At 60.0% G+C, this 56,869-nt stretch carries 56 protein-coding genes, 1 tRNA gene and 1 pseudogene (2 of these 58 cut by a window edge); 34 read left to right on the forward strand and 24 right to left on the reverse strand.

Going from position 1 to position 56,869, the window contains the following annotated elements:
* The 4 genes in view from IEY38_RS14805 to IEY38_RS14820 are tightly spaced (at most 36 nt apart) and all read right to left on the reverse strand, a layout consistent with a single transcriptional unit that may run on beyond the window.
* On the reverse strand, positions 1-247 hold the 5' end (the start) of the coding sequence (locus IEY38_RS14805) for a sulfatase (RefSeq protein ID WP_188979053.1). Its footprint begins 1,220 nt before the window's first position; the window shows 247 of its 1,467 coding nt (coding positions 1-247); its start codon is at positions 245-247; its stop codon lies off the left edge, out of view.
* A 5-nt stretch (positions 248-252) separates the two neighbouring features.
* On the reverse strand, positions 253-1,578 hold the full coding sequence (locus tag IEY38_RS14810) for a sulfatase (RefSeq protein WP_188979055.1): 1,326 nt from the start codon (positions 1,576-1,578) through the stop codon (positions 253-255).
* A gap of 36 nt (positions 1,579-1,614) precedes the next feature.
* On the reverse strand, positions 1,615-2,892 hold the full coding sequence (locus IEY38_RS14815) for a hypothetical protein (protein WP_188979057.1): 1,278 nt from the start codon (positions 2,890-2,892) through the stop codon (positions 1,615-1,617).
* On the reverse strand, positions 2,885-4,006 hold the full coding sequence (locus tag IEY38_RS14820) for a glycosyltransferase (RefSeq protein WP_188979059.1): 1,122 nt from the start codon (positions 4,004-4,006) through the stop codon (positions 2,885-2,887). Before IEY38_RS14820 ends, IEY38_RS14815 begins: the two co-directional genes overlap by 8 nt.
* A 180-nt stretch (positions 4,007-4,186) precedes the next feature.
* Between IEY38_RS14820 and IEY38_RS14825 the strand changes: the two genes are divergently transcribed.
* The gene (locus IEY38_RS14825; RefSeq protein ID WP_188979061.1) at positions 4,187-4,624 is read left to right on the forward strand and encodes a hypothetical protein; all 438 of its coding nucleotides are present in this window, start codon (positions 4,187-4,189) and stop codon (positions 4,622-4,624) included.
* A gap of 131 nt (positions 4,625-4,755) precedes the next feature.
* Here IEY38_RS14825 and IEY38_RS14830 read toward each other — a convergent pair whose 3' ends face one another.
* The gene (locus tag IEY38_RS14830) at positions 4,756-5,712 is read right to left on the reverse strand and encodes a glycosyltransferase family 2 protein (RefSeq protein WP_188979063.1); all 957 of its coding nucleotides are present in this window, start codon (positions 5,710-5,712) and stop codon (positions 4,756-4,758) included.
* A 50-nt stretch (positions 5,713-5,762) separates the two neighbouring features.
* On the reverse strand, positions 5,763-6,320 hold the full coding sequence (locus tag IEY38_RS14835) for a class I SAM-dependent methyltransferase (RefSeq protein ID WP_188979065.1): 558 nt from the start codon (positions 6,318-6,320) through the stop codon (positions 5,763-5,765).
* Between the two features lie 310 nt (positions 6,321-6,630).
* Here IEY38_RS14835 and IEY38_RS14840 point away from each other — a divergent pair, with 310 nt between their 5' ends.
* Positions 6,631-8,172 carry a flippase gene (locus IEY38_RS14840; protein WP_188979067.1) on the forward strand — a complete coding sequence of 514 codons (1,542 nt, stop codon included), beginning with the start codon at positions 6,631-6,633 and terminating at the stop codon, positions 8,170-8,172.
* A 55-nt stretch (positions 8,173-8,227) separates the two neighbouring features.
* Positions 8,228-9,631 carry a sulfatase-like hydrolase/transferase gene (locus tag IEY38_RS14845; protein WP_188979069.1) on the forward strand — a complete coding sequence of 468 codons (1,404 nt, stop codon included), beginning with the start codon at positions 8,228-8,230 and terminating at the stop codon, positions 9,629-9,631.
* Positions 9,632-10,985: 1,354 nt separating this feature from the next.
* On the opposite strand, the gene IEY38_RS21825 is transcribed toward IEY38_RS14845, so the two are convergent.
* Positions 10,986-11,066, reverse strand: coding sequence for a hypothetical protein (locus IEY38_RS21825; RefSeq protein WP_390182261.1), 81 nt, complete (start codon positions 11,064-11,066; stop codon positions 10,986-10,988).
* A 533-nt stretch (positions 11,067-11,599) separates the two neighbouring features.
* Here IEY38_RS21825 and IEY38_RS14850 point away from each other — a divergent pair.
* From IEY38_RS14850 to phoU, 8 genes and pseudogenes are all read left to right on the forward strand, one after another.
* Complete coding sequence (locus IEY38_RS14850) at positions 11,600-12,358, forward strand: helix-turn-helix domain-containing protein (RefSeq protein ID WP_188979071.1); 759 nt, start codon at positions 11,600-11,602, stop codon at positions 12,356-12,358.
* Positions 12,359-12,466: 108 nt separating this feature from the next.
* On the forward strand, positions 12,467-14,170 hold the full coding sequence (locus IEY38_RS14855) for a helix-turn-helix transcriptional regulator (protein ID WP_188979073.1): 1,704 nt from the start codon (positions 12,467-12,469) through the stop codon (positions 14,168-14,170).
* Positions 14,171-14,653: 483 nt separating this feature from the next.
* The gene (locus IEY38_RS14860) at positions 14,654-15,364 is read left to right on the forward strand and encodes a DUF7344 domain-containing protein (protein WP_188979075.1); all 711 of its coding nucleotides are present in this window, start codon (positions 14,654-14,656) and stop codon (positions 15,362-15,364) included.
* Between the two features lie 54 nt (positions 15,365-15,418).
* Positions 15,419-15,791 (forward strand): annotated as a pseudogene (locus IEY38_RS21940) (DUF7344 domain-containing protein).
* Positions 15,792-16,243: 452 nt separating this feature from the next.
* Positions 16,244-16,372 (forward strand): hypothetical protein, encoded by a 129-nt coding sequence (locus tag IEY38_RS21670; protein ID WP_268238774.1) that lies wholly within the window; start codon positions 16,244-16,246, stop codon positions 16,370-16,372.
* A gap of 165 nt (positions 16,373-16,537) precedes the next feature.
* Complete coding sequence (gene trkA / locus IEY38_RS14865; protein ID WP_188979077.1) at positions 16,538-17,869, forward strand: Trk system potassium transporter TrkA; 1,332 nt, start codon at positions 16,538-16,540, stop codon at positions 17,867-17,869.
* A gap of 57 nt (positions 17,870-17,926) precedes the next feature.
* Complete coding sequence (locus tag IEY38_RS14870; protein ID WP_188979079.1) at positions 17,927-18,238, forward strand: hypothetical protein; 312 nt, start codon at positions 17,927-17,929, stop codon at positions 18,236-18,238.
* A gap of 126 nt (positions 18,239-18,364) precedes the next feature.
* Positions 18,365-19,045: a phosphate signaling complex protein PhoU gene (phoU, locus tag IEY38_RS14875; RefSeq protein WP_188979081.1), complete on the forward strand. Its 681-nt coding sequence runs from the start codon at positions 18,365-18,367 to the stop codon at positions 19,043-19,045.
* Positions 19,046-19,358: 313 nt separating this feature from the next.
* Here phoU and radB read toward each other — a convergent pair whose 3' ends face one another.
* Positions 19,359-20,069, reverse strand: a complete 711-nt coding sequence (gene radB, locus IEY38_RS14880; RefSeq protein WP_188979083.1) for a DNA repair and recombination protein RadB — start codon at positions 20,067-20,069, stop codon at positions 19,359-19,361.
* A gap of 54 nt (positions 20,070-20,123) precedes the next feature.
* Complete coding sequence (locus IEY38_RS14885) at positions 20,124-20,954, reverse strand: hypothetical protein (protein WP_188979085.1); 831 nt, start codon at positions 20,952-20,954, stop codon at positions 20,124-20,126.
* Positions 20,955-21,117: 163 nt separating this feature from the next.
* Here IEY38_RS14885 and IEY38_RS14890 point away from each other — a divergent pair, with 163 nt between their 5' ends.
* Entirely contained in the window at positions 21,118-21,885 is a 768-nt protein-coding gene (locus IEY38_RS14890) for a hypothetical protein (protein ID WP_188979087.1), read from the forward strand.
* A 2-nt stretch (positions 21,886-21,887) separates the two neighbouring features.
* Here the strand turns inward: IEY38_RS14890 and larC are convergent, their stop codons facing one another.
* Both larC and IEY38_RS14900 read right to left on the reverse strand, forming a co-directional pair.
* Positions 21,888-23,219 carry a nickel pincer cofactor biosynthesis protein LarC gene (gene larC, locus IEY38_RS14895; RefSeq protein ID WP_188979089.1) on the reverse strand — a complete coding sequence of 444 codons (1,332 nt, stop codon included), beginning with the start codon at positions 23,217-23,219 and terminating at the stop codon, positions 21,888-21,890.
* Positions 23,220-23,293: 74 nt separating this feature from the next.
* On the reverse strand, positions 23,294-23,710 hold the full coding sequence (locus IEY38_RS14900) for a universal stress protein (RefSeq protein WP_188979091.1): 417 nt from the start codon (positions 23,708-23,710) through the stop codon (positions 23,294-23,296).
* 200 nt (positions 23,711-23,910) lie between these two features.
* Here IEY38_RS14900 and IEY38_RS14905 point away from each other — a divergent pair, with 200 nt between their 5' ends.
* Positions 23,911-26,136 (forward strand): CDC48 family AAA ATPase, encoded by a 2,226-nt coding sequence (locus IEY38_RS14905; protein WP_005538167.1) that lies wholly within the window; start codon positions 23,911-23,913, stop codon positions 26,134-26,136.
* A 187-nt stretch (positions 26,137-26,323) separates the two neighbouring features.
* Complete coding sequence (locus IEY38_RS14910; RefSeq protein WP_188979093.1) at positions 26,324-27,337, forward strand: NADP-dependent oxidoreductase; 1,014 nt, start codon at positions 26,324-26,326, stop codon at positions 27,335-27,337.
* Between the two features lie 18 nt (positions 27,338-27,355).
* Here IEY38_RS14910 and IEY38_RS14915 read toward each other — a convergent pair whose 3' ends face one another.
* Positions 27,356-28,498, reverse strand: a complete 1,143-nt coding sequence (locus tag IEY38_RS14915) for a CBS domain-containing protein (RefSeq protein ID WP_188979101.1) — start codon at positions 28,496-28,498, stop codon at positions 27,356-27,358.
* Positions 28,499-28,606: 108 nt separating this feature from the next.
* Between IEY38_RS14915 and IEY38_RS14920 the strand changes: the two genes are divergently transcribed.
* Together IEY38_RS14920 and IEY38_RS14925 are read left to right on the forward strand one after the other, a co-directional pair.
* Complete coding sequence (locus IEY38_RS14920) at positions 28,607-28,927, forward strand: lycopene cyclase domain-containing protein (protein ID WP_188979103.1); 321 nt, start codon at positions 28,607-28,609, stop codon at positions 28,925-28,927.
* Positions 28,928-29,108: 181 nt separating this feature from the next.
* Positions 29,109-29,600 carry an HTH domain-containing protein gene (locus tag IEY38_RS14925; RefSeq protein ID WP_188979105.1) on the forward strand — a complete coding sequence of 164 codons (492 nt, stop codon included), beginning with the start codon at positions 29,109-29,111 and terminating at the stop codon, positions 29,598-29,600.
* A 9-nt stretch (positions 29,601-29,609) separates the two neighbouring features.
* Here the strand turns inward: IEY38_RS14925 and IEY38_RS14930 are convergent, their stop codons facing one another.
* The gene (locus IEY38_RS14930) at positions 29,610-29,963 is read right to left on the reverse strand and encodes a Cdc6/Cdc18 family protein (RefSeq protein WP_188979106.1); all 354 of its coding nucleotides are present in this window, start codon (positions 29,961-29,963) and stop codon (positions 29,610-29,612) included.
* A gap of 267 nt (positions 29,964-30,230) precedes the next feature.
* A tRNA-Val gene (locus IEY38_RS14935) sits at positions 30,231-30,305 on the reverse strand.
* Positions 30,306-30,483: 178 nt separating this feature from the next.
* Here IEY38_RS14935 and trpD point away from each other — a divergent pair.
* The 4 genes from trpD to trpG are packed head-to-tail and all read left to right on the forward strand — an operon-like array spanning position 30,484 to position 34,374.
* Positions 30,484-31,479, forward strand: a complete 996-nt coding sequence (gene trpD, locus IEY38_RS14940; protein WP_188979109.1) for an anthranilate phosphoribosyltransferase — start codon at positions 30,484-30,486, stop codon at positions 31,477-31,479.
* Positions 31,476-32,120 carry a phosphoribosylanthranilate isomerase gene (locus tag IEY38_RS14945; protein ID WP_188979112.1) on the forward strand — a complete coding sequence of 215 codons (645 nt, stop codon included), beginning with the start codon at positions 31,476-31,478 and terminating at the stop codon, positions 32,118-32,120. The genes trpD and IEY38_RS14945 overlap by 4 nt, the downstream gene beginning before the upstream one ends.
* Positions 32,117-33,754, forward strand: a complete 1,638-nt coding sequence (gene trpE / locus IEY38_RS14950; protein ID WP_188979114.1) for an anthranilate synthase component I — start codon at positions 32,117-32,119, stop codon at positions 33,752-33,754. Before IEY38_RS14945 ends, trpE begins: the two co-directional genes overlap by 4 nt.
* A complete protein-coding gene (trpG, locus tag IEY38_RS14955) occupies positions 33,751-34,374 on the forward strand; it encodes an anthranilate synthase component II (RefSeq protein ID WP_188979116.1) in 624 nt (207 codons plus the stop codon). Before trpE ends, trpG begins: the two co-directional genes overlap by 4 nt.
* Here trpG and IEY38_RS14960 read toward each other — a convergent pair.
* Positions 34,371-34,559 (reverse strand): hypothetical protein, encoded by a 189-nt coding sequence (locus IEY38_RS14960; RefSeq protein ID WP_188979117.1) that lies wholly within the window; start codon positions 34,557-34,559, stop codon positions 34,371-34,373. The genes trpG and IEY38_RS14960 overlap by 4 nt on opposite strands.
* Before the next feature lie 131 nt (positions 34,560-34,690).
* On the opposite strand from IEY38_RS14960, the gene IEY38_RS14965 reads away from it, so the two are divergent.
* A complete protein-coding gene (locus IEY38_RS14965) occupies positions 34,691-34,891 on the forward strand; it encodes a hypothetical protein (RefSeq protein WP_188979118.1) in 201 nt (66 codons plus the stop codon).
* A 1-nt stretch (position 34,892) separates the two neighbouring features.
* Here IEY38_RS14965 and pyrF read toward each other — a convergent pair whose 3' ends face one another.
* The gene (gene pyrF, locus IEY38_RS14970) at positions 34,893-35,726 is read right to left on the reverse strand and encodes an orotidine-5'-phosphate decarboxylase (protein ID WP_188979119.1); all 834 of its coding nucleotides are present in this window, start codon (positions 35,724-35,726) and stop codon (positions 34,893-34,895) included.
* Between the two features lie 121 nt (positions 35,727-35,847).
* On the opposite strand from pyrF, the gene IEY38_RS14975 reads away from it, so the two are divergent.
* Positions 35,848-36,330 (forward strand): hypothetical protein, encoded by a 483-nt coding sequence (locus IEY38_RS14975; protein WP_005538186.1) that lies wholly within the window; start codon positions 35,848-35,850, stop codon positions 36,328-36,330.
* A gap of 58 nt (positions 36,331-36,388) precedes the next feature.
* Here the strand turns inward: IEY38_RS14975 and IEY38_RS14980 are convergent, their stop codons facing one another.
* Both IEY38_RS14980 and IEY38_RS14985 read right to left on the reverse strand, forming a co-directional pair.
* Positions 36,389-36,733 (reverse strand): hypothetical protein, encoded by a 345-nt coding sequence (locus tag IEY38_RS14980; protein ID WP_188979120.1) that lies wholly within the window; start codon positions 36,731-36,733, stop codon positions 36,389-36,391.
* Entirely contained in the window at positions 36,733-37,173 is a 441-nt protein-coding gene (locus tag IEY38_RS14985) for a DUF2240 family protein (RefSeq protein WP_188979121.1), read from the reverse strand. Before IEY38_RS14985 ends, IEY38_RS14980 begins: the two co-directional genes overlap by 1 nt.
* A 90-nt stretch (positions 37,174-37,263) precedes the next feature.
* On the opposite strand from IEY38_RS14985, the gene IEY38_RS14990 reads away from it, so the two are divergent.
* Positions 37,264-37,635, forward strand: coding sequence for a 30S ribosomal protein S8e (locus IEY38_RS14990; protein WP_004957203.1), 372 nt, complete (start codon positions 37,264-37,266; stop codon positions 37,633-37,635).
* 55 nt (positions 37,636-37,690) lie between these two features.
* Here IEY38_RS14990 and IEY38_RS14995 read toward each other — a convergent pair whose 3' ends face one another.
* Complete coding sequence (locus IEY38_RS14995) at positions 37,691-38,689, reverse strand: phosphate uptake regulator PhoU (protein ID WP_005538194.1); 999 nt, start codon at positions 38,687-38,689, stop codon at positions 37,691-37,693.
* A gap of 310 nt (positions 38,690-38,999) precedes the next feature.
* On the opposite strand from IEY38_RS14995, the gene IEY38_RS15000 reads away from it, so the two are divergent.
* Genes IEY38_RS15000 through pstB form a run of 4 tightly spaced genes read left to right on the forward strand, consistent with a single transcriptional unit; the run spans position 39,000 to position 43,614 of the window.
* Positions 39,000-40,007, forward strand: coding sequence for a PstS family phosphate ABC transporter substrate-binding protein (locus tag IEY38_RS15000; protein WP_188979122.1), 1,008 nt, complete (start codon positions 39,000-39,002; stop codon positions 40,005-40,007).
* Positions 40,008-40,058: 51 nt separating this feature from the next.
* Complete coding sequence (gene pstC, locus IEY38_RS15005; protein WP_188979124.1) at positions 40,059-40,991, forward strand: phosphate ABC transporter permease subunit PstC; 933 nt, start codon at positions 40,059-40,061, stop codon at positions 40,989-40,991.
* A gap of 19 nt (positions 40,992-41,010) precedes the next feature.
* Positions 41,011-42,711, forward strand: a complete 1,701-nt coding sequence (gene pstA, locus IEY38_RS15010) for a phosphate ABC transporter permease PstA (RefSeq protein ID WP_188979126.1) — start codon at positions 41,011-41,013, stop codon at positions 42,709-42,711.
* Between the two features lie 3 nt (positions 42,712-42,714).
* Positions 42,715-43,614, forward strand: coding sequence for a phosphate ABC transporter ATP-binding protein PstB (gene pstB / locus IEY38_RS15015; protein ID WP_188979128.1), 900 nt, complete (start codon positions 42,715-42,717; stop codon positions 43,612-43,614).
* Between the two features lie 29 nt (positions 43,615-43,643).
* On the opposite strand, the gene IEY38_RS15020 is transcribed toward pstB, so the two are convergent.
* Both IEY38_RS15020 and IEY38_RS15025 read right to left on the reverse strand, forming a co-directional pair.
* Positions 43,644-44,489, reverse strand: coding sequence for a TatD family hydrolase (locus IEY38_RS15020; protein WP_188979130.1), 846 nt, complete (start codon positions 44,487-44,489; stop codon positions 43,644-43,646).
* Positions 44,490-44,542: 53 nt separating this feature from the next.
* Positions 44,543-44,989, reverse strand: a complete 447-nt coding sequence (locus IEY38_RS15025; protein ID WP_005538204.1) for an NYN domain-containing protein — start codon at positions 44,987-44,989, stop codon at positions 44,543-44,545.
* A 163-nt stretch (positions 44,990-45,152) separates the two neighbouring features.
* Here IEY38_RS15025 and IEY38_RS15030 point away from each other — a divergent pair, with 163 nt between their 5' ends.
* The 6 genes from IEY38_RS15030 to IEY38_RS15055 all read left to right on the forward strand — a co-directional run bounded on the left by IEY38_RS15030 (position 45,153) and on the right by IEY38_RS15055 (position 55,482).
* The gene (locus IEY38_RS15030; protein WP_188979133.1) at positions 45,153-46,946 is read left to right on the forward strand and encodes a PAS domain-containing sensor histidine kinase; all 1,794 of its coding nucleotides are present in this window, start codon (positions 45,153-45,155) and stop codon (positions 46,944-46,946) included.
* A gap of 144 nt (positions 46,947-47,090) precedes the next feature.
* Positions 47,091-48,182 carry a glycine cleavage system aminomethyltransferase GcvT gene (gcvT, locus tag IEY38_RS15035; RefSeq protein WP_188979135.1) on the forward strand — a complete coding sequence of 364 codons (1,092 nt, stop codon included), beginning with the start codon at positions 47,091-47,093 and terminating at the stop codon, positions 48,180-48,182.
* Positions 48,179-48,562 (forward strand): glycine cleavage system protein GcvH, encoded by a 384-nt coding sequence (gene gcvH, locus IEY38_RS15040; protein ID WP_188979137.1) that lies wholly within the window; start codon positions 48,179-48,181, stop codon positions 48,560-48,562. Before gcvT ends, gcvH begins: the two co-directional genes overlap by 4 nt.
* A 108-nt stretch (positions 48,563-48,670) precedes the next feature.
* Positions 48,671-50,014, forward strand: coding sequence for an aminomethyl-transferring glycine dehydrogenase subunit GcvPA (gene gcvPA / locus IEY38_RS15045; protein ID WP_188979139.1), 1,344 nt, complete (start codon positions 48,671-48,673; stop codon positions 50,012-50,014).
* A gap of 82 nt (positions 50,015-50,096) precedes the next feature.
* Positions 50,097-51,518, forward strand: coding sequence for an aminomethyl-transferring glycine dehydrogenase subunit GcvPB (gene gcvPB / locus IEY38_RS15050; protein ID WP_188979141.1), 1,422 nt, complete (start codon positions 50,097-50,099; stop codon positions 51,516-51,518).
* Positions 51,519-51,594: 76 nt separating this feature from the next.
* The gene (locus IEY38_RS15055) at positions 51,595-55,482 is read left to right on the forward strand and encodes a PAS domain S-box protein (protein WP_188979143.1); all 3,888 of its coding nucleotides are present in this window, start codon (positions 51,595-51,597) and stop codon (positions 55,480-55,482) included.
* Here IEY38_RS15055 and IEY38_RS15060 read toward each other — a convergent pair.
* The 3 genes from IEY38_RS15060 to IEY38_RS15070 all read right to left on the reverse strand — a co-directional run bounded on the left by IEY38_RS15060 (position 55,479) and on the right by IEY38_RS15070 (position 56,337).
* On the reverse strand, positions 55,479-55,847 hold the full coding sequence (locus IEY38_RS15060) for a response regulator (RefSeq protein WP_188979145.1): 369 nt from the start codon (positions 55,845-55,847) through the stop codon (positions 55,479-55,481). The two genes, IEY38_RS15055 and IEY38_RS15060, sit on opposite strands and share 4 nt — an antisense overlap.
* 38 nt (positions 55,848-55,885) lie before the next feature.
* A complete protein-coding gene (locus IEY38_RS15065) occupies positions 55,886-56,098 on the reverse strand; it encodes a DUF7511 domain-containing protein (protein WP_188979147.1) in 213 nt (70 codons plus the stop codon).
* A 68-nt stretch (positions 56,099-56,166) separates the two neighbouring features.
* Complete coding sequence (locus tag IEY38_RS15070; RefSeq protein WP_005538215.1) at positions 56,167-56,337, reverse strand: DUF7838 family putative zinc beta-ribbon protein; 171 nt, start codon at positions 56,335-56,337, stop codon at positions 56,167-56,169.
* A 91-nt stretch (positions 56,338-56,428) separates the two neighbouring features.
* Between IEY38_RS15070 and msrA the strand changes: the two genes are divergently transcribed.
* A protein-coding gene (gene msrA, locus IEY38_RS15075) for a peptide-methionine (S)-S-oxide reductase MsrA (RefSeq protein WP_188979149.1) crosses the window boundary here: on the forward strand, positions 56,429-56,869 show its 5' portion. It continues 228 nt past the right edge of the window; 441 of the gene's 669 nt are visible here — the first part of the coding sequence; it begins with the start codon at positions 56,429-56,431; the stop codon falls past the right edge of the window.

Genomic DNA, 56,869 nt, shown 5'->3' on the forward strand with positions numbered 1-56,869 from the left:
TGAGGCTGTCGTCAAGGTGTTTGTGGCCTGCGTGTGCGCCGTGTTTCGACGGGGTGGTTCCGGTGAACAGCGAAGCGTGCGAGGGGAGTGTCCAAGGTGCGTTCGCCGTGGCGTTTTTAAATACCGTACCAGAGTCACTGAGACTCGATAGAAACGGGGTCTGCCGATCTGCCCGTAGTTGGACCTCGTCCATTCGAGCAGTATCCATCACCACTAGTACGACATTTAGAGATTTTGTTGGTGACATGACATTCACTTGTATCCGAGTGCCTGAAGCCGCTCTTCGACTCCTGGTTTGTCGTCCACATCGGGTATCTCGATTCCTTCGGAGGTACGCTTGATCGACTTGAACCGCTCGCGGAGATGGTCCTCGAACCTCTCACGTTGCCGTGGATACTTGTCGAGAACATTTTCTTTTTCTTCCGAGTCTTTATCCAGATCGTACATGAACCGTTCGTCGTTTTTTCCGTCGTAGAGATATTTCCACCCCTCGGTACGGAAACCAAACCTGAGGTGGTCCCCACCTCGCACCTCCTTTTCAGTGACGACTACATCGTATGAAGTCTCGCCATCCTGCAGAAGTGGCATTAATGACTCACCTTCCATTCGCTCTTCCATCTCGAGGCTCAGGTCTGCCCCCTCCATATCGAGAAGCGTCGGCAGAATATCAATGCATCGCACAGGAGCTTCGACCTCCCGTGACTGTTCTACGCTGGCGACCTCTGGGAATCGAATGATGAGCGGGACGTGAGTCAGCTCGTCGTAGGGGAGATTCCCGTGACCATACGTCCCGTGTTCGTAGAATTCGTCACCGTGGTCGCCGACGACCACTACAACTGTGTTTTCGAGGTCGCCCTCCCGCTCCAGACGGTCCAGTAACTGTCCGATTTCCCGGTCGAGGTACTCGACTTCGAGCCGATAATTACGGAGCAGCTCCTCATGTTCATCGTCGGTTATTTCCTCCGGCGAATTGACCGCGGCCTTGCGCCAGAGCCGCTCTGCCCGAATCTTGTTTCGGTACGTGAAATCATCCCCAGGCAGATACGGTCCGTGGACATCCATGTATTGCGTCCAGAGAAACCATGGTTCATCTGTGCGACTAATCCAGTTGGCCAGCTTCGGATTGATCTTCTCCGCGGGCATGTACGGTGTCCTCCGCAGAAGTCGGATGAATTTGTTCGCGTACCGGAGCAGATCGTCCGGGGCACGCTCCAGCATCCCCTCTGACTCCAGCGGAAGGATATTCTCTTCGAACGTATCAAAGCCTCTGTGGAAGTTCCGCAGATGGGAGACGTTTGGGTTCGAGTGGATCGCGCCTGTGGTATACCCGTTTCGCTGGAATTGTTCCGCCATCGTCGGCTGATTCTCTTCGAGATACCAGTGTCCACCGTAATCCAGGGGATAGCGACCGGTTAACATCGAGGTCATGGCTGGGGCAGTACTGATTCCCTGGGAGAAACATTTCGAAAACCAAACGCCGCTGTCCGCGATTTGATCCAGATTTGGTGTTGCAAACTCGTCACCAGCGACTGCGTCGTAACGCAAGGAGTCAACCACGAGGAAGAGGACGTTCGTCATACGAGACGGTTACTTTGCTAGGTGAAATGGATTGCGTCATTTATCGGGCCAGTGAACGTTGAGCTCGATGTTCGAAAGTCCAATAACTGCTATCAGGAGCAAGATAGGTACGAACTGGATTCGACGCCGAACTGCAGCTCCATAGTTCATCTCGATAATCGAATAAGTAACCACACCTGTTAACAGATACGATAGGAGGAGGCCCAAATAGTATGGCTTGTTTTGAAGCATCCCCATCCCTCGCCGCACGCCCGTCGTAGCAGCAAGCAACGCAATGGCACTTCCTCCGACGAGTAATTCTGTAACCCCTCGAATTTGCCATGGGAACGGAGTATATAGGAAATAGAGTACTTTGATTGGCGCATATAATATGATGTCTAACCATGTGTCATAGTGTAATCCGACTAAATACACAGCATCTCCATGTGCTCTACCGTATGCGAAAGCGTTGATGGCTTCAGGCGAAAGCGTCGTCCCAAATCCAGTGAACTGTCCAAAATTTAGAGTAAAGTAAGCTAGGATCGGAGTCGAAAAGAGAACAGTACCAGCAATATAGTGTGGTTTCTCACGACTCTTTGCGAGTCCGACAAACCCAATCATAACCGCAATTAGAAAGAGATTTTCTTTCCGTAGTATTAATATTGCAAATATAGTAAGAATTCCAATTGTAACTGTTGGGAGAGAAATTGTATCCAGCCACTGTACGCTAGTCCACAAGAATCCGATCAATACGACAACTATTACGATCTCGCGTTGAATAACAACAGAACGAGCGAGGATTGTAGGCCAAAAGAGGACAACTGTTGCAGCGATGAGGGAGGTCCGCCGATCAGAGACACGACGTGCAAGCTGAAAAATAAGATAACCCACGAGGAGGCTGAAAAAAGAGATTCCAACCCGACCACTGATTGGAGTCTGACCGATGACAACATAAAACGGTGCAAGTAAATGGGCCATCAAGCCACGCATCGTTATGATCTCAGTCAACGGTCCCAGAATCTGTCCGTGTGACCATGCGATAGCCAGTTCAATCGCATTTCGATTGTGTCCCGAGGAGATCGGTGGCGTCGGGAGGATACCAACAGTTGCGTCCACGGTAATGAGTGCAATTCTAACTAAGAAAGCGCCAGAAAACACTGTCAAGACGTAGTTTTTCAATCGGAAGGCTAGTGCTATAATCCCAGCAGTAATAATCGTGATAAGGAGAAGTGTTGGGTATGGGGGCAAAAACACGAAGACTGTTGCTGTGCCAAGTGCTGCGACGATGAGTGATATTCGTGGTCGCAAACGTGTGGCGAGAGTAGCGTTACTCATTAATAAGACACCTATATAACTCGGCGTACTCTGCAACGGTGCGTTCGATCGAGAACTGATTCACTGCTCGGTCATGTCCCTTTTCCCCTAGTCCCGCTCTTCTGTCGTGATCATCAAGTAATGATGAAACCGCATCTGCAAGGGCAGACGGATTTTTCGGTTCAACAAGTATGCCTGCATCGTCGATCACTTCGTTGAATATTTCTATGTCTGTAGCCACGACCGGCCGCTTGGCAACCATCGATTCGATCGGCGTAAGTCCGAATCCTTCCCATAGGGATGGAAAGACAGCCACATCGAAATTCGGAAGGAACGGATAGACATCCGGAACGTAACCTGTAAAGTAAATATCATCAATAAATTGTGTTTCACGAGCAACAGATTCGAGCTGTGCTCGCTTTGGGCCATCTCCAATAATAAGCAACTTTGCATCTGGATGGCGGCTCTTGATTAGGGGGTAGGATTCGATGAGGTATTTATACCCCTTTTGATCAGTTAGTCGTCCCACCGTCCCAATAATTGGATCATCTGGTGAGAATGGCGTGCTTTGGTTTAAAACTCGTTTAGAAGTATCAAACGACTTCTTTATTTGTTCACTGTTGACACCATTTTGAATTGTTGTCTGGTCAGTTGAATCGGGGAGTAATCTTCTTTCCCAGGGTAAATAAGAAGCTGAAACCGTTTCACTCACCCCGACGATAACATCGGAGAGAGGGAGTGTGATACCGTTTGATAGTCGAGCTAATTTTTCATATTCAGTGTGGACATTATGTTCCACACTTACAAGATGGGGAATGCTGGCTATCTTACCAGCAGTTCGTCCCCAAACCCCAGAAATAGGTGAGTTCGTGTGCACTATATCGGGATTGTCCTCCAGAAGGTGCTTGATTAATCGCCAATATGCACTGAGATCGTAATTTGAGGTCGCTTCCAAATGAGTGACTGAAACACCCTGCTTACGGAAATCTGAGGCAAATGTTCCGGGACCAAACATGTGGTAGACAGTGAGATCAAAGTCGTCTTGCGGTAGATTACTACAGATATCATACAGCAGTTGCTGCGCACCGCCGTGTTCCTTGTCTAAATTTCCGATAAGATACGAAACGGATATCATCAAGCGTTCGCATTTTTATTTCTGTCGCATTTTAACCATTCGTTCTGTCGCGGTTGCTCAGTGGTTTTTTCAATGCTATCTATTTATATCCAGGTCACGTAATCGATCTCTGACGATGTCCGATTTAACAACCCACTCTCGAATTGGAATCGGCGGTGCACACTCACCAACGTAGTTTCTATGGACGCCAGCGACTACAGTCTTGCTGGAGAACAAATGGAGTGCCTACTTGGGGTTCTTGACGTACATCAGCCAGAGTCTGTCCCGAGAGATATCGACGCTGCCCACGAACTTCTGGTTCCAAGCGTTCTCACCAGTCGGGTTGCTGCCGTCGCCGTCGATACCCCAGAAGTGGTCCCCATCGAACTCGATTCTCGAGGGAACGAATGGGTAGTGAGGCTACATATCAGGGACGACGAGGTGCTTGTTCGGGAACCGTTCTGCGGTGTCAAGGGCCGCATTAGTAATTGTTTCGGCGCGGACGGTACCTGTGGCCTCGTCCCAGCCTTCGGCCAGCCAAACATTGATTTTCTCGTGGAGTCCGACGTCTGGTTCTTACGGTTGCGTTTGAGCTGTGGTACGCCGAGACATATAAAATACGGGTTAAATTACATTTAACGAAGCTCGTTTGGAGCCAGTTAGTGGTCGTAGAACCCTCGACATCCGTGACAACAGGTAGCCACCAAGCTGGCATAATAAATATTATGCACCTGCTGGAATGTGTTAGATCTGGGACACACGGCCAGATGTTATCCAACTCGCCCTGGAACGTTAGACATAGATACTTGTCCACAGTCGTCAAATTGTCGTGACACTACCCTCTTAAGATCAATTGCCCTCTGGATTACTTGTGGATGCGTGTAGCTGAGTAGGTAGAGAACAATATACCGTAACCGTCGTTGGGTACATGCTCGGCGAGCATGCTTTCGTGCTTCTCTGAGATGTCCGTCGCCCAAATAGCTTCGAGCGAGCTCAGCATCGACAGATGCCTTTGCCTGTTCCCACAATCTCCTTTTTTGCATGAGCGATTCGTGTTTTTGTAATACCGCCTGCTTGTCCCGCTTGAGCGCCGTTGACGAACTCGACATGCTCTCGTGGACCGTCCGGAAACAGAGATGATCTTGGACCGCAGCGACGGTCCACTCTTGACACAGTCGAATGTAGAGGTCCCAATCCTGTTTCGTAGGGAGCGACTCGTCGAAGCCTTCAACGCTTTCGAAGATGTCACGATGTACTACGACCCGCGATGGTGTTCCGATCTGATTGCCGATGAGAATCGAATCCGAGCAGTCCCCACTTGGCGCCCTCCGCTCGCAGTGGACGAGTTCGTTGTCCGGCGTGATCGCAGCAACTAGACAGGTGGCTAAACCAGCCGACTCCTCCCGGGCAAGCGCGTTGACCTGTCGGACGATCTTTTCTCGGTGCCATCGGTCGTCGTCGTCAAGAAAGGCGATATACTCGCCGTTGGATTCGCGGACACCGGTATTTCGGGCCGCAGAAAGCCCTTCGTTCTTCTCGTGGCGAACACAGCGGACCACCGCGGGAAAGTCGGCGACAATCTCTTCTGCATACGGTTCGGAAGAGCCATCGTCGACGACGACAACTTCGATATCGTCGAAGCTTTGTCCGAGCGCCGTTTCTATCGCGCCGCGGAGGAACTCACGGCGTTCGTAGGTGGGGATGACGACTGAGACTGTTGCTGTCATATCTCTGGTATATTATGTGTCACAAGAATGGTAATATGAACACTATCGGTTCATGATTCGAAAACAAAAATATTCTTTTCTACCCAAGTCAACTCAGACAGTTCAAGTTCATTACCGATCCGTATTGATTTCTGCTGTTTGTGTTCCATGTCGTATTGCTCGAATTTTTCGATCCAGTATTCGTGCGGTTGCTCGTTGACGTGATGAGTACCCCCCTGGCCGGGCGGTGCAGCGGTCACAATTGCGACATTCCCCGAAGTACAGATCGACTCAACTATCGTCTCGGCCGACTCCTCTGGAATATGTTCCAATACTTCCACACAGAGGACAATATCGTACACCTGATTCGGTGAGTACGGCTGTGTCAAGTCGTGTATCTCGAATTCCGAATCCGATAGCGCCGACGTATCCCTTGCAGTTTCGCTCAAATCGACACCGTGGACATCAATGTCGCGGTCTCGATATGGGTACAGCAGTGTACCAGTCCCGCAGCCGAGTTCGAGAACACTGCCGGGACTGTATCTATCCAGAACTGCCTTCGCGAACTGTTCTGCATCCGCTAGTGCCGCTTCTTTATCCCGATCAACATAGTAATCAGATCCGTACACCGTATCGTGACTTAAAATCCCTGCTCGGTACAACTGGAATGCAAGGCGACTATGACGCAATCGTGTAGACGCGGAGCTCCAAAGTCCACTTAGACCATCAGATCGTAATTTGTTGACCACCGGGCTAAGCATGATTATAATGACGATTATTTATCGGGAGGATATAAATTTCTCTTTATCATTGCGACCGAGCCAGTACTGTGACTGTCTCAAATAGCGTACAATCCCCATGGTGGGAACACGACACGCAATCCTGCATTGACCAAGACTATACCAGATGCCTCGAAAGCACTGTATTGGACTCTGAATAATGGGAGATTTAGGCTTCCGAGGCATTCTACAAAGCGCGTCCGTAGTCGGTACTGGGATGATATTCTCAAAAGGGATTAGTTTGCTTGCCGAAACGATCGTTGCCAGAGAGCTGTCGACAGCCGGCTTCGGGGCCGCGATTTTCGCGTACACGATATTAGTCACGGCTGGCAGTATCGCGGTCATCGGTATACCGCAGGGATTCACGTACTACCTTTCGATATTTGACGAGCGGGGTGACAACGACGCTGCCTTTGGAACTCTGGTATCAGGAGTCGCTATCCTTGTGGTGATAATCAGTATCGCCACCTTCACACTCTATACGATACCGTTTGCCGTCGTTGAAGCCGTTGGAATCTCACGCAATCAGTGGCGTTGGGTACGGCTACTCGGCCCCCTGCTTGTCGCGTACCCGGTCACACAAGTTTCGTTCGGGATCATGCGTGGTTACGACAAGTCCCTCCCGAAGGTCCTCTCTGACGACATTGTCAACAAGATATTCGCGTGTGCGGCACTTAGTGTAGCCGTATTACAGAACGCGGGCGAGTTGGCGTTCCTGTCGTTCTATCTTGGACAATATCTATTGAGTAGCCTATTCGCCAGCGGATACGTTCTGTACCTACTACGGGTGAAGTTCCAGCAGATTACGCTGCGGGCGAACTTTGGCACAGAGGGACTACAACTCGTATCGTACTCGTGGCCATTGGCGCTGAAAAACGGTACGCGGCAGATTCTGGGAAGTACGGATATCCTGCTTGTCGGCGCGTTGCTTGCGTCGTCTTCTGCTGTGGGCTATTATCGAGTGGGATACGTGATTTCCCAAGTCGGGATGATTCCATTGTTAGCTCTGACATATCTCTACACCCCTCGTGTCGCTCGAAAACATGATAATAATAAAAAAATCGAAATGAGGAATTTATATCGCCAGGCAACGAAATGGAGTACTCTGCTTACCCTACCCCTTCTTGCTACCGTCCTGTACTTCCCAAATGATATTATACGGATTCTATTCGGATCTGAGTATACGCCAGGATCAGTGGTACTGGCTATCCTTGCATTCGATGTAGTTCTCCGATCTGGAATGGGAACCGCAGCTTCCACACTCCAAGCAATCAATCGTACCAAGGTTGATTTCGTTACCACAGCAACGACCACGATAATCAACCTTGGACTGAGCTACCTCCTGACTTTACAGTATGGGATTGTCGGGGCTGCCATCGGTACGTTGATGAGTATATTCTTGATGAATTCAATACAGGTGCTTTTGGTGTACCGCTTCGCTTCAATTCAGCCTTTTTCTAAGGAATATGTACTCTTCCTAACTTTATCGCTAGCTTTGACGCTACCAGTATTCACCGTAGCGACCACAATCTTTGGCGGATTGAGACTTACGCCACTCCAAGTTCCTGTTAGCTTACCGGCTTTCGGCTTTGGGTTTGTTGCATTTGAGATACTACTAGCGTGGTTCAGCGGTCTTATATCGTCAGACGAGAAAGAATCAATCTCCGAATTTGGCCGCCGGTATTTGTCCGGTAGTAACTAGCTTGACCCGAAGCAGAATCTATAGTTATAAATTTGAGCCACAGGTTATGTAGACCATGGCCGGATCACCCCCAAATGTAGTTCTCCTCTCACTAGATAGCCTCCGCGCTGACCATCTCCCGACGTATGGATATACTCGCAACACTGCCCCAACGCTGTCAGACTTGGCCGACCGAACTGATGTGACCGTTTTTGAGAACGCATTCGCAACAACTGCGTGGACACTGCCGTCACATTCCTCCATGTTCACGGGGCTGCCAACTGTGCAGCACGGAGTGTACGATCAAGGACTGCGTATCGATCCCGAATACACGCTCGCTGCCAAACTGTCGATGGCTGGCTACGACACGGCGGCGTTTTTGAACAACGGGTGGTTAACGAACGCCGGAGTTACCGATGCGTTTAACCACCGATTTGATATTTTCGATATGGAAGAGCCCTCCAGTACCATCGGACGAAACATCAATCGGCTCAAAGAACTGTTTTCAATGCAAGATAGCGGTGTTTCCAAGTCGATTCAGCGTTTTGACGACTGGGTTGAATCGACGATGCCTGCTTCAGCCGGGGACCGTGACACACCGTTTTTCGCCTTCTTTCATCTAATGGAACCGCACTATATTTATAACGCGATGCGACCGTATCACAAACAGTATATCGACCAGTCAGTCATTCGACTATTGATGAAACAGCGGGAGATATACACCGAACGTGGGCGGTACTTCGCAGGGGAAACGTCAATTTCAGATCGGCAAATGGAGGGACTCGTGGATCTATACGATTCGGAAATCAAATATTTAGACACCAAACTGGCGGAGTTGTTCGATCTGCTTATGCGACGAAACCTGTTCGATAATTCACTTATCATCATCGTCGGTGATCACGGTGAGCTATTTGGTGAACGTGACTTGATTGGCCATCACTTCTCACTCTCTGAAGAACTTCTCCACGTTCCGATGTTCGTCAAATGGCCTGAGGGGACGAACGCACTGGGTGCAAACCGTTCCAGCGCATTCGTGAGTTTGACCGACGTATTCAAAACTGTAACTAATATGTCTAACTCTAATATACCATCTAAATATAACCGTTCTTCGCTGGAAGAACAGCATATGCAGGATAATCGCCGAGTGTTCGCCCACTATCAGACTCCCGATTCGATGCTGGATTCGTTCCGCAAACAGATCGACAATCAGTTTGATTTCGACGACGAGTACGACACGTCAATATCGGTTGTGCGTGATGGCTCGGAAAAGCTGGTCCTCACGTCAGATGATGTCCGATACTATGACCTCGATTCGGATGGCGGAGAAACGAATGACCAGAGTGGCACCCACGCAAACCGTGTTAATGAGCTACGTTCTGCGCTCAACGACCATCTCGCGGCAGACGCGCTCGCGGTGGACACGGGAGATGAATTCAGCGATGGTGTGCAGGAACAACTCGAAAGTCTGGGGTATATTTGAACATGCGAATCGCTTCCGCATAGTGAGGATAGTCTAATTCGATGGACGGCCACGGATGATTGCGTAGCTCACAAGTATAAAAAACGGTTCGTACCATTCTCGGTTCGCACGACACCACGCGAGGAACCCCGCAACACCCTTATCGTCCGACTTGACTCGTAGCCGAGTACCGCTGACATTCTCAAGCAGTCGGCGTGGATGTGTTCTGCGTCGACATTGTACCACTCGACCGATCCACAGCTCCGGGGCCACCTGATCTCGGATTTCCTCGGCAGCGTCAAGATTTTCGTAGTATTCATCCTTTGGAGGTTTTCTTCCTCACCGTCAACACTATTTCTCTCTAGCAACCGTACGTTCGCTTCCATGACATTCTCCACTAAGGAGAAGTCCTGAGTCTGCGTGCCGTCGCTGTACACGACCGGTGACCCACCATTCAAGCGCTGGAAAAGCGAGCTTACACGCTCTCGCTCGCACGGGCACCAACAGAACACCGACTTGAAGTGTCTGAGGCGATAACACATATGGGCGGTCGAAACAATAGGCTGCAATTTTTACGTCTGTGTTAACTAAATCATCACGTCACGGCGATGATGAGTCAGATCATCGGTAGCGACACATTCGGATGGCTTAGACACATAGTAATGATAATAGATACAGAGGTGACGCGTACTTTTTACCGTTGACAATTGCCGTGCGGACTGAATTGAATACGTTGATGAGATCGTTGAATCGACCCCTGTGACAAGTAATATGTTACTTCTCTCATGGAATCCGATCATAGACTCCGTCAGTTCAGCTGTGTATAACTCTCGAGAAATCGCCGTAAACACTGCCGACACCAGTAAACGTTGCCAGAGAGAATAGATTTCGTATACTTTCAACCCACGCTCCCAAGAGAGACCTCAGTAAGAGATATCTTTCGTGTGCTTTCACCGGTTTGCTGGCAATCCCCTTTCAACCCTCTAAGATGATCGCCGGATCAAGATCAAGTTCGTACTCATAGCAGTGTCCACCCGCCCGTCCTCTGTTTCTACCTTTCGATTGATAATTAAGAAAATTGACATATTCTGGAGATGGTTATGCATTCGCCAACGGACGAGCGGATCGACATTGGACCCCTCTGCGACACGTCGAGACAGGGTATACAAATCGCGGATCCGCGCCGGGATCTCCTGCTCAAAAACTGTAACATTGCCACGAGCGCGAGGTGACCATGTTTCGTCAACTCACGCACCCCGTGCTCGGCTTGGTTCTGTTCGAGTTTCTCACGAGCCTGATGAACGTGATCCTCTGCCAGTCACCCCCATCGTTCGCCCGTTCGATCTCACCAGATTTTTTATAGAAAACCCAATACCTAACGGGCGTTGCCCGTGTCCTGCGCCGCGATGGCGGCACACAACGCGATCACTACATCGTCCACTGCGTCGTCGTCCATCGAACCGGCTACTCACTTTTCGAGAATAGCCCGTAATTCCGTGTCGTTATACGGTGTGAAGTGTATCACTTCCTCGCAGAGGGTGTGTTTCACTCTTGTAGAAAGATCAGCGCGGAATCCGAAATCATTGCTGATGCCTATCACGCCCGACTTCGGCTTCCAGAGGTAGCCCTTCGACCGGACTCACGGAATCTCATACAGAATCTCGCCGAGAACGGGGGAATCGTCCCGCCGATCTGATCGAGTTCTTTGTACAGGATGTCGAACACGCGTTGCTCTGGATATCCGGTCGTGCTGATCCAGTTGCGCTCAGCCAAGCGGTGAAGTTGAGAGAGGCAGTGTCAATCAACTGCTCGACGGCACATGGTACCCAAGATTGTCCGACGGGAATTTTCTATCAGACGAGATTATTCTATACCGAGAGGTAGGTGAGCAAGCGATTCGATAAAGTGACTATCAATATAGTATCTCGATTTTTCAGACACTATCTATATAGTAATAATGTCCTTGTGCACGATTCGTTTGGTGTCCATATGCGCAATACCGGCGACCAGGGGTCAGCGGCCGAGGCAAACCAGCCAGTCGATGGTGGTGGATACGGGCCGGCAAGCCCATCGGAGACGGATGGGACGTCACAGAAGAAAAGCCTCGGTGTTGATCTATGCCTGAGTCATCCGGAGCTGATTCTGACGGAGGCAATCGAGAGCAGTCCGGACGTGACAGTCCGTCCGGAGCAAATGGTCAGCGACGGTACGTCGAGTTTTCTGGTGATAGAGGCCGCAGGTGAGACACTCGACCAGTTCGAAACAGCACTGGCGAGGGATAGCACAGTGTGTGACCTCATCGTGTTAGACTGGACGGAAACGAATCGCGTCTATCGCGTCGAGGTGGCCGACAGCGCCGTCTGGGTCATGCCCTCGCTCGTCCGTGCTGGTGGCCGTGCGCTCGACATCGAGGGGACAGGTGGACAGTGGCTGGTACACGCACAGTTTCGGTCGCGGGCAGCACTGTCGCAGTTTCGATCCGAGTGCGCTGAACGGAATATCACATTTAGACTTGACCGACTGTACTGGACCTCCGAAGAAGCAAACGCCGGTGCATGTGGGCTGACCGCAGATCAGCAAGTCGCACTCGAGACAGCACACAGAGAGGGGTATTTCGACGTGCCCCGTGGTATCTCACAGGCTGAGCTGGCGGACAAGCTCGATATTTCACCATCGGCGATGTCACAGCGGATTCGGCGCGGGATGGATCAGGTCGTTGGGTCAGAGCTCGGACTATCCGATGAGTAAGTAGTTGGGACGCGGAGGGAACTGTCGCTGAATTATCAGGCGTGCCTAGAGGTGACAAGGAGATTATGTGCCAAAAAGGATATTGTCCCGGTGTGACACTCGTACTGTATGAGACACCGTATCGTGAGCGGGATCTGCGCTTTACTCCTCCTCTTGACAGTCGCATCTGTCTCCGTAGGTGTCGCTTCCGCAGCGGACGCCGGGCAGTATGCTGAATACACAGCGACAGGCAACGAAACGGCGCCAGCGATCCAATCGGTTGAGCCCACACAGGCTGCTGCAGACGGGCCGAACGGAACCGCGTTCGTCTGGGAACGGATAGACGGTGAGCGGGTCGGCGGGTATCGGGTCGCAGTGACCGTTAGTTCGCCGCAAGAAAACCTCTCAGTCTGTGCGCATGCGAACGGGTCGTCAACCTGTACGTCGGTCGGCCCGAACGAAACTGCAGCCTTCACGACCCCCGGAACGGCGGGGCTTGATCACCTCTCTGTCTCGCTCTACAACACGAGCTCTAACACCACGCTAGATCGGCAGTCGGTGTCTCTACAGCCGATTCAGCGTGCCGGTGATATTGACGACGACGGGCTCAACAACAGCAACGAGGTCTCTCAGGGGACAAATCTCACTGATGCTGACACTGACGGCGACGGGCTGATGGATGGTGCGGAGGTTCACCAGCACGGGACGGATCCTACGGCCGCAGACACTGACGAAGACGGTGTTGCAGACAGGACTGAAATTCAACAGGGTACCGACCCGCGACAGGGTGACACGGACGGCGACGGGCTGTCGGACGAACGCGAACTGTCACTCGGGACGAATCCGACCGTCGTCGATACGGACGGCGATGGGCTGTCCGACCAGCGAGAGGCATCCGGCAAGACCGACCCGACCGACGCAGACACGGACGACGACGGCGTCGCCGACGGGCGGGAGCTGGAGGTCGGTACGAACCCGGTACAGGCTGACACTGATGCCGACGAGGTCGCCGACGGGCGAGAGTTGGCCATAGGCACGGACCCGACAGTCGCGGACACCGACGGAGATGGGGTAACAGACGGGAGAGAGCTTGAAGCGGGCACCGCGCCCACCGAGAGCGATACGGACAATGACGGCCTCAACGACGGAAAGGAACTGGCGGCTGGAATGTCCCCAACCACCGCCGACACGGACGGCGATGGTCTCAGCGACGGGCGCGAGATTTCAGACCTCGGAACGGACCCGCTCGCGGCCGATTCGGACGGTGACTTCCTGACTGATCGGCAGGAAGTCACCTGGGGAACGAATCCGAACAGCGTACTGACGCCAGCCTGGGTGACGAGCTCCCTTCTTGGGTTCCTCATCGGAATCGGGCTGACAGTCGTAGCGATCGGGCGCGGCTGGGTCACGGAGCTTACCGTGGCGGCCAGACTGTACATCTATCGCCGCCTCGAACTGGACCGAGAGGTAATTGAGGTCAACCATGAAATCGAGGCGACGGACAGGGTGGCCGAAGCTGACCAGCCAGACATCGACGCGGATACCGCCGCTGAAGCCTTCGAGCAGGCCGAAAAGGAACTCACCCCCGACGCACAGCTCGTGAAGCTGATGTTGCAAGTCGAGAATGGCCGTCTGCACCAGACCGACATCGTCGAGGCGACGGACTGGTCGAAAGCGAAGGTTAGCCGTCTCCTTTCGCGGATGGCCGATAACGACGAGATAGTAAAGATCCGGCTCGGAAGAGAGAACCTCATCTGTCTGGAGCGGGCAAAGCCCGCCGCGGCGAACTCGCCACATACGGGCGATATCAAGCCGCCGACGCCCGGCGGATAAACCGGCTCACATCCCAGATAGCCGGTCGATAGTGGCATCACTGTTCACTACCGGCGCTTTTCAGGTGTGCCTCCGTCACCTGCAACTGTTCGCCCTGTCACAACAGTCGTAACTGAAGCCACACCGATAGCCGGCAGACATATGGAAGCGATAATTTCCGGCTTTTTGACCCTTCCATACCCAACAAACGGCAGAATTGGCCCGAGATACAACGCCTGACGCGACTGCACGTATGTATATTTGCAGATCTTATTTGCCGTTGTAGCGGTGAAACAATTTAGTATGCTGTGTGAAACAGCAGTGGAAAAGAGTTCTTGAGCCGAAACCTCGTCAAATATGCGTAACGCCTTTACAACGCCGTTTAATCGCGCGTTGGTCCCGGGTAAGTCGGCCATTATCCACCCGTTAAATCGGTGAAACAGCCGCAATCGGCGGAACAGTCGATCCGGTATATGTCGGTTGCTGGAAAAGGAACGAGCGAACATGTCGATAGCTGAAACGACTTCCGAACCCACGACAACTGAGGCCGAAGAGTCCGCGACAGAGGAGTCGTCTGCGGAGTCCACATCGGGCGACGAACTCACCCGCGACGACCTCTTCCACGTCCTCCAGTGTCGTCGACGCCGCCTGGTCCTCAAGTACCTCCACGAACACCCCGGCGACGAGCCGGCCGATATGAGCGACATCGCAGAACATATCGCGGCGCTGGAACATGACACGACGGTCGACTCGCTCCGCTCGAAACAGCGCCAGCGCGTCTACATCGCGCTATACCAGTCTCACCTCCCGAAGATGGACGACGCGGGCGTCATCAACTACAATCAGGATCGCGGACTCGTCGAAGCGACCGCACTCGCGGACTCTTTCGACGGGTATCTGGACGAGGAACCATCGCTCCTGTCGACGCCGGCTTCGGAGTCGACGCCGTCAGCCGGGCCCGTGACTGATCATAATCGGACAGGTACTCACACGTCAACCGACGAGCGCTGGGCGGGTCGGTATCTCGGGACTGCGTGTGCCGCACTGATTGCGGTTAGTGGACTCGCACTCAGCGGGATCACAGTGCCGGGCGTCGCAGTCGCGCTCGTCGTGAGCGTAGTGTTCGTAGCGCTGGCGCTGAGCCACAGGCTCTCACTGTCGGCACCACAGTCACCTGCTGACCGTCTACGGGCCGCTCTCAGCCAGAAATCGTAAGCTCGCACTGGACAGATGCGTACACACAGCGGTACGTTCGGAGGGCGATAACGAATGGCGCCGACAGTCGAACTCGATGCAACACTCGACGCCGGAGAGACGACTGTGTCCCCAGACCAGACCGGCCTCGCTGACGCGACGCTATTCGATCTTCTCGGTGACGAGCGCCGCCGCACATGTTTGCACTGTCTTGCTGAACACGAGACAGTGCTATCTGTAAGCACTCTAAGTGAACAGGTGACGCGCGCGATCGCTGATACAGAGACTGAAAGTGGGACTCTACGACAGCATGTACATTTCACTCTGTCAGACACACCTGTCCAGACTCGACGCTGGCGGGCTAGTAGAGTACGAGCAAGACCGAAAGCGGATCAGGCATGGACCCGGATCGACACTATCAAGGCCCAATTCGACACGGCTTGCATAATCGAAGAACAGCCAAGCGAGAGTATTTGTGCCGAGACTATCGTACCAATTCTGACGGTGGTGATAGGCGCAGCCGCAATCGCGAATCCACCGGCAGCCAGAACGGCACTGCTTTTCGGACTCGTTGCGATTCAGCTTCCCGTACTCGTGCTTGCGTCCACATCCACGTCTACAATTAGTTATTAAGCCTGCCCGCGTACGGAAAGCGATAGCGACACCGAGCAGCGACAGGTCAGTAGTCACCTGCTACTACAGCGAGCGTTCCGCCAAACGGCCGCTGCGTGCTGGCGAGGGCTGCAGACGAGAGACCGGAGTGACTGTTGAGGCCCAGTTCCTGAGGTCAGGTTCGACGAACGGATCGATGCGAGCGGCCGACAGAAGTAGGCGTCTACCGGACAGATAGCGGGCGTAAAGAACCACATAATCAAACGGTGGGGAGACAGACGAAGTGTTATGACCGACTATGCCAGTATGCGAAAGGCAATCGAAGAGACCAAGGAATCGTTCGATGCGGTTGAACGGTTCCAACGTCGGTCAGTCCTCCGTCCCTGGTTAGACGTGCCGCTCCGAAACGAGGTCTGAGAGATTCGACGGCTGCATCTCGATCGGCCCATCAGTACTTATTCACGGTCGGGTTTCGGTGCTTGTCCATCATAATGCTCGGGGCCGCCGTTCGCTGGCCGGATGAAAATACACTTCACCCATCGGTGGAAAGCTGGTGGATATGTATCAGGCGGAGGCGCAGCCGTGTATATCGTAATCGTCGGTGCGGGCGAAGTCGGCTCGAACATCGCCGAGAGCCTCGCAGAAAGTCACGAAGTCGCCGTCGTAGATATCGATCCTGAGCGTGTGGAGAGCCTGATGTACGAGGCCGATGTGCTCGGTGTCGAAGGGGATGGTGCGGAACTCGACACGCTCGCGGAGGCCGGTATCGAGAAAGCCGACGTTCTCATCGCCAGTACCGACGACGACGAGACGAACATCGTCACCTGTGGGACGGCGGTAACGGCGGCCGACCCGTTCACCATTTCCCGCGTCAAGAGCGCGAAGTTCCTCCGGACCTGGGAGAAATCTGGGGGCGCATTCGGCGTGGACCACATGGTTGCGACGAACCTGCTCACTGCGGAGAATATCGCCCGCGTCATCGGGCTTCCCGGCGCGCGTGACGTGGAAACGTTCGTTGATGGGCAGGTCCAGATGGGAGAGTTCGGAGTGCGTGAGTCCAGTCCAATCGCGGACCAAACCGTCGCGGAGGCTGACCGCTACGAATCCCTGACCTTCGCTGCCGTATTGCGCGACGACGAGATCATTATCCCGCGCGGAGAGACGGTCATCAAGGCAGGCGACGATATCGTCGTCATCGGTAGCCGTGAGAGTGTCCGCCTGTTCGCGACCGAAATCGCGCCGGAGTCGGATGCGACACAGAACGTCCTCATCGTCGGCGGGAGCGATGTCGGCTATCATACCGCGCGACTGCTTCAGGATCGCGGCATCAAGCCGCGGCTCATCGAGCAGGACCACGACAGGGCGCGCGAACTCGCGGAGGATCTGCAGGGAACGACCGTGCTGGAGAGTGATGCAACGGACAGCGAATTCCTCGAACAGGAACACGTTTCAGACGCCGATGCCGTAGTTGCGACGCTTGACAGCGACGAAAAGAACCTCCTAGTGACATTGCTGGCCAAGCGACTCGGTGCAGAGCGAACCGTCGCCGTCGTCAACTCCGGCGAGTACGTCGACCTGTTCGAGGCCGTCGGCGTCGACGTGGCTGTCAATCCCCGAGAGACGACTGCCGAGGAGATTACGCGGTTCACCCGGGAGTACGACGCGACGAAGGTGGCTATCATCGAATCCGACCGCGCCGAGGTACTGGAAATCGAGGTCTCCGCCGACAGCGTCCTCGCCGGGCGACCGATCCAGGAGTCGGTACAGGAACTGCCGACCGGCGTTGTCATCGGAGCTATCAGTCGTGGCGGCGAACTGGTCATCCCCCGCGGTGACACCGTCATCGAACCCGGCGATCACGTCGTGGTGTTCGTTGAGGCCGACTGTCTGGAAGCGGTCAACGACAAATTGTAGCCGTTCCGAAGAAGCCGTGCCCAAGGGACTAAGCCTGGCTCCCGCCTCAGCTAGTGTATGGCTCCCGTTGCGGACCGTATCGTGCTCTCGTTTGCCCCCAGCACCGCCGATAGGGACCCGTGGTCAGGCGTCGATACCGAGTGGATAGTCGACGAACTCCGCGGGGACACCTATCAACAGTACCTCCGACGCGCCCATGGCGGAGCGGTGGCCGTCGGCGAGGAGTGGGCCGAGTTCGTGAGCTGTGGTTGTGCAACGCCACAGGACGTGGTGCTGCGCGTCGAACGCATCGAAGGCGGAGCGGCAGTCGGCGACGCGACGACGCTGGACGTTCATCCCCGTGACGACGCCGAGGCAGTGTCACAGTAGTCGGTTCTCGCTGTCGAGCATGCCTGTCCCTGCATAGCACGCCCGCTGCTACCGTCACGCCGGTCGGTATCGGGAGATATTGGGAGAAGGGAAAGGCTGATGCATACCACCAGCACATTCCGGACTATGCCACGCGATTCCTATCAGGAGGGACTGAACTCGCTCCGCGAGGACGTCCTTTATATGTCAGAGATCGTCCTCGAACGGCTCCGGCTCGGTCTCGACGCGCTCGAACAGAAAGACGAGGAGATGGCCCAGGAGGTCATCGAGGGCGACCACGAGATCAATCAGCTGTATCTCGACCTCGAACAGGACTGTATCGACCTGCTGGCGCTGCAACAGCCGGTTGCGTCCGACCTCCGCTTTATCGCCGCCTCGTTCAAGATCATCACCGATCTCGAACGGATCGGCGACCTCGCCACGAACCTCGGCGAGTACTCGCTCACTGCTGAACGCGATGTGTTCCCCGAGGTCGACATTCAGGATGTCGCCGACGTCACCATCGAGATGGTCGAAAACGCCATGGAAGCCTACAGCGATCAGGACGCCGACCAGTGCTATACCATCGCCGACATCGACGACGAGGTGGACGAACGGTGTGAGGCGGCCTCCGAGACGGTCGTGCGCGACCTCATCGAGCGCGAGATCGACGCTGACTCCAGCGAGGCCGATATCGAGCAACTGATGGCCGATGTGTCCCGCCTCCTGCTAACGATTCGGGACATCGAGCGGGTCGGAGACCACGCCGTCAACATCGCCGCGCGGACGCTGTACATGGTCGAGAACGACGACGACCTCATCTACTGAAGTACCTTTTTACTGCAGGGGGGGTTTCCTCGCGCCTGCGGCGCTGTGGAACCCCCTTTGCAAAAATCTACGCTAAAAACGACCTCCGAGTCGCGGCCAGGGCCGCGCTCGGAGCGAAACCGCGCTCGCTCCGCTCGCGCGGTATGCATCTCTGCAACGGTAACAGCCACGAAACCGCGACAGCCACACGCCTCCCCAACCGACTGCGTTGCTCGGCTCGCTTTGCTCGCCTGTGCGACTCGTCCCTCGCGCTTGCGACGCGGCCGTCGCCGCGACGGCGCACGCCCGAGACTGCTGTCGAGATCCGAGCGACCTACTGCGGCGTTTCGGGCGTGTCGTCACCCACCAGTCCCGAGTCAGTGATGCGGAACTGGGCCGTGTCGCCGGCCGGTTTGGCGCGGTGTTTCTCCAGCGTCGCGCGTCGGTTGCCGCCCCGGAACCGGTCAAGGCGGACGATTGCGCCCGACCAGTGGTTGAGGGTGTGGCCACCAAGCGCCGTCGAGCGGTCGCTGTCCGGGTCGGTGAACACCTGATTCGTGTACAGAACAGCGATGTCGTGTTTGCGGGCCAGCGAGAGCAGGTGGGTGATCTGGCGGGCCACGTCCCGCAGCGTCTCGCCGCCGTCCTCGTCGTCCCGGCGGAGTCGATAGAATCCGGTCGCACTGTCGAGAACGATGAGTTCGACCTCGGCGGCGAACTCAGCGGCATCCTGCACGGCCTCAGCCTGCTCGTCGTAATCCAGCGCCTCAGTGATGATGAGCCGGCCGGCGAGGTCGTCCACGGTCTGGGCCGTCCCGCGTGCGCGGCCTCTGGCGACCTGCTCCATCCGGTCTGCCGAGAGCCCTTCGGTGTCGATGTACAGCGCCGCGTCGCCGGCAGCGGCGACTTCCATCACCGCCGACAGCGCGAAATTGGTCTTCCCGGCCGCCGGCGGGCCGTACACTTGCGTGACCGCGCCGCGCTCCAGCCCACCACCCAGAAGGTCGTCGATCGCCTCACACCCGGTCGGGACGTACTCGCTCACAGGCAGGGGTTGGGCAGGTTCGGGTAAAAACACTGGTACCTGCAGGCACTGTTGTCAGCTGTCTGAAAGCCGCTCGGCCAGTGTCCACTCTGCGAAGGACACGTCGTCGATGTCGGCTGTTGCGAACCGCAGGTCTGTTCCCCATTTACGAGTGATGACGAGCGAGTCGGCGTCGAGGTCGTAGGATTCCAGTTCGTCCCAAGCATAGAATCGCCTGGCGACCGGCAGCCTGATTTCCAGACCGCGCTCGGTCGCCACGGCGGTTCGTGTCCCACCTGTCGAGAGGAGGACGAACCCGGACGGGAACAGCACCTGACCAGTGTACTGGAGCAGGGCGATATCGAACACCGCACCGACTGCGAAGCCAACAATCACGACGCAGGCGACAGCCCCGCCGATAAACAGCCGCCGCCGCTGTGCAGACTCGGGCCAGCTCGCTCGCCACCGCGTCAACTCCTCCGCCTCTGCGGTGACTGCGGCGGTGTACCGCGTCTGTGACATAACGGCGATAGCGACTCCGAGCAGAAAGGCCAGCAGGCCGAAGAAAAACGCCAGCACGCCACCGATACCACTCATTTCCAGCGACGCAAAGCCGACGGCGGCGTACCCAACTGCACTCGCCATCGGAAGCCAGCGTGTGCGAGTTGCGCCGAGTGTAACGGCTACTGTTGGTCGAGCGGATAGCACCAACACCGTTACGGCGGTCACAGCGGCGACCGTCCCGACCAGTCCGGTGTATAGTGCCCACGCTTCGGTAACGCCGACCCACTCCAGCCCCAGTACGACTGGCGGTGCCAGAAGCAATCCCAGATAGGCACCGCTGACACCACCGAATAGCGGGTCGGAGGCCGCCCCTGCTCCGTCAGTGCGAACCACCGGACGCATCACTAGCAGTCCAGTCAGCTATGATAAAAATCCTATCAAATATAATAGGGGACGGAGATACCTCCAACTGAACGTATCCAGAGGCGTCTGGCAAATAGCTGAGGTACAAACGTGGACCAACGGACTCCCATATCTGTAAGTAAGCGGCGGCCGAAATCAGGTCGTGATTGTCGTCGCCACCGAGGATTTCGAAGTGTACCACGGCGTCGTCAACGAGCTACGCGACCGCGGCGTAGAGTTCACGACTATCGAACCAGGCGACGAGTGGCCCGAAGAGGCGGACGTCGCGGTCATCGCGGCCGGGGAGTCGGTCGAAATCCCCGACAGCGTGGATGTCGTGCAGGCGGACCCGGATGCGCCGCGGCGGGCCGTCGAAACCGTTATTTCGGCGCTTCGCGGTGGCGACGGTCGAACTGTCATCGGTATCGATCCCGGCGAGCGACCGGGTGTCGCGATTCTCCACGGCGACATGGTCGTTGCAGCGTTTCAGGTGCCCGCGGCGGACATCACCGAAATCGTCCGCGAGGAAGTCGAAGACGCGGTCGACCCGGTCGTTCGCATCGGCGACGGCGCGCGGCTCGTCGGTGCGCGCATCATCGACGAGATACAGTCTGTGCCGGTGGAGCTGGTCGACGAAACGGGGACGACGCCGTATCTCGGTTCCGGCGCACGCGGGATGGGCGACGTGCTGGCCGCGGTCAACATTGCCCGCCTCGATGGCGAGGAAATCGAGAGTCGAACTATCGAGCCCACGACCGGCGAACTCCAGAAAATCAAGGATCGCTCGCGGGAGGCAAGCGAGACGAACCGGGCGATCAGCGAGGACCTCGCCCGGCAGGTCGCGACCGGCACGCTCACCGTCGAGGAGGCGCTAGCTGAACACGACAGCGACAGTCCGACCGCCGACGAGGGCGAACCCGACAACGGATAGCGCTACTCTCGGACCATCCGCTCGGCCCGCTGCATCACTTCGCGGACGGGGAGTCCGGTCGCGTCCGCGACGGCCGCGGCATCGTCGTACTCCGTGCTCACGTCGAACACTGTGCCGTCGGTGTCGCTTGCAATCTTGACCGTGACCTCGAACTGCTCGCCGTCGACGGAGAGTACGACCGTCTCGTACTCCCGGTCGGCGACCCAGCGATGACCGGCCCCGGACTCGCGCACGCCGAGCGTCCCGGTCGCTTCGGCGAGGCGGCGCGCGACCCGCTCGGCGTCTTCCGGCCTGCAGATGACCTTCACAATGTGGCCCGGCCGGGACTTCTTCATCGTCGTCGGCACTATCGACACGTCGCGAGCGCCGACCTCCGAAAGCGAGCGCTGGAGGTCGCCGAGCACCTCGGGCGGGACGTCGTCGACGTTCGTTTCGAGGACCGTGATTTCGTCGCGACGGAGCCGCCCCGCGCCGTCCCCGACCAGCGCCCGCAGGACGTTGGGGCGGTCGCTGAGGTCCCACCCGCCAGCGCCGTAGCCTGACACATCGATATCGAGCGGCGGGAGCGGCTCGGTCCCGTCGGCGATGTGTGCGAGAATCGCCGCCCCGGTCGGCGTCAGGACTTCCCTGTCGATAGGGCCACCCTGCAGCGACCAGTCGGCCTGCTCCGCGATCTCGACCACCGCGGGAGTCGGGACCGGGTAGGTACCGTGGCTCATCTCGACGGTCCCGCCGCCGGTCGACAGTGGCGTCGTCACGACCCGGTCCACGTCGAGATCATCGAGCAGGAGACAGACGCCGACGATGTCGGCGATGGCGTCGTCGGCCCCGACCTCGTGGAAGTGCGTGTCGTCGAGGTCCGTCCCGTGGACCGACGCCTCGGCCTCGCCGAGTATCTCGAAGATCGCTAGTGCATCCGCTCTGACGGCTGTCGGAAGATCCATTGCCTCGACGAGTTCGACGACCTCGGCGTACGTTCGGCTCGGCCCGTGGCCCTCAGCGTGGGTGTGGTCGTGGTCGCCGTGGGTATGAGCATGTGCGTCGTCGTCTCCGGTGTGGCTGTGTCCCTCATCGTGGTCGTGGGAGTGTGAACGCGAGTGATCGTCGTGAGCGTGGTCGTGGGACCCATCGCCGTCGCTAGCAGCGTCGGTCAGCAGTACCTCGACGCGCGTTGCAGCAATCCCGCAGCGATCAACCTCAGAAACGGCGTATTCAACGGGGAGGGCGTCCTCGACCGGCGATAGGGCCTCGCGGTCGGCCCCGGCGGCCAGTAGTGCCCCCAGCAGCATGTCGCCGGCGGCACCCATTCGGCCGTCGAAAGCGAGTGTTCGCATACACGGGGCGTCGCGCCCCGCGAGTAAAAGCCCTCATACTACGATTCCACTCGGGCGTCGCGACGACCGACGGATCAGGTCCGGCGGACGATATGGATATCGTAGGACTCGCCGTCCGTGACTTCGCCGATAGGGACGACGATGTCTTCGGTGTCGTCGCTGCCGAGGAACACGACGCTGGCGTCGACATCGCGGGCGGTTTGTCTGATCGTCGTCGACAGTTCGCTTGTCGAGTGGGCGCTCACGTCGTCGTAGCGGAGTTCGGAGTCGTCGGTCGCCTCCTCGATCTTGCGCCGGAGGTCGTCCGCGGCAGTTTCGGCGGCGAAGTCCTCGGTCGGGTCGACGCGACGGCGGCGCTCGGCGTAGTCGGCCCCGGTCGGGATGAACGCGACGGCGACGACGTCCTCGTCGAGGGCCGCGGCGTAGGAAACGGCACGGTCGAGCGCGGCGTCTGCGAGCGGTGACCCGTCGAAGGGAACGAGAAATACCATATCGGCGCTATCGCGGCCAGCCTTATGAAACGCGGCGATGGCGGCAGCCTGTGTTACCGCCGCCCTGGCCGGAGGGTATTAGCCCCTGCTGTGCGGTGTGTTATTAGGTGCCATATAAACCCGTCGCCGTGCGTCTTGCCCGCCGGTAGCATAAAGCATATCTCCGGGGCTACCCGAGTTCGTTGTAAGCAGGCTCTACTATGAACGAAGTCCAATTGGAAGTGGCGAAGGCGTACCCGAACGACTCGGGGCGCGGTATCGCCAGACTCGACCCCGACACGTTGCTGCACCTCAAACTCTCTCCCGGTGACATCATCGAGATCGAAGGGAGCGATACGACTGCGGCCAAGGTGTGGCGGGCTGACCGGCAGGACTGGAACACTGACACCGTCCGCATCGACGGCTTCACGCGCCAGAACGCCGACGTGGGTATCGGCGAGCGCGTCACCATCCGGAAGGCCGAGGCCGAGAAGGCCGACAAGCTCGTCCTCGCGCCGCCGGAGGAAGCGTCGGTCCAGTTCGGTTCCGACGCCGCTGGCATGGTCAAACGGCAGATACTGAAGCGGCCGGTCGTCGAGCGCGACATCGTCCCGGTGATGTCCTCGACGAACCACCCGTTCATGCGTTCGCCCGGGCAGGCCATCCCGCTCATCGCCGTCGAGACCGAGCCCGAGGGCGTCTGTCTCATCACCGAGGACACCGAGGTGGAACTCCGCGAGGAGCCCATCTCCGGCTTCGAGAAGACCGGCGGCGGCATCACCTACGAGGACATCGGCGGGTTGCAAAACGAGATCCAGCGTGTCCGCGAGATGGTCGAGCTGCCGATGAAACACCCCCAGATCTTCAAGAAGCTCGGCATCGAGCCGCCACAGGGGGTGTTGCTCCACGGGCCACCTGGGACTGGGAAGACCCTCCTCGCGAAAGCTGTCGCCAACGAGACCTCTGCTAGTTTCTTCTCTATCGCCGGCCCCGAGATCATCTCGAAGTACTACGGTGAGTCCGAACAGCAGTTACGCGAGATCTTCGAGGACGCGAGCGAGGAATCGCCCTCGATCATCTTCATCGACGAGCTGGACTCCATCGCGCCCAAGCGCGAAGACGTAACCGGCGAGGTCGAGCGCCGTGTCGTTGCCCAGCTACTGACGATGATGGACGGCCTCGAATCACGAGGGCAGGTCATCGTGATCGCCGCGACAAACCGTGTCGATAGCGTGGACCCGGCGCTCCGTCGCCCGGGCCGCTTCGACCGCGAAATCGAGATCGGCGTCCCGGACGAAGTGGGCCGCGAGGAGATCCTCCAGATTCACACCCGCGGGATGCCGCTGTCCGACGACGTGAACCTCGCCAAGCTGGCGACGGACACCCACGGCTTCGTCGGAGCCGACATCGAGAGTCTCACGAAGGAGGCCGCGATGAAGGCGCTCCGGCGCTACCTCCCAGAAATCGACCTCGACGAGGAGGACATCCCGCCGAGCCTCATCGACCGGATGATTATCAAGCGGGACGACTTCAAGGGCGCACTCAACGAGGTGAGTCCATCGGCGATGCGGGAGGTACTAGTCGAACTCCCGAAGATGTCCTGGGATAACGTTGGCGGGCTCAGCGGACCCAAAGAGCAGGTCCAGGAAGCCGTCGAGTGGCCGATGAACTCCCCGGAGAAGTTCGAGCGCATGGGCGTGACGCCGCCGTCGGGGGTGTTGCTGTACGGCCCACCTGGCACCGGGAAAACGCTCATGGCGAAAGCCGTCGCCAACGAGACTGACGCGAACTTCATCTCGGTCCGTGGCCCACAGCTGCTCTCGAAGTGGGTCGGCGAGAGCGAGAAGGCCATCCGGCAGACGTTCCGGAAGGCCCGTCAGGTCGCCCCGACCATCATCTTCTTCGACGAACTCGACTCGCTGGCACCGGGTCGGGGCGGCGAGATGGGGTCGAACGTCTCTGAGCGCGTCGTCAACCAACTCCTGACCGAACTTGACGGGCTGGAAGAGATGGAGGACGTGATGGTCATCGGCGCAACCAACCGGCCGGACATGATCGATCCGGCACTGATCCGTTCGGGTCGGTTCGACCGGCTGGTGATGATCGGCGAGCCCGATATCGAGGGCCGCGAGCAGATCCTGAAGATCCACACGGACGACACGCCGCTGTCGCCCGACGTGAGCCTGCGCGAACTGGCCGAAGTCAGCGATGGGTTCGTCGGCTCGGACCTCGAATCCATCGCCCGGGAAGCCGCCATCGAGGCACTCCGTGAGGACGACGACGCGGAGGAAGTCGAGATGCGCCACTTCCGGCAGGCGATGGACAGCGTGCGCCCGACCATCACCGACGACATCCGCGAGTACTACGAGCAGATGGAAGAGGAGTTCAGAGGCGGCTCCAGCCCGCAGCGGCAGGCCGGAAGCGGCGGCCGGATCGGCTTCCAGTAACTCCGACATTCTCGGTCCTGCTCCTCGCTGCGATTCGAGCGCGGTTTTTTCCGTTTTGCTGTTCCGATCAGCGATGTCCCTTCCGCCAGCTGCACAATACCCGTGTATAATTATTAGATAAACTATAAAACCGGTGCTTGTTTCTCCTTTCGAAGCCCCCTTTCGGGTCCCAAGTGTATAGGGGGTGATGTCGAACACTAACCGCGTTTACCGGCTAGCGAAGCGCCCCGAAGGGACCCCCGACCACGATACGTTCGAGCTTTCGGAGGAAGAGATACCGGAACCGGGGCCTGGCGAGGTGCTCATCAAGACGCTGTACCTCTCTGTCGACCCGTATATGCGCGATCGGATGCGTGACAGCGAATCGTACGAAGAGCCGTGGGACGTGGGCGACCCGCTCAAGGGTGCAGTCGTCGGTGAGGTCGTTGAATCTAACGGTGCACGCTTCGACGAAGGTGACGTCGTCACCGGCGAGCTAGAGTGGGCGGAGTACGCCACGGCACCTGGACCGGTACTTACGGAGGTCAACCCGGAACTCGCACCGATTTCGACGGCACTCGGCGTTCTAGGGATGCCAGGCCTGACAGCGTACTTCGGCACGCGTGAAGTCGCACAGCCGTCCGCCGGGGATACGTTCGTCGTCACTGGGGCTGCCGGAGCCGTCGGCTCCGTGGCAGGACAGCTCGCCAAGCTCCAGGGCGCACGCGTCGTCGGCTTCGCCGGCTCCGACGAGAAGGTCTCGTTCCTCGAAGACGACCTCGGCTTCGACGTGGGCATCAACTACAAGACGACCGACGACTACCAGGCCGCGCTGGACGAGGCCGCACCGGACGGCGTCGACGCTTACTTCGACAACGTCGGTGGACCGATTACCGACGCGGTGTTCACGCGACTCAACACCGACGCGCGCGTCGCCGTCTGCGGACAGATCTCGCTGTACAACAGCGAGGACGTACCGGTGGGGCCGCGCAAGCTGACACAGGTCATCCAGTCCCGGGCGACCGTCGAAGGCCTCCTTGTCTCCGACTTCGAGCCGCGGTTCGAGGAAGGAACGAAGCAGCTCGGTCAGTGGGTCGCGTCTGGCGACATCTCCTACCGAGAAACCGTCACCGAAGGCATCGAGAACGCGCCCGACGCGTTCCTCGGGCTGTTCGAGGGCGAGAACATCGGCAAGCAGCTCGTGCAGGTCGCCGAACGGTAGAAAAAAGCGAGTCTCAGGTTACAGTTCGCCGAGTTTGCGGAGGAGCTGGCCGCGGTACTCCTCGTCTGCCTGAACGCCTTTCAGTTCGAGTACGTTGCGCTCTAGCTTGTCGAGTGCGACGTTGAACGCCGTTTCGGCGCCGTAGCCTTCACCGGAGCCGGCCGCCTGGCCCTTGTTGGTCCGCAGGCGGATCTGGCACTGGATGAGCGGCGTGCCACGGAGCTTCTCCTTGTGCTCGTGGAACCGGACGTGGGCGTGCTGGACCTGCATCGCCCCGTACTTGTCCGCGACCGTCTCGATGTCCGACCGGATGTCGGCACGGGAGATCGTGTCCAGCAGCTTGATGTTCGTAATCTGAACGTCCATGTGTTCCTCCTCGGTGTAGGTCAGCGCGCGGAGCACGTCGGTTTTCGTGAGGATGCCGGCGACGTGGGTGTCGTCGTCTTCCGGCGTGACGACGAGCCCGGCGAAGTCGTTGTCGAGCATCCGCGCGACGGCGTCCTCGACGGAGTCGCCGAGCTTCGCCGTCTCGACAGGGCTGCTCATCACGTCGTAGACGGGCATGTCGAGCACGCGCTCAACCTCGCCGGAGCGGTCGCCCCGCGTCGTCTTGTTCATGTCACGGACGACGACGTCGACGATGTCGTGGCGCGTGACCATCCCAGTCAGGCCATCGTCGTCACCGAGCACCGGAAGCCGGGAGATGCCGTGTTTCCGGAGGAGATTGACGACTTGCCCGACGTTGGTGTCTTCGGACACCGTGATGACATCCCGCGTGTAGATGTCCTCGACGCTCAGCGCGTCGAGGTTGTCGAGAACCGCATCGAGGATATCGTCCTCGGTGACGATACCCCAGAGCCCGCCCGCCTCGAACACCGGCGCGAGCTTGACACCACCCTCGACGAGGACGCGCGCGACTTCGCGCACGTCGTCGGTGCGCTCGACCTTCGGTGCCGAGCGCGTCATCGCCCCCGCTTTCGCGTTGTCCTCGACATGGGACTGGACCAGCTGTTTCTGCGTGATAACGCCAGCGTAGTCACCGTCCTCCGTGACGATGATACCCTTGGGGTTCTCGCGTTCGAAGATAGACCGGACTTTCCCCAAGCGCTTGTTGGCGTCAACCTCGACAAATTCTCTGGTGGCGATATCAGCAATGTCCATCGTTCTTCACAGTTCGTAGATTCGACGTGTGGGGTTATCAAGGTTGGTTTAGTCCCCGGAAACCGAGAGACGAACTAAGCTTTAGGCCCTTGGATCTAAGGTGGCTGTATGCTGCCTGACATCGGCGTCTTCGGCCCCTACACGTATCTGGTCACGGAGGTAATCTGGGGGAGTATCGCCCTCGTGTTGCTCTGGCGCGCGCACGCTCTCCGGATGGCGGCCAAGACTATCGCCGTGCTCTATCCGATCGCCTACGTCTGGGATTGGTACACGCTCACCGTCGGTGTCTTCGAGATCAAACTCCGAACCGGTGTCGACCTCCTCGGGATCCCGATCGAGGAGCATATCTTCATGATTGTCGTTCCCGCGCTCATCCTCGGTATCCACGAGAACCTCCACGGTCTTTCGTCCGGGTCGAACAGCGAATAGTTAGAAAACCGATATCGGTTTCAGCTGTTAATTACTGCTAAATCAGCGTTACAACTGGAAAGGTACCCATTCACAGGAACCGTTGATTTCGCACGTTTCTAGTCCTGAAAAGACGATCTGCACTATGCAGACATCTCTCACAGTATCTATATGTGTCAGCCGAGAGTGCCGTCTGATAGCTATGAGTGATACTATCCCGACACCTCACATCGAGCTGTATGTCCGGTCGATGCTGCCCGACGGCGCACACGAACGACAGGAAGCGGTCATCGACCGCCTCCAGACGCTCGACGAGAGCGACCACATCGACGGATTCAACGTCATCGTCTGGGGCAAACAGATCGCACCGCAGTCGGCCGCCGCACGGACGGAGGAAGGCAAGTACATCCTGAACCGCGTCGCCGAATTCAAGCAGTGGGCACTGAGCAACAACGTCTCACTCGAATCCTTCTATCAGGACACGACCGTCGATTCAGAAGTGGCGGCGTCGGCGTACGATGCCATGGCCCTACCCGTGATGGGATTGGCTGAGTACGATGACAGCGAACTCGTCCACGTCGCACCCTGTACGAAAGACGACGCCGTCCACACGATCATGGACCGTCTCGACCGTCTCGAAGCAGGTCAGCCGCCCGCTCTCGATCAGGAGCGCGGCGGCGTGAGCGTCGTCTAACGAGGGACGCTACGAGGACCGGACCGTCTCGATATACGACTCGAATTCGTCCGTTGCCGACAGCGCTTCGAGTACCTCGTCCGGGTCGCCGGACAGTTCGTAGCCTGGCCGTCCTTTCCCCGTCGGCGACTCCGTCTTTTCGTCGCTCAGTAGTCCCTTGTCGGCGAGTCGGCCCAGCGTCGAGATGACCTTCTGGCGCTCGACGCCGCCGAACGGCTGTCGGTCGATATCTGCGAGGTGCGCTTTCACTGTCTGTGTCACGTGGTATGAGTGGACCGGCGTTTCGCCGGCTGTTTCGAGTTCTGCAACCGCCAGTAGGACGAACTGTTCGAATACGTCCGCCGACTGGACCTGATCTCTCATATGGATGACTCTAACGCGGTTAGGGCAAGAAACTATGGGACGACGGTGTCGGCCCGCTGGCCGTATTTCGACTCTGACGGCCTAATGGTCTTATTTCGGCACTATCGAAACGCACTCGTGTCGGAACCACTGACCCAACGATGATAGAAGTGGATTCGGGAGGATTGTGACCCATGTCGAGACGGATTCACTTGTACACGACTCGTCTAGTGCGAATCCACCGGCCGCTGCCGACTCGCTTCGCTCGGGAAGTAGCGACAGTAGAAATGGGTTCGGGCGGATTTGAACCGCCGGCCTCCTCCATGTCAAGGAGGTGTCATAACCGACCTAGACCACGAACCCTCACTGCGAGGTACACCACATTGTTTCCGGTGGGTATAATTGAAGGTTTCGAATTCCGTATCGCCACGTTGTCTGTTGATTGCCCACACATATACGTCAGTGAGTAAGGGTCCCGATAGGCTTAAGTCAATGTACGGATTTGTACATCACAACACGAAAGAGTTCATTGGTGAATACAATGCAAGAGTATATTGAACGCGTCACTGGCGGTGATGACCTGACACAGGACGAGGCTCGGGCCGTTGCGACGACTGTCTTCGAGGATGCGACCGAAGCACAGATCGGTGCGCTCCTGACGGCACTGCGGGCGAAGGGGGAGACGGAGGCCGAGATCGCCGGCTTCGCCGAGGGGATGCGTGACGCCGCTCGGACTATTCGACCCGACCGCGAAGGGCTTGTCGACACCTGCGGGACCGGTGGCGACGACTACAACACGATCAACGTCTCGACGACGAGCGCCATCGTCGCCGCCGGGGCTGGCGTCCCTATCGCCAAACACGGCAACTACTCTGTTTCTTCGTCTTCGGGGAGCGCCGACGTGCTCGAAGAAGTTGGCGTCGATATCGAGGCCGAACCACCGGACGTCGAGGAGACGATCGAGCGAGACGGCATCGGCTTCATGCTCGCGCCCGTGTTCCACCCGGCGATGAAGGCCGTTATCGGCCCGCGAAAGGAACTCGGGATGCGGACCGTCTTCAACATTCTCGGCCCACTGACGAACCCTGCCGACGCGGACGCACAGGTGCTGGGCGTTTACGACCCGGACCTCGTGCCCGTGATGGCAGAGGCGCTGGCCCGACTGGATGTCGAGCGCGCGCTGGTCGTCCACGGCGACGGCCTCGACGAGATCGCTATCCACGGCGAGACGGTCGTCGCAGAGGTCACCGGCGACCGGATCGCAGAATACACCATCACCCCGGAAGACATGGGGCTCAAAACACGTGATATCGAGGCCATATCCGGGGGGTCACCCGAAGAGAACGCCGCCGACCTTCGCGGCATCGTCACGGGCGAAGTCACCGGCGCGAAGCGGGACATCATCCTCGCCAACGCCGGCGCGGCCATCTACGTCGCCGACGTCGCCGACACGCACGAAGCGGGGGTCGAGCAAGCCCGGCAGGCCATCGAGTCGGGTGCGGCGGCCGACAAACTCGACGACCTGATCGGGGCATGACGCGCGTGAAGATCTGTGGCGTGACGGACGAGAAGGACCGCGATGCTGTCGTTAGGGCCGGTACTGACGCGGTCGGCGTCATTCATGGTGTCCCGGTCGACACGCCCCGAGAGGTCGACGAGGCCACCGCCGAGAGACTCACCGACAGCGTCCCACCGTTCGTGACGAGCGTGCTGGTAACGATGCCGACCACAGTCCAGGAGGCCGTCAGGCGTATCGACAGGATCGAACCCGACGCGGTACAGGTCCACGACGGCCTCTCGCCAGCGGAACTCGGGGCACTCGACAACCGAATCACTCAGGACATTGTCGCCGTGGTCGAGGCGGACGCGCCGGCCATCGAGGACTACGCCACCCACGCTGACGCGCTGCTCGTGGACTCTGTCGATGCCGACGGCGGCGGTGGCACGGGTGAGACACACGACTGGGAGCGTACGCGCGACCTCGTCGACTCGTTGGACGTGCCCATCGTGCTGGCCGGTGGACTGACTCCCGAGAACGTGGGCGAGGCCGTCGAGACGGTCGCACCGTTCGCCGTCGACGTGGCGAGCGGCGTGGAGTCTGCCGGCGGCACGAAAGACCACGATGCAGTCGGGCGGTTCGTTCGGAACGCCAAGCGAGCGTCGGAGGGCGCAGTATGACCCTCGATATCTCTCGCGAGGAGTTCGTCGAACACGCGAAGGCGGACCGCCCGGTCGTCGTCCGCACCGCGGCGGAACTTGACGTGGACGTGGAGCCACTGACCGCGTACGCGGCCTTGAGTGGTCGCACGAGCGACGTGGCCGGAAACGACTACACGTTCCTGCTGGAAAGCGCCGAGAAGGTCGCCTCCAGTGACCCCGACGGCGCGTTCGCGCCGGAGACGGACGATCGACACGCCCGCTTCTCCTTCGTTGGCTACGACCCGCGCGCCGTCGTCACGGTGACCGGCGACGAGAGCAAGGTCGAGGCGTTTGACGACCGCTACGCCGACCTCGTGACGACCAACGGCGGCGACGTGGTCGACGACCTCCGGGCGGCGATGCCCGACGTGGCGCTGCGGAACTTCCCGGCAATGGACCGCCAGCACCTCGAAGGCGGCCTCGTGGGCTTTCTCTCGTATGATGCTGTCTACGACCTCTGGCTCGACGAGGTCGGTCTGGGTCGGCCCGACTCGCGGTTCCCGGACGCGCAGTTCGTCCTCACCACATCGACGGTCCGCTTTGACCACGTCGAGGACACTGTCTCGCTCGTGTTTACGCCCGTTGTCAGGCAAGGTGAGGACGCCGGCGAGCGCTACGACGAACTCGTCGCCGAAGCCGAACGGGTCGAAGACGTGCTCTCTGACCTTTCGCCGCTTTCGACTGGCGGCTTCCGCCGCGAGGACGAGATCGCCGGGCCGCAAGACGAGTACGAGGATGCCGTCGAGCGCGCCAAGGAGTACGTCCTCTCGGGGGACATCTACCAGGGTGTCATCTCGCGGACCCGCGAACTGCACGGCGAGGTCGACCCGCTGGGCTTCTACAAGGCACTCCGGGCGGTGAATCCCTCGCCGTACATGTACCTGCTGGGCTACGACGACCTAACCATCGTCGGCGCGAGCCCGGAGACGCTCGTCTCTGTCGCCGGCGACCACGTCGTCTCGAATCCCATCGCGGGGACGTGCCCGCGCGGGAATTCCCCCGTCGAGGACCGCCGGCTCGCCGGCGAGATGCTTGCCGACGGGAAGGAACGGGCCGAACATACCATGCTCGTGGACCTGGCGCGCAACGACGTGCGCCGCGTTGCCGAGGCCGGGAGTGTTCGGGTTCCCGAGTTCATGAACGTCCTCAAGTACAGCCACGTCCAGCACATCGAGTCCACCGTGACGGGGCGGCTCGCCGAAGACAAGGACGCCTTCGACGCCGCCAGAGCGACGTTCCCGGCGGGGACCCTCTCGGGTGCGCCGAAGATCCGCGCCATGGAGATCATCGACGAACTCGAACGCTCGCCGCGTGGTCCCTACGGCGGCGGCGTCGGCTACTTCGACTGGGACGGCGACACCGACTTCGCCATCGTGATCCGCTCGGCCACGGTCGAAGACGAAGGCGACCGGGACCGCATCACCGTCCAGGCCGGGGCCGGCATCGTCGCGGATTCCGACCCCGAAAGCGAGTACGTCGAGACCGAACAGAAGATGGACGGCGTATTGACGGCGCTGGAGGAAATCGAAGATGGGCCGGTCGACGCGGCTGGAAGTGCTGACGACGCCGAGGCTGCGACCGGAGCCGACGGCCCCGAGGAGGTGACCCGATGAGCCCGTCACAGCCGGCTGCTGAGGCCCCCGTCAGAGAGGACCTCCGCGTGCTGTTCGTGGACAACTTCGACTCCTTTACGTACAACCTCGTCGAGTACGTCTCCGAACACGCCGAGACCGAGGTCGTCCGAAACACCGCGACGCTCGACGACGTTGAGGCGTTCGACCCTGACGCAATCATCCTCTCGCCGGGTCCGGGCCACCCGAAGAACGAACGGGACGTCGGTGTCACGCTCGATGTCCTCCGGGAGGTCAGCCCCGATGTGCCGACGCTGGGCGTCTGCCTGGGTCTTGAATCGGCGGTGTACGCCTACGGCGGTACTATTGGCCGCGCACCGGAACCCATCCACGGCAAGGCGTACCCCATCGACCACGACGGGAAAGGCGTTTTTGCGGGCCTCGAACAGGGGTTCCAGGGCGGGCGCTACCACTCGCTCATCGCTGCGGACATTCCCGAGGCGTTCGTCGTCAGCGCGACGACGGAAACCGAGGACGGCACGGAACTGGTGATGGGCGTCCGCCACCGCGAGTACCCCATCGAAGCCGTCCAGTTCCATCCGGAGTCGGTCCTGACCGCGGTCGGCCACGACGTGATCCGAAACTTCCTCGCAGGTCTCTAGATGACCTGAAAGCCGAGCATTCCGAGTATCCAGAGGACGGCGACGGCGATGATAGCGATGATGACGAGCCGCCACGCCACCTTCATAACAAGCCGACCGACCAGCAGGACCACAGCGATAGCCAACAAGCCGACGAGTAACGCTGGTAGCGACGGAAGCGATCCGAGCTGGAGGAGTGGCAACATATTATAGAGAGGAATGCCCACGGGGAAATACTTCGTGGCCAGCGGGGAGAGTGTCCCCGGCATGGGCTCGCCGGACTACTCCGGGATCACGCCGGCAAAGATTCAAACCGTCAGCTATGCTACTCGATAGCATGAGCGTAGCCGGACTGTGTGAAATCTGTGAGCGCCCCGACGTGGACAACACCTGCGACAGGTGCGGGCGGCTCGTCTGTGACCGCCACTGGGACGAGGACACCGGAATGTGTGTCGAATGTGGCGCGGAGGTCGGCCAGCCGGACGACCGGATGTCGCCAGAGAATATGCCCGATGGCGTAGACACGTATCGCTTCTGAGTCACCGGAACTGATTCAGTCGCTGTTTGAGCTGTTTTGCTGACTGCCCGGCAGCTTTGAAAAACGCGTCGCCGGAGTCGTCCCGCCGCGTATCGGCGTCCTCGCCGGCGAAGATGATACCCCGAGAGGAGTTGACGAGGCCGACGCCGTCGGCGAGACCGTGCTCGACGGCGGCTTCGGCGTCGCCGCCCTGCGCGCCGACGCCGGGGACGAGAAACGGAATGTCAGGGACCAGCTCGCGGATCTCTTCGAGTTCGTCAGGGTTGGTCGCGCCGACGACGAGACCGATGTTCCCGTTACCGTTCCAGAGGTCCGCGAGGTGAACCACGCGCTCGTATAGTTTCTCGCCGGAGGCTAGTTCGAGGTCCTGAAGATCCTCACCGCCGGGGTTTGACGTGCGCCCGAGGACGAACACACCCTTGTCCGCGCGCTGGAGGAACGGCTCCAGCGAGTCCCGGCCGAGGAACGGGTTGACGGTAATAGCGTCGGCCGCAGGCCCGTCCTCGTCGTCGAGAATCTGGGCGTACTGCCGCGCCGTGTTGCCGATGTCGCCCCGCTTGGCGTCCAGCAGGACGGGCACGTCCTTCCCGTGTGCGTAGGCGATTGTCTCTTCGAGGGCACGCCAGCCGTCGGAGTCCTCGTAGAAGGCCGCGTTCGGCTTGTAGCAGGCGGCGTGTTCGTGGGTCGCGTCGATGATCCGGCGGTTGAACTGCCAGCGCGGCAGGTCGGCGTCCAGCACGCTGTCGGGGAGCCGAGCAGGGTCCGGGTCGAGACCGACCGACACCACGCTGTCGGCGGCTGCGATGCGGTCCGCGAGACGGTCGAAGAAGTGCATAGATACCGCGGCGGCTGGCAGCGATACAAGCGTTTCCCTCTCGCGTCGTAGGCCACGCCCTCGGAATCAGATTTGATATTTTTGCCCCGGTCTATTTTACACCGCAGGTAGAAGCGCGCTCATGGACCATTTCATGGATGTCGGCCATGTGGCCGAGACCCTCCCGGACCTGAGCGAAGCCCTGGAAGACCCGCGGCTACGGCAGTTCGGGCTTGTCGGCGGCGTCGGACTCGTCGGCGTCGGCGCGCTGCTGTCGCTCGCGCCCGCGTCTGGGCAGTGGCTGTTCTGGTCGTACGCCGTCGCCGCGACGCTGGTGTTCATTGGCGTCCCGCTGCTGTGTCTCGGCCTCGCCGCTCCTGACCCGGAGCCCGGGTCGCTGTTCCATCTTGGCATCGAACTGACGACGACACAGCGCCGGGCCGTCGCGCTGGGCTCGCTCTGTATCACCGTGACGCCGATCGTCATCGCCATCGGAACGCCGCTCGGCCTCCCGACGCTGGTGCTTGCTATCGCTGCCGCGACAGCGGTACTCGGTTCCGTGCTCGTCCTCACCGGCTTCGTCGCATGGACGTCCGCGGCTATCGCCGATCCGAGCCGTCACTGATTGCAGGTATTTCAGCTGGAGCCGAAGCCAACCGTTTCTTTCCGTCCGGAGAACTGTCCTACCCCGAGAGAGTCTCCTCCAGCACGTCGACCGCGGCTTTCACCGCCGCGCCGCTGTGAACTACAATGGTTGCCCCGTCGATGGTGATATCATCACGCGCCGGCACGGTTGCGGGCTTCTCGTTCAGTACCAGGCGGGCCGTCTCCGGTGTCACCTCGACGACGCCCACTTCGGTGTCGTCAGCCGTCACGCGGTAGGCGAAGGCCCCGTCCGGCGTCGGTTCCACGTCCCTGTCCGCATCAACGACGGAAACGTCGGCGAGTGGCCCGCGCTGGAGGCCGGTCAACTCGGAGGCGAGCAACTGTCCGATCCGTCGGCCGTCAGTGATTCTATCTTTGACCATTAGAGTTCCTCCCGAACGTCCGCAGCGATGGCTTCGACATCCACACCCTCACTCCGCGCGTATACGATAGCTGCGGTCTCAAGCGTGACGCCGATGTCGGACTGAAGTGCGTTGATGCCAGCGACGGCAGTCTGTTTCTCGATACCGGCCTCGACAACGGCGTCGAGCACCCGCTCGAACGTCGACCGCGACTGCAGGATTTCCTCACCCGGCGTGAAACCGTCCGGGATATCGGTGTGCGTGGCGTCGAAGGCCACGACGAGGTCGTCGTCGTCCCGTTCGACCAGTCCCTCGCTTGCGGCCACGTCGACCAGCGTCTTGGCCTGGTCGGGCGAGAACCAGTTCCGGTCCAGCGAGAGCGCGACAACGAACTCACTTTCCGCCATCCGGTCGGTTCCACGCTGACGGAACGGCGCGGCGACGGCCGTCTTCAGACTCATCGTCAGAGCAACCGGTCGGCGTGGGGGTAACGATTACGATGGCGAGTCGGCATCGAACGGTTCAAGTAGCCGCTGGGTCTTCCTTCCCGTATGAAAGACCAGGGACGCTCCCCTCGCAAGCGGACAGGCGGCCGCCGACGACCGAACCACAAGAAGAAGAAACACGAGCTCGGCAAGGATACCGTCGAGACGCAGGTCGGCGAGCAGCGACTGAAAACTGTCGACTCCCGCGGTAACACCCAGAAGGTCCGTGCGGTCAAGACCGACGTTGCGAGCATCGCCGACGGCGCGGAAACCATCGAAGCGACCATCGAGAACGTCGTCGAGAACCCGTCGAACCCGAACTACGCCCGGCGGAACATCATCACGAAAGGCGCAATCCTCGAAACCTCCGAGGGACAGGCCCGCGTGACCTCCCGCCCCGGACAGCACGGTCAGGTCAACGCCGTGCTGGTCGAGTAATCCGGCACGCAATCAGCTTTTTCAGCTGTTCACCACTTCGGAGCGACAGCGTCGACTATGGCCGCGGAGCTGCCTTCTGGAGCGCGCTTTCGGCAATGTTGCCGCCGTAGTCGGCGGTCCGGGACAGCGAGTCGACCACGCGGCCAAGTAGCTGTGCGCTCTGTGGGTCTAGCTCTCTGACTTTTCCGTCGACCTCACGGGCGGTTTCATCGACTTCGGGGATACGAGAGCGAGCCTCGTTTGCCAGTTCCACGGCCTCGTCGTTGTCGTCAGCTAACAGCGCATCCATCGCGGTTTCGGGGACGGCAATGGCCTCGGTTTCCAACTGGTCGAGAAGGTCGGCTGTTTCACCGGTGATTTCGTCGATCTCCTGTGAGAGGCCGGCGATCTTGGTTGCGTGGTCGGCGATACGCTCTAGCTGGCGGGCACTAGACTGGTAATCGAACACCGTCTCGCGTGGGAAGCCGATCTCGTTGGCAGCCGTCGGATTGCGAAGGACGGTCCGGAACACACGCGAAACCATGTACCAGAGCCGGTCCACATCGTCGTCGCGTTGTATCACGTCTTCGGCGAGGTCGTTGTCATCCTCGATGAGCGCCTCGACAGCATCGGAGAGCATCGTTAGCGACACCAGCCGCATACGCGTAATGGCGTTGAGAACGGAGAGTTCTGAGGAGTCAAGCAGGTCCTGCAGAACGACTCGGTCGGCCGTCTCCTCGATCATCTCTAGGCCGACCAGTCCCTGTGTTGCATCGCGGATGATACGCCGCTGTTCGGCCGTTATCCGGGCGGCTTCCAATCGGATGATATCGAAGCCGCTGACGTACATCGTCATCACCGCCCGCGTGAGTTCGTGTCTGTTTTCGAGGCCAGTCACGTCGAGCGTTCCCTCGACGTGGTCATCACCGTGTTGTGGCGAGACCAGTAACAGGTCGTCTTCGGCGTAAAACTCGACGATACTTCCGCTCTCGACGCCGTTCTCCGTCGCCCACTCCTTCGGTAGTGAAACAGTGTACGTGGACCCGCCCGTCAACTGTACTTTGCGCGTCTCCATAGTACTCTGAATACGCGCTGAGGATTTATAAAATATACTGTGACTATATATCAACGGTCGGAACTCTGACTTGCACTGTCATGGAATTACGACCCATGATGCGGGCACTCAGCCAAGTGGTCTGCTAGCAATATCATCCCCGATGATTGTTGCCCAGATCGGGTCGAAGTCGGCTTTAGACAGCTGTTACGCCGTCTTCGGCGTGTAACAGGGTAGCGCCACATAATAATATATAGCAGTATATAGCGTTTATATCTGGATATAGGGCTAATAGTAGGGTACTTATCCGCTCTGTAACTTCCAACAGGTGATGACAGATTCACCGAGCGGTGGTCTCTCTCGCCGTCGTTTTTTAACAAGTTCTGGTGCAATCGGGACACTGGCGCTGGCTGGTTGTGTCCAGAATACGAGCCGTGGCGATGGCAGTGGCTCCGATGGCAGTGGGTCTGACGGGAGCTCCGACGTGCTTTCGGGGCAGGTCATTATCAAGGGCAGCAGTACCGTGTTCCCAATCTCCGATGCGATGGCCGAGGAGTTCATGGAAGAACACGGAAACGTCAACGTGACCGTCGACTCCACAGGGAGTGGGGGCGGCTTCGAGAACTGGTTCTGTCCCGGCGACTCCGATATCAACGGGGCTTCCCGCCCCATCAGCGACGCCGAGATAGAGCAGTGTTCGGGCAACGACGTCGAGCCTGTCGAGTTCGAGATTGCGGGCGATGCCCTGACCGTCGCGGTCAACAACGACGCCGACTGGGTCGACTGCATAACCTTCGACGAACTGCGCCAGATCTGGAGCGACGAAGCGGGAGTCACGAACTGGTCGGACGTACGCGACGAGTGGCCCGACATGGAGATCGAACGCTACGGCCCGGCCTCGACGTCCGGGACGTTTGATTACTTCAACGAGAACGTCGTCGGTGAAGACACCGAACACACGACCGAGTACCAACCGACGGAGGAAGACGAGACTATCGTCAAAGGGATCCGTGACAACGAGGGTGGGATAGGGTATTTCGGCTTCGCCTACTTCAACTCCAACTCCGAGGCGGTGAAAGCCGTCGAAGTCAAGGCCGAGGAAGACGGCGAATGTACCGCCCCGAGCCTGGCAAACGCCAAGGACGGCTCGTACCCGCTGGCCCGGCCGCTGTTCATTTACGCGGCCGAGTCAGCGCTTCAGCGAGAGGAAGTGTACGAGTTCATCGAGTTCTACCTCGAGCAGGCCGAAACCGATATCGTCCAAGATATCGGGTACGTGCCGTCGAGTGCCGAGCAGCGCGACGAGAACCTCGAAAAGCTGGACGAGGTCGCTGGCTAACACAGTATAGAATCGGCTTACTCACATGGATACATTATTGGAGACAACACAATGAGCACCGAGACGCCCGGGCCGGATATTACGTCCAGACCGACCGGACGTGCAGCACGCGAGCGTATGTACCGATATGTCTTGCTCCTGTGTGCTGCCGCGTCGATTCTCGTCACCGTCAGCATCGTCGTGTTGCTCGCACGCGACGCGATTACGTTCTTTACGCTGGTGAACCCGGTCGACTTCTTCACCGGAACGGAGTTTCTCATCAGCCGGAACGTCTACGGGTTGCTCCCGCTGTTGAGCGGCACACTGCTGGTGACGGTGATCTCTGCCGTCATCGCACTCCCGACGGGCGTCGCGGCCGCGATCTACCTCAGCGAGTACGCTAGCGACCAGATGCGCTCAGTGCTGAAACCGGGGCTGGAAATTCTGGCCGGTATCCCGACAGTCGTCTACGGTATCTTCGCGCTCGTGTACGTGACACCGTTCCTCCAGACCATCGGGCTCCCGGTCAACACGTTCAACATCCTCAGCGCTTCCATCATGGTCGGTATCATGATTATCCCGATGGTCTCCAGTCTGAGCGAGGACGCGATGAGCTCTGTCCCGGACTCGCTACGACAGGCCGGCTACGGGATGGGTGCGACGAAGTTCGAGGTGACTACCGGCGTCGTCGTCCCCGCGGCGGCCTCGGGCATCTTCTCCTCGTTCATTCTCGCCCTGTCGCGGGCTATCGGCGAGACGATGATTGTCGTCGTCGCGGCCGGCAGTCGGCCACGGATGCTGAACCTCTCGGACCCGCTCGCGAACCTCTTCCAGGGGTATCAGCCGATGACGGCAGCAATGGTCCAGATCAACAGCGCCGACAGCGTCAGTCAACTGGGCTTTACCAGTCTCTTCGCTATCGGCCTGACGCTGTTCGTCATCACGTTCCTGTTGAACCTGCTGAGCAACCGAATCGCGGCGCGCTACCGAGAGGAGTACGAATGAACACTGGGGGACTGAACTGATGGCAACACGAGAACCTGAAACGGGCTGGCACGGGGAGAACAGCGACGTCAACCATCTGCGGGGGCGTGCCTTCGAGGCGACCTGTCTCGCGGCAACCGCCTTCGGACTCGTTTCAGTCCTGCTCCTCCTGCTGTTCGTCGCCAACGACGCGTTTCGGCCCTTCTCGGCGGACGCAGGGTGGCTGGCGACCTACGCCGCCACCGTAGTGGTACCGCTGGCTGCACTGGCTGTTTATTACTATCGTCTCGACGAACCGGCCGGCGAGGTCGCCTACGTCACCAGCGGACTTCCGGTCGTCGGACTGCTGCTCACAGGCGGGTTTGCGGTGCTGTTCATCGAACTACTCTCCGTGCTTGAGTGGTTCGCACTGCTCATCTCGCTGGTCGTGGCCGGCGGCCTGATCGTCGCACACGGCCGACTGCGGCCGAAGGCTGCGCTCGAACGCCTCGCCGTGGTGTTCCTCTCTCCGGTCATCACCATGTTCGGTCTGCCACCCACCAGATTCAACTGGTTCGTCACCGACACCGCCGCGGCGCTCGGCCTCGATTTCGGGCTGTACTATCGCGTAATAAGTCTCAGAGAAGCGATCCTGATGCTCCCGTTCGTGCCCACGGACTGGGTCATGCTACTCCTGACGCTCGTGCTCCCGATCGCCGGTGCCGCAGGCTGGTTCGTGGAAAAGCGACGCGAGTCACGGCGTGACGGCCTGGCCGTCGTCGGGATGACGACGGTGGTCGCGGTATTGGGCCTCGTCGCTGGGCCGCTACTCGGGATCGGGACTGAGGTGTGGCTACTTCTGGTCACCTTCGCCGCGCTCCCGCTCGGGGTCTACGTTGAAGGCGTGATCCGCCGTAGTGAGGGCGTCCGCGGACTCGCCTTCCCGGTCGTCGCCGTGCTGGGTGTGGCAGCCGGGGCCGTCGCCACCAGTGCGCTCGGGTTTGCCGGACCGAACCCCTGGCTCGACTGGGGCTTCCTGACGAGCGCGACCTCACGGACCGCTGCTGATGCCGGTATCTACCCCGCGATGGTCGGCTCAGTGATGATGATTATCGTGATTGTGCTCACGACTTTCCCGGTCGGTGTCGGGGCGGCGATTTACCTCGAGGAGTACGCTCCCTCACAAGGATTGATGGGCAAGTTCGTCACGCTCATCGAGATCAACATCGGGAACCTCGCCGGTGTCCCATCGGTCGTGTACGGGCTGCTCGGGCTGGCGCTTTTCATCCGGGTGCTCCAGTGGCCCCAGGGGTCCATCATCGTCGCTGGCCTCGCCGTTGGCCTGCTGATACTCCCGATCGTAATCATCTCCGCTCAGGAGGCAATCCGATCCGTTCCCGACTCGTTCCGACAGGCGTCCTACGGAATGGGAGCGACCCGCTGGCAGACGATCCGTCAGGTCGTCCTCCCCGAAGCACTTCCAGGCATTCTGACCGGAACGATACTGGCGCTGGGTCGGGCTATCGGCGAGACGGCCCCGCTGCTGATGATCGGGGCGGCGGCGTCGGTCCGGCTCGCGCCGAACAGCTTCTTCGACGTAGCGAGTATGATGCCCCGCCAGATCTTCTCGTGGTCGTCGGAGCTGGACCCGGCGTTCCGCCACGGCGTGCTGGCGGCCGGCGTAATTACACTGCTTGCGGTGTTGCTGGTGATGAACGCGACAGCGATTGTCATCCGGAACCGGTATCAGCGAACAGGATAATTCATGACAGAGAACGAGATGACGAGCAACGACAGTACCGAGCCCACACCGACTACTGAAACGGCCGCGTCGTCACCGGACCCGTCTGGCGACCCCCTCATCGAACAGTCGATCGACGTAGAGGGAACCGGCGACACCGCGGGCGAGACGGGGAAGCCAGTCATCGAGTCCCGCGACCTGAATGTGTTCTACGGCGAGACGCAGGCGCTACAGGGGATCGATCTGGCCATCCCCGAAAAACAGGTGACGGCCATGATCGGCCCTTCTGGCTGTGGCAAGTCCACGTTCCTGCGGTGTATCAACCGCATGAACGATCTCATCGACGCGGCGCGGGTCGAGGGAGACCTCTACTTCGAGGGGAAGAACGTCTACGATGCCGACGTGGACCCGGTGGCGCTGCGGCGACGCATTGGGATGGTGTTCCAGCATCCGAACCCCTTCCCAAAGAGCATCTACGACAACGTCGCCTACGGCCTCCGGATTCAGGACCAGACGGAGAACATCGACGAGAAGGTCGAAACGGCACTCAAGCGCGCCGCACTGTGGGACGAAGTCAAAGACCAACTGGACAAGAGCGCACTCGACCTCTCGGGCGGCCAGCAACAGCGGCTCTGCATCGCCCGTGCCATCGCCGTCGACCCGGATGTGATCTTGATGGACGAGCCGGCATCGGCGCTTGACCCGATCGCCACATCGAAGATCGAGGACCTCATCGAGGAACTGGCCGAGGAGTTCACTGTCGTTATCGTTACTCACAACATGCAGCAGGCGGCTCGTATCTCCGATAAGACGGCTGTCTTCCTCACTGGCGGCGAGCTCGTCGAGTTCGACGATACAGACAAGATCTTTGAGAACCCCGACAGCCAGCGCGTCGAGGACTACATCACCGGCAAGTTCGGATAGCTGTCTCTCGCAGCCGTTTTTGTCACCGCTTACCGCTCCAGCGTCGCTTCCGTGTCGATACCGTACACCGCTTTCGGCGTCTCGACGTGTGCCGTTCTGACCGCGTCTTCGTGCCCGTTTTCGAGTAGCCAGCGGACGCGCCGTGGCACGGTCTTCGGTCCAAGCACCGCGCCGGGGCGGTCCGGGTCGTCGATGTAGTCCGTCTCCATCAGGAACGGCTCGTCAGTCTCGACCGCGATCTCCAGTTCGTCTTTGTCTGCAAGTACTGATTTGACCGGGCCATGGAGTTGACCGCCGGAGTAGTGTTTGACGACCTGCGTCCGGTCGAGGCCACGATCTTCGGCCCAGCGAGCGACTGCTTCGAAGTCTTCGCCGCCCTCGGTGTGGAGCTGTATCGCACAGCCCACATCGGCGGCGCGTTCGAACCCGTGACACATCACCTCGTTCGAGGCTTCCCAGACGGCGTCGTCCACGTCGTAGTGCGGTCGCCCGGACTTCATCGCGAGCGCGTCGCTGTTATCGACGTACTCCGCCGCCACGTCGAGGCCAGCCTGCATGATGTCCCGCGCCTCCGGCGGTGTGTAGCCGCCGTCGACGAGCTTCGAAATCAGCGCCGGGTGGACACCAAGGACGGGCCAAGCGCGACCGTCCAGCACCTCAGTCGCAGCGGCAGCGGCTTCGACAGTGAGGTCGAACACCTCACGGAAGATCGCCTCGTCGGTGCCCTTCTCGACGAGATGCCAAGACGGCTTGTTGAGCACCAACAGGTGGGTTCCGCCCTGAGACGCGAACTCCTCGGCTGCCGCGACGTTCCGGCCGTTGACCGGGTCGAGATGGAGGTGGTTGTCCAGTACCGGCGTGTCGTCGATATCCATACGTGCTCAATGGTGCTGGCCAAAAAAACAGTTGGCGTCATGTGCTTCAAACCCTAGAGCGTCACTGCATCTTCGGCCGCGTTGCGTAATGCGTCAGAGCGGCCGTACTCACCCGGCGCGATAGCGACCGTTTTGACCCCCTCCCGTGCGGCCACTTCCAGCGCCGGCTTGAAATCCGTATCTCGCGAGGCGACGGCCAGTACGTCGATCTGTCCCGAGGCGACGGCATCAGTCGCGTCAACAGCGAGCCGGACATCGACGTCACCGCTGGTGGTTCGAACCTCGAACCCGCGAGCCTCGGCGGCCTGGATGAGTCCCGGCGAGGCGTTCTGGTCGACGTAGAGGCGAGTGACTGCCAGCGGGCCGTACTCGGCTGCGATATCCCGGACCTCGTCCAAATCGACATCGAACTCGGACCTGAGTACGTTCGGACCGTCGACGAACAGCCCGACGCGCTGTCGCGAGTCTTTCTCTTCGAATAGCCGACGGAGCAGCTTCATGCGCCTCTTTCCCCGCCCAGGCCGCTTATGCGTGCCGCTTCGTTCTGTAAACTTCTCACCGCTATATAGAATGACATGGCACAAAACTTAGGACGATACCTCCCACACACTACAGACACATTTCCATGCGGAGTCGGCCAGCAACAAGCACAGGATTAGACATATGAGTAAAGAATCTCTGCACGATCAAGACGTGCTAAACGGGCTTTGTGAGATAATCTCCGATCCGGCTATCGTCCTAGACGCCAACGGCGACTTTGTCGACATCATCCACAACGCCCACAACGGGGCATTATTTTTCAAAGACCCGGAAGCACTGCTGGGAACGGACCTCTGGGATATTTTCTCTACAGCACAGGCTGACCAGTTTTACGCGATTATCGAAGAGGTCTTAGAAACAGGTGAACAACAGCACATCGAGTATCAGCTATCGCTCGATCATGGGGAGCGATACTTCGAGGCTCGTGTCACGCCAGTCGGCGGTGATAGCGCTGGGCGGGTGCTATGGCTGGCGGAAGATATCACGCAACGGAAGCAGCGGCGAGAGAAGCAAGCCCTCATCGAGCGGGTGTTCGAGGTCAGTCCGGTCGGCATCGTCGTCGTAGAGCGGTCCGGCAGGATTTCGCTGGCTAACGACCGCGCCGAGGAGCTACTCGGTCTCGAACGCAAGGAGATCACTCAAAGACGATACAACCAACCGGAGTGGAATATCTTCTATGAAGACGGGACTCCGATCCCTGAATCGGACCATCCGGTTACACGGGTGTTCAAATCCGGCGAGCCAGTGTTCGGGTTCGAGCACTGGATAGAACTCGACGACGGGAGCGAGCGGTGGCTTTCGAGCAATGCCGCGCCGATACTGGGTGATGACGGGACCATCGAGCGCGTCGTCGTTGGTCTGGACGACGCAACGAGGCTGAAACAGCGGGAGGAACAACTGGAATGGCTCGTCGGGACCGAAACCCTGGCTGACGTTGGCGGGTGGGAGCTCGATCTGGAGACGGATATGATAGAGGGAACTGCCGGGATGAAGCGCCTCTATGGAACGCCGGAGTACAATCCGACGCTCGAAGAGGCCATCGAGCAGTACCACCCCAACGATAGAGCGGCCGTTCGCGACGCTATCGAGACCTGCCGTGAAACTGGCGAACCGATGGAACTGGAGGCACGCCGCCAGACCGCTGACGAAACCGAGCGCTGGTTCCGACTCCGGGCGGAAAAAACTGTCCGGGACGGGACGCCGAAACTGCGTGGCATCGTTCGTGACATCACACAGGACAAAGAACGGGAGCAGCGGCTCATGGTCATGAGTCGGATTCTCCGGCACAACATCCGGAACAAGCTGACCGTGATACGAGGTAATTCGAGACTCCTCAAAGAAGAACTCGACTCGTCTGATTTCTCCGTTGACGCTGCTAGTGGACACATCGACAGAATCGAAAACGCCTCGAAAGAGCTTGACTCGCTGGCCGAGCGCGCACGGACGTTTGATCGGGCTATCGAGCGCGACCTCCGTGATGGCACACTTCACCTCCAGCAAGCCTTCACCGATATCCGGGACGAATTCACACCGCAGCATCCCGAAGCCACCGTTGAAGTCGTACCGACCGACACAGAGGTATCGGGTGACAGGATGGCTATCGACCTGATACTGGGGATTCTCGTCGAAAACGCCATCGAATACAGCGATCTGCCCGATCCGACAGTCAAGCTTACCGCCGAAGAAACGATGACAGGCCAAGTGATAGTCAGCATCGATACCGATGGATCTGCTATCCCAGATATGGAACGCAATGTCTTGGCCTCGGAAACCGAGGGGCCAGTGGCACACAGCCGTGGACTCGGACTGTGGGCAGTTACGTGGCTCGTCCGACGCCTTGGTGGGTCTGTGACAATCGACGAGGACCACGACGAAACGCGGGTCGAACTCGTGTTCCCGGTGGCACGAAGCGAGTAACGGGCTGACCGCTAATTTTCGGTTCTGCTCTTGCCGTCCATATGCCACAAAAGCCAATTTGATATCGTAGTATATGATTTATCAGCGACGCCACAGGCGGTGAAGGGCCAAACGGTAAGACCACGCGGTTCGACAGGTCCGGGTATGACACTGCGGGCACCACCGCTCTCTGCGGTTCACCGGCGGGCCGACGCTTCGTTCACCGATTTCGGCGGGTGGGAGATGCCGGTCGAGTTCGAGTCGATCCGCACAGAACACGAGGCAGTCCGGAGCGAAGCCGGGAAGTTCGACGTTTCGCACATGGGACAGATAACCGTGGACGGCCCGGACGCGGCGACGCTGACACAGCGGCTGACCACCAATGATGTGACCGTGCTGGACCCGGGCGAGGCCCAGTACGGGGCGATCACAGACGAGGACGGGATCATGCTGGACGACACCGTCGTCTACCGACTACCGGAAGGTGCGGCCGACGAGTTCCTGTTTATCCCCAACGCTGGGCACGATGGAGAGATGACCGAACGGTGGCTCTCTGAGCGGGACGAGCGGGGGCTCGACGCAACGGTGACGAACCGGACCGAGGAGTACTCGATGATCGCCGTTCAGGGGCCTGACGCGCCGGACCTGCTGGCGGCCGAGACAGACATCTCGCTCTCTGCCCTATCGCGGTTCGAGGTGGCTGACGGGGTCGTTGCTGGCGTCGACTCGCTGATCGCTCGGACGGGCTACACCGGCGAACCCGGCTTTGAAATCCTCTGCCCGCCCAACGGTGCCGAGGCGATCTGGAGCGCGCTTGCGTGCCAGCCCTGCGGTCTCGGCGCGCGCGACACGCTCCGTCTAGAAATGGGTTTTCTGCTCTCCGGTCAGGAATTCCATCCGGTCGACGAGCCCCGGACGCCCTACGAGGCCGGCATCGGCTGGACGGTTGCGCTCGATACGGAGTTCGTCGGTCGGGACGCTCTGGAGGGCGTCGCTGCGGATGGTCCCGAAGAAAAGCTCGTCGGCATCGAACTCATTGACCGCGGCGTCCCGCGCCACGGGTACGACGTGACAACGCCGGAGGGGGAGCCGATCGGCCACGTCACCAGCGGAACCATGAGTCCGACGCTGGGGGCACCGATTGCCCTCGCCTACGTCCCGGCGGCGTACGCCGAACCGGACGAGTCCGTCCGCGTTGTCGTCCGCGGTGAACCGAAGAAAGCACGTACCAGGAGCACGCCATTCCTCGATAGATGAGCTTCGACGTTCCCGACGACCTGCGATATCTGGAGTCACACGAATGGGTACGCGTCGCCGGAGACACTGCCAAGGTTGGCATCACGGCGTTCGCACAGGACGAACTCGGCGACGTGGTGTTCGTCGAGCTGCCCGAGGAAGGGGCGGAGCTGACCGCTGGTGAGGACTTCGGCGTCGTGGAGTCGATCAAGGCTGTGTCCGACGTGTACGCTCCCGTCTCCGGCACCGTCACAGCGGTCAACGACCGACTCCGCGACGAACCGGAACTGCTGAACGAGGACCCGTTCGGCGACGGCTGGATGCTCGAGGTCGAGGTTGCCGACGAGAGTGAAACCGACGACCTGCTCTCACCCGACGCGTACCGCGACCAGATCGAGTAAGGCTTGATGGCAGCGGTCCCCCGCAGGAGGTGAAAGGAGTAACCTAATGTGGACACGGTCGCTAGCTGTCGATATCATGTCACCCCGGCGCTACTGGGTGGTTCTCAAATGAGTAACAGTAACTCACATGCCACAGGCAGTCCGTACGCACCGCAGACGGCCGCAGAAACCGCGGCGATGCTTGACGCGGTCGGAGCCGACGACCTCGAGTCGCTGTTCGACGTTCCCGAGTCCGTCGCCTTCGACGGCGAGTTCGGTATCGACGCCCGGAGCGAGCGGGCAGCGCGCCGGGAAGTCGCTGGCCTTCTGGGCCGCAACGCCGACCTCACCGAGTTCCTCGGGCGCGGCCACTACGATCATTACGTCCCGAGCGTTGTCGATGACCTCGCAAGCCGGTCGGAGTTCCTGACCTCCTACACGCAGTACCAGCCCGAGGTCGCACAGGGGTTCCTGCAGGCCCTCTTCGAGTTCCAGTCGATGCTGGTGGAGCTCACGGGACTGGGCGTCGCCAACTGCTCGATGTACGACGACGCGACGGCGCTGGGCGAGGCGGCGACGCTCTCCCAGCGCGTCCGTTCGGTGTCCGGCGATCAGATTCTAGTTCCCGAACACCTCCGAGAGGGCAAACGCGCCGTGCTGTCGAACTACGCCGATGGACCGGACCTCACGGTCGAGTCGTACCCGATGACCGACGGCGTCGTCGACGTACCGGCGCTGGCCGACCAGATCGGCGACGCTACCGCGATGGTGTACGCCGAGTCGCCGACGGTCCGGGGCGTCATCGAGGAACGCCTCGGGGCTATCGGCAATCTAGCCCACGACCACGAAGCGCTGTTCTGTCTCGGCTCGGACCCGATAGCGCTGTCTCTGCTGGAGCGGCCGGCCGATGTCGGGGCCGACGTGGTCGTCGGCGACGCCGCGTCGCTGGGGACCGGAACGGCGTACGGCTTCGGACTGGGGATGTTCGTCACCCGCGAGGAGTACTTGCGGCAGGTCCCCGGTCGGCTGGTCGGGGCCAGCGAAGACGCCGCCGACCGCCGCGCGTACACGCTGACCCTCCAGACGCGAGAGCAGCACATCCGCAAGGAGCGGGCCACTTCCAACATCTGTACAAACCAGGCGTGGGTCGCGCTCCGAACCGCGATGCACGCCGCGTGGCTCGGCCCGGACGGGCTGGTTGAGCTCGCCGAGGACTGCGTGACCCGCGCCCGTGACCTGGCCGACCGCCTCGACGACATCGTCGGCGTGAAAGCGCCGATTCACGGCCGCCACCACTTCCGGGAGTTCCTCGCCCGCACGGACCAGCCTGCAAGCGCAATCGTTGCCGATCTCGCGGCTGAGGGCTTCGCAGTCCACGCGGTCGACGACCATCTGGTACAGGTGTGTGTGACCGAAACCACTGCTGACGCCACAGACGAGTTCGTGGCGGCGTTCCGGGAGGTAGCGAAATGACACTCACCTCGCGCTACTCGGCGAAACACCGTGGGACAAACCACGTCCCACGTGCTTCACGCTCGACACGGGGGTGTCTCGCGTGAAATACGATCAAGCGCGCTGGACCGACGACAGCGAGGACCGGTACGAGCCGCTGCTCTCGGAGAAGGCGAGCAAAACGGTCGACATTGAGGACTCGTCACTGCCCGATGACCTGACGCGAGACAACCTCTCACTGCCGGACCCGGCCGAACCCGAACTGGCCCGGCACTACACGCGTCTCTCGCAGATGAACTACGGCGTCGAGAGCGGGCCGTTCCCGCTTGGCTCGTGTACGATGAAGTACAACCCTTCCTTTACCGAAGACGTAGCCGCACGGGCAGACGCGGCAATCCACCCTGGCCGACCCGATTCGACGGTACAGGGGACGCTGGCGCTGTGTCACCGGCTACAGGACTATTTGGGCCGAATCGGTGGGATGGACGCCGTGACGCTGCAGCCGCCGGCCGGCGCAGCCGGCGAGTTCACCGGCATCCAGATCGCGAAGGCCTACCACGAACACAACGACGACGAGCGCTCGGAGGTCGTCATCCCGGACTCGGCCCACGGCACGAACTTCGCGACGGCGGCGATGGCCGGCTACGAGGTCGTGGAGCTACCAAGTGGCGACGACGGCCGCGTCGACATTGAGGCACTGGAGGCGGCTGTCGGCGACGACACCGCCGCGCTGATGCTCACGAACCCCAACACGCTGGGGCTGTTCGAGCGCGATATCGAGCATATCGCCGATATCGTCCACGACGCCGGCGGCCTGCTGTACTACGACGGCGCGAACCTCAACGCCCTTCTGGGGCGCGCTCGCCCCGGCGACATGGGCTTCGACGTGATGCACTACAACGTCCACAAGACGTTCGCGACGCCCCACGGCGGCGGTGGCCCCGGTGCCGGCCCGGTCGGCGTCCGTGAGGAACTAGCCCAGTTCCTCCCGAACCCGCACGTCAGAGAGCGCGGCGGCAACTACGAACACTACGAGCCGGACCACTCAATCGGGAAGGTGCATGGCTTCTATGGCAACTGGCCGGTACTTCTCAAGACCTTCGCCTATATCGCCAGGCTCGGCGACGAGGGGCTCCGGGACGCCAGCGCCAAGGCCGTGCTGAACGCGAACTACCTCGCCGAGCAGATCGAGTACGAGGTGCCGTTTGGCCCGTTCCACCACGAGTTCGTCGCCAGCGCGGGCGAGCAGGACGCCGCCGACGCGGCCAAACGGATGCTCGACTACGGCGTCCACCCGCCGACGACGAAATGGCCCGAAATCGTCGACGAGGCGCTGATGACCGAACCCACGGAGGGCGAAACCAGACGCTCGCTGGACCAGCTCGCAGCCGCGTTCAACGCTGTGGCCAGTGATTCGGACGCCGAACTGGCCGACGCGCCGTCGCGTCCGGCGGCGAAACGCATCGACCAGGCGACTGCGGCCCGGAACCCGCGGCTCTCCTGGCAGGCGCTTGACGACACGTAGCCGCTCGTTTCGACATTTGATACTCTTGCCCGAGCGTATATGCCACCCCGACGTATAGCCGTTACAACGGAACGCTATGTCCGATATGCCGAATTTGTTGTACGTAGGCCCTGCCGACGAGGACGCGGATACAGCCATGCCAGACGCGCCGGCCACGGTCACGTCAGTCACCACCGTGGCGGCCGCGCTATCGGAACTGGCCGAGCACGCCTACGATGCCGTCATCTGTGAGCAACACCTGCCGGGCACGGAAACCGGTCTAGAGGTGATAGCGGCAGTACGTGAGCAGTACGACACGCTCCCAGTCGTTCTCTGTACGGCCGAGCCAGATGGGATGGTCGCGGCGCGCGCGACACAGCTCGATGTAACCGAGTACGTCCCCCGCAGCGAAGTGTCGCTGATGGACCGAGTGTCCGACATTGTGACGCAGGGGAGCGAACCGGCGGGCCGCGGCAACGGAAATGACCCACCGGCTACTACCGATGACCGACCGACGCGGCTTCCGCCGGAACTCGCGGACTCTTTCGACGCTATCGCGGGCAGTATCTCCGACGCCGTCGTCACCATCGACGCCGACAGCGAAGTCGTGTACGCCAACGACGAGGCTGCCGAGCTGACGGGCTATGACCGTGAGGAGCTGGTCGGCGACGATTTCGCGAAAGTGATCCCCGAACACCTGCGAAGCTCCCACTTCGAGGGAGTGGACCGCTACCGCCGGACCGGCGACCGGAACGTCGACTGGGACTATCTCGAACTCCCGCTCGTGACCGCTGATGGGAACCAGCTGACCGTCGCGGTGTCGTTCGGTGATTTCGAGCGAAACGGGCAGTGGTTCTGTACGGGCGTTCTCAGGGATATCTCCGATCGGAAGGAGCGCGAGCGGGCCCTCGAAGAGACGAACCGGCGGCTCGATCTGGCGCTGGACGGGACAAACACCGGCGTCTACGAGTGGAACCTGGACACCGACGAGATGGTCTGGGACGAGGCGACCGCGGAACTCTTCGGGACGACGGCAGCGACCTTCGAAGGCACTGCCTCGGCATTTTACGAGTACGTCCATCCCGACGACCGCCAGTCACTCGAAGCGGCGGTCGAGCGGGTTTCAGAGAGCGGCGAACGGGTCGACGCTGAGTTCCGTACCGACGTCGACGGGGAGACGCGGTGGCTCCGGACGAGTGGGGTTATCGAGGAACGCGACGCACAGGCCCCGCGCCTCGTCGCCATCGCCACAGATATCACGGAGCGCAAGGAGCGGGAACGGACGCTGCGTGCCAACAACGACTCGCTACAGGAACTGACACAGCTTGCAGCCGGGAGCGGACTCAGCGAGGCCGAAACTGTCCGTCGGGTCATCGAAATCGGGCTGGACCGACTCGACATGTCGTTTGGCTACCTGAGCCGTATCGAGGACGGAGTCCACGAAATACAGATGGTCTCCGGTAACACTCCTCTCGAATCCGGAACAGAGACGCCGCTTGAAGACACGTACTGTCAGCGAGTGCTCGAATCCGGCGACCTCTACGCGATTACCGATGCCACCACCGAGGACGGACACGCGTCGGACGTGTACAGAAAAACCGGCGTCGCGTGCTACGCTGGTGGCCTCATCACAGTCGACGGCGAGCCCTACGGAACGCTCTGCTTCGGCGACGAGCAGGCCCGGGTGGAGTCCTTTTCCGAGAGCGAGGAGGCGTTCATGAAACTGCTCGTGGAGTGGGTGAACCACGAACTCGAACGCCGCCACCGTGAGGACGAACTCGAACGGTACGAGAACATCATCGAGGCGGTCGACGACGGCGTGTACGCCCTCGACTCCGAGGGGTACTTCCAGTTCGTCAATCAGGCGATGACCGACCTCACGGGCTACTCCGAATCCGAGCTGCTTGGGTCGTACACCGGCTTCATAAAGAACGACAGTGTCGTCGAGCGTGCCGAGTCCATCGTCCAAGAGATGATATTCGGGGACCGCAACGACGAGGAGACGTTCGAACTGAAGATCCAGCAGGCGTCGGGGGGCTCGTTCCCGGCACAGGACCACATGACGCTGCTGTACGACGACGACGGGCGGTTCGCCGGGACCGCGGGCGTCATCCGGGACATCACGGAGCAGAAACGGCGCGACGAGGCGCTGTCCGGACTGCTGGATACGACCCGGTCGCTCATGCAGGCACAGACGCCACAGGAGGTCGCTGAAACGGTCATCGAGGCGACCCGGTCTGATCTCGGGTTTGACCACGCGCTCGTGCGGCTGTACGACGAGGAGACTGACACACTCCGACCCGCCGTCGCCAGTGACAAAGTCCCGGAACGACCGGTGTACGACGCCGACGAGGGCTTCCCCGGCGACGCATTCCAGCGCGGTGACTCGCTGGTCATCGACGAGTTCGAACGGGTCGACAACTACGACTCCGACGTTCTGTCGGCGACGATGTACCTCCCGATGGGTGACCACGGGGTCGTGAGCATCGGCGCACAGGACGGGCAAGAGTTCACCGACTCGGACATCTCTGTGGCGGAAATCCTCGCCTCCAACGCGGCCGCTGCGTTCGACCGCGTCGAGCGTGAACGGAGCCTGCTGCGGTACGAATCAGTAGTCGAGAACGTCCGTGATATGATGTACGTCCTCGACGACGACGGTCGGTTCCAGCTGGTCACCGAACCGCTCGCGGAGTGGCTCGGCTACGAGCGGGCGACGCTTCTGGGCCAGCACCCGCGGATCGTCCTCGATCAGGACGCGATTGACGAATTTACGTGTCGTATTGGCGATCTCTGTCAGCAGGGCGGAACCGGGGCAGTCAAGCTCGAAACGGCACTGGAAACGGCACACGGAGAGACGCGTCCGGCAGAGATCGAGGTGTCGCTGCTCGGCGAGGACCAGTTCCGTGGAACCGTCGGCGTCGTCCGGGACCTGACCGAACTCAAGCAGGCACGGGCAGAGCTGGAGGACGAGCGCGACCGGTTCTCGTACCTGTTCAACACGCTTCCTGACGCCGTCATCGAGACGGAGACCGTTGCAGGCGAGTCGGTCGTCAGATCAGTCAATCCCGCGTTCTCCGACGTGTTCGGGTACGAACAGGACACGGCCGTCAACAGTCCCCTGTCGGACCTCCTCCGCCCACCGGACACTGCGCACGATGAACTGCCCCGGTTCGACAACGGGCAGGCAAACGGCGACCCCTTCCAGACGGAACTCCGACTGATGACCGAGACGGGGTTCCGCGACTTCCTCTTCCGGGGCGTGCCGTACAGCCGGGACGGTGACAGCATCCGCGGATTCGGTATCTACACCGACATCACTGAGCAGCGCGAGCGCGAACGCCGACTGAAACTGCTCAACCGCGTTCTTCGGCACAATCTCCGCAACGACCTGACTGTCGTCCTCGGGATGGCCGACGCGCTGGATGAGCGAATTGACGACGAGGACCAGCGTGCCATTCTCCATCGGCTTCAGCGAAAGGCGGAGGAGATGGCGTCGCTGAGTGAGCGCGCACGCGACATGGAGCGCTCCGTTCGCCGCGACCAGTACGGTACGGACCCGGTCGACGTGCCCGCAACCGTTACCGATACCGTGTCTTCGTATCGCGACGAGTACGCCAGTGAAATCAAAACAGACCTCCCGGATGTGTCGGTTACGGCGGGTGATGGGCGATTACATCGAATCCTCGGTGAACTCCTCGAAAACAGCCTCGAACACGCCGGCGACGACCCGTCCATCCGCATCGGTGTCCAGACGGGCCCACGAACCGTCTCAATCACTGTCGCCGACGACGGCCCCGGGATTCCACAGCACGAACTTGACGTTGTGACCGGTGACGAACCGATTACGCAACTGCGTCACGGGACCGGACTCGGTCTGTGGCTAGTCGTCTGGGTGACCGAAACCTACGGCGGCACAGTTGACTTTGATAGCAGTCCGGACGGCGGAACAGTCGTCACACTGGAACTGCCTCGGATAGACGCCTAGATAGTGTCGCGAATCCGGTCGGCGAGCACGCTGTACTGCTCCGTGCCCGTTCCTTTCTGGACCACGGCAGTGACGCCGTGTTCTGCGGCAGCATCTGCGACGTCGTCGTGTTCGCGGGCCGTAAACAGCAGAAACGGGATGTCGACGTCGTTATCTCGGAGCGCGCGACACAGTTCCATTCCGTCGAGCCGGGGCATCTTGTAGTCACTGACGACGGCGTCGAAGTCGCCGTTCGTTGCCAGGTCCAGTGCCGCTTCTGGGTCGTCCTCCGTCGTTATCTCGAACCCGTCTTCCTGTCCCAGAAACGTCCCGACGATCTCCAGAACGTCTACGTCTTCGTCTACCAGTAGGACCTCGATACTCATCGGTTCTAGATCCGTGGTTCCCCGATAAAAACTCTCGGTCACCGCATCGCATCCAGATCGACGACGACCTCCTTGTCAACGGTAATCCACGTCGATAGCTTGGCAATGCCGGAGAGCCCCCGCGGTGACACGGTACAGCGATCCGGTTCACCGGTGTACTCAACCACGGTCATCGACAGCTTGTGCGGGGCCTGCGTTCGCTCGGTGGTCGCGTTCCCTGCACCGTGCGGGTCGTGCGGGTCGAGACTCATCGGTAGCAGATATATCTCTGGGACGGTGTAAAACAGCTGCTAAGAGGTCTCTATACCGATCCGGAGAGCTATGCTGCCTGTCCAGTGTCGACTTCGCCGTCGATGCGGACGAACCCGTAGTCACACTCAGGGCAGTGCCACTTGATCTTGGTCCCCAGGTGCATCGTCGTGCTCGCGACCTTCCAGAAGTCGCGGTACTCTTCGCATTCAGGACAGTAGTGTTCGAGTTCGAGGCTCATACTCGGTTGTTTTCGCAGGGGTACAGTTGAATTTCCCGGTTCCACGCGGGGCGTCGAAGCAAGCAAACCGCTCGAACCCCTGTCTTCCAGTATGACTCAGAGTGCGTACGAGCCGACCCATCCGACCGAACTGGCTGTCGACGCTGAATCGCTGCCGCCATCGGCGACCGAGACGGCGACGTTCGGCATGGGCTGTTTCTGGGGCCCGGACGCGCGGTTCGGCGCGATGCCGGGCGTGGTCAGGACGCGGGTGGGCTACGCTGGTGGGACCGAACCGAACCCCAGCTACTACTCGCTGGGCGACCACACCGAGGTCGTTCAGGTCGAGTACGACCCCGACGCAGTGAGCTACGAAGCGCTGCTGGACGTGTTCTGGACGAACCATGCACCGTTCTCCGCGCCCCTGAAGCGCCAGTACCGCGGCGTGGTGCTGGCACACGACGACCGGCAGCAGGAGACCGCGGAACAGACGCGCGAGGAACTCGAATCGCGGACCGGGAAGACCGTCGAAACGGCTATCGAAGCACTTGAC

The sequence above is a fragment of the Haloarcula sebkhae genome (genome assembly GCF_014647415.1).
Taxonomy (GTDB): domain Archaea; phylum Halobacteriota; class Halobacteria; order Halobacteriales; family Haloarculaceae; genus Haloarcula; species Haloarcula sebkhae.

Coding starts and splice junctions, on each gene's coding strand:
- IEY38_RS14810 (WP_188979055.1), bottom strand. CDS start 1,578: ATGACGAACGTCCTCTTCCTCGTGGTTGACTCCTTGCGTTACGACGCA.
- IEY38_RS14815 (WP_188979057.1), bottom strand. CDS start 2,892: ATGAGTAACGCTACTCTCGCCACACGTTTGCGACCACGAATATCACTC.
- IEY38_RS14820 (WP_188979059.1), bottom strand. CDS start 4,006: ATGATATCCGTTTCGTATCTTATCGGAAATTTAGACAAGGAACACGGC.
- IEY38_RS14825 (WP_188979061.1), top strand. CDS start 4,187: ATGGACGCCAGCGACTACAGTCTTGCTGGAGAACAAATGGAGTGCCTA.
- IEY38_RS14830 (WP_188979063.1), bottom strand. CDS start 5,712: ATGACAGCAACAGTCTCAGTCGTCATCCCCACCTACGAACGCCGTGAG.
- IEY38_RS14840 (WP_188979067.1), top strand. CDS start 6,631: ATGGGAGATTTAGGCTTCCGAGGCATTCTACAAAGCGCGTCCGTAGTC.
- IEY38_RS14845 (WP_188979069.1), top strand. CDS start 8,228: ATGGCCGGATCACCCCCAAATGTAGTTCTCCTCTCACTAGATAGCCTC.
- IEY38_RS21825 (WP_390182261.1), bottom strand. CDS start 11,066: ATGGACGACGACGCAGTGGACGATGTAGTGATCGCGTTGTGTGCCGCC.
- IEY38_RS14850 (WP_188979071.1), top strand. CDS start 11,600: ATGCGCAATACCGGCGACCAGGGGTCAGCGGCCGAGGCAAACCAGCCA.
- IEY38_RS14855 (WP_188979073.1), top strand. CDS start 12,467: ATGAGACACCGTATCGTGAGCGGGATCTGCGCTTTACTCCTCCTCTTG.
- IEY38_RS14860 (WP_188979075.1), top strand. CDS start 14,654: ATGTCGATAGCTGAAACGACTTCCGAACCCACGACAACTGAGGCCGAA.
- IEY38_RS21670 (WP_268238774.1), top strand. CDS start 16,244: ATGACCGACTATGCCAGTATGCGAAAGGCAATCGAAGAGACCAAGGAA.
- IEY38_RS14870 (WP_188979079.1), top strand. CDS start 17,927: ATGGCTCCCGTTGCGGACCGTATCGTGCTCTCGTTTGCCCCCAGCACC.
- phoU (WP_188979081.1), top strand. CDS start 18,365: ATGCCACGCGATTCCTATCAGGAGGGACTGAACTCGCTCCGCGAGGAC.
- IEY38_RS14885 (WP_188979085.1), bottom strand. CDS start 20,954: ATGCGTCCGGTGGTTCGCACTGACGGAGCAGGGGCGGCCTCCGACCCG.
- larC (WP_188979089.1), bottom strand. CDS start 23,219: ATGCGAACACTCGCTTTCGACGGCCGAATGGGTGCCGCCGGCGACATG.
- IEY38_RS14900 (WP_188979091.1), bottom strand. CDS start 23,710: ATGGTATTTCTCGTTCCCTTCGACGGGTCACCGCTCGCAGACGCCGCG.
- IEY38_RS14905 (WP_005538167.1), top strand. CDS start 23,911: ATGAACGAAGTCCAATTGGAAGTGGCGAAGGCGTACCCGAACGACTCG.
- IEY38_RS14910 (WP_188979093.1), top strand. CDS start 26,324: ATGTCGAACACTAACCGCGTTTACCGGCTAGCGAAGCGCCCCGAAGGG.
- IEY38_RS14915 (WP_188979101.1), bottom strand. CDS start 28,498: ATGGACATTGCTGATATCGCCACCAGAGAATTTGTCGAGGTTGACGCC.
- IEY38_RS14920 (WP_188979103.1), top strand. CDS start 28,607: ATGCTGCCTGACATCGGCGTCTTCGGCCCCTACACGTATCTGGTCACG.
- IEY38_RS14925 (WP_188979105.1), top strand. CDS start 29,109: ATGAGTGATACTATCCCGACACCTCACATCGAGCTGTATGTCCGGTCG.
- IEY38_RS14930 (WP_188979106.1), bottom strand. CDS start 29,963: ATGAGAGATCAGGTCCAGTCGGCGGACGTATTCGAACAGTTCGTCCTA.
- trpD (WP_188979109.1), top strand. CDS start 30,484: ATGCAAGAGTATATTGAACGCGTCACTGGCGGTGATGACCTGACACAG.
- IEY38_RS14945 (WP_188979112.1), top strand. CDS start 31,476: ATGACGCGCGTGAAGATCTGTGGCGTGACGGACGAGAAGGACCGCGAT.
- trpE (WP_188979114.1), top strand. CDS start 32,117: ATGACCCTCGATATCTCTCGCGAGGAGTTCGTCGAACACGCGAAGGCG.
- trpG (WP_188979116.1), top strand. CDS start 33,751: ATGAGCCCGTCACAGCCGGCTGCTGAGGCCCCCGTCAGAGAGGACCTC.
- IEY38_RS14960 (WP_188979117.1), bottom strand. CDS start 34,559: ATGTTGCCACTCCTCCAGCTCGGATCGCTTCCGTCGCTACCAGCGTTA.
- IEY38_RS14965 (WP_188979118.1), top strand. CDS start 34,691: ATGAGCGTAGCCGGACTGTGTGAAATCTGTGAGCGCCCCGACGTGGAC.
- pyrF (WP_188979119.1), bottom strand. CDS start 35,726: ATGCACTTCTTCGACCGTCTCGCGGACCGCATCGCAGCCGCCGACAGC.
- IEY38_RS14975 (WP_005538186.1), top strand. CDS start 35,848: ATGGACCATTTCATGGATGTCGGCCATGTGGCCGAGACCCTCCCGGAC.
- IEY38_RS14980 (WP_188979120.1), bottom strand. CDS start 36,733: ATGGTCAAAGATAGAATCACTGACGGCCGACGGATCGGACAGTTGCTC.
- IEY38_RS14985 (WP_188979121.1), bottom strand. CDS start 37,173: ATGAGTCTGAAGACGGCCGTCGCCGCGCCGTTCCGTCAGCGTGGAACC.
- IEY38_RS14990 (WP_004957203.1), top strand. CDS start 37,264: ATGAAAGACCAGGGACGCTCCCCTCGCAAGCGGACAGGCGGCCGCCGA.
- IEY38_RS14995 (WP_005538194.1), bottom strand. CDS start 38,689: ATGGAGACGCGCAAAGTACAGTTGACGGGCGGGTCCACGTACACTGTT.
- IEY38_RS15000 (WP_188979122.1), top strand. CDS start 39,000: ATGACAGATTCACCGAGCGGTGGTCTCTCTCGCCGTCGTTTTTTAACA.
- pstC (WP_188979124.1), top strand. CDS start 40,059: ATGAGCACCGAGACGCCCGGGCCGGATATTACGTCCAGACCGACCGGA.
- pstA (WP_188979126.1), top strand. CDS start 41,011: ATGGCAACACGAGAACCTGAAACGGGCTGGCACGGGGAGAACAGCGAC.
- pstB (WP_188979128.1), top strand. CDS start 42,715: ATGACAGAGAACGAGATGACGAGCAACGACAGTACCGAGCCCACACCG.
- IEY38_RS15020 (WP_188979130.1), bottom strand. CDS start 44,489: ATGGATATCGACGACACGCCGGTACTGGACAACCACCTCCATCTCGAC.
- IEY38_RS15025 (WP_005538204.1), bottom strand. CDS start 44,989: ATGAAGCTGCTCCGTCGGCTATTCGAAGAGAAAGACTCGCGACAGCGC.
- IEY38_RS15030 (WP_188979133.1), top strand. CDS start 45,153: ATGAGTAAAGAATCTCTGCACGATCAAGACGTGCTAAACGGGCTTTGT.
- gcvT (WP_188979135.1), top strand. CDS start 47,091: ATGACACTGCGGGCACCACCGCTCTCTGCGGTTCACCGGCGGGCCGAC.
- gcvH (WP_188979137.1), top strand. CDS start 48,179: ATGAGCTTCGACGTTCCCGACGACCTGCGATATCTGGAGTCACACGAA.
- gcvPA (WP_188979139.1), top strand. CDS start 48,671: ATGAGTAACAGTAACTCACATGCCACAGGCAGTCCGTACGCACCGCAG.
- IEY38_RS15055 (WP_188979143.1), top strand. CDS start 51,595: ATGTCCGATATGCCGAATTTGTTGTACGTAGGCCCTGCCGACGAGGAC.
- IEY38_RS15060 (WP_188979145.1), bottom strand. CDS start 55,847: ATGAGTATCGAGGTCCTACTGGTAGACGAAGACGTAGACGTTCTGGAG.
- IEY38_RS15065 (WP_188979147.1), bottom strand. CDS start 56,098: ATGAGTCTCGACCCGCACGACCCGCACGGTGCAGGGAACGCGACCACC.
- IEY38_RS15070 (WP_005538215.1), bottom strand. CDS start 56,337: ATGAGCCTCGAACTCGAACACTACTGTCCTGAATGCGAAGAGTACCGC.